Raw genomic sequence first — 57,509 nt, forward strand, 5'->3', positions numbered from 1 at the left:
GGGCAGTCGGCACGTCGGCGGCCGGGGTGTTCATGGTCACTGGGCGTCTCCTCGCAGGGCTGCGGAGACCGCGCCCGCGATCGCGGCGAACTCCGGTTCGTAACGGAGCGATGCAGGCCTGGGGTGAGCGAACGGCACCTCGAACTCGGCGGTGATACGTCCAGGTCGGGCCGACATCACCACGACCCGGTTGGCCAGGAACACCGCCTCGGTCACCGAGTGTGTGATGAAGAGACCCGCGAAACCCGTCTCCGCGAAGATCCGCTGGAGCTCCTCCTGCATACGAAGCCGAGTCATCTCGTCCAGCGCGCCGAAGGGTTCGTCGAAGAGGAAGAGCGCGGGGCGCAACATCAGCGCGCGGGCCAGCGAGACCCGCATCCGCATCCCGCCCGAGAGCTGTCCCGGCAGCTGCTTCTCGAAGCCGTCGAGGCCGACGAGACGGATAGCGTCCATGGCGCGCTCGTGCCGTTCGTTCTTGGGGCGGCCGGCCAGTTCGGCCGGCAGCGCCACATTGGCGAGGACGCTGCGCCAGGGCAGCAGGGTGGCGTCCTGGAAGACGTAACCGACGTCCCCGCCCGGGGTGTCGATCTCCCCCGCACTGGGGGCATCCAGCCCAGAGGCGAGCCGCAGCAGTGTGGACTTCCCGCATCCGGAAGGGCCCACGACCGCCACGAACTCCCCGGCCCCGACGCGGAGATCCACACCCGAGAGCGCGGTGGTCCCGCTGTCGAAACGCTTGTCGACGGCTGCGAAACTCAGCGCCGTCTGCACTGCTGTCGCCACGTCGGCTCCTTCCGTCAGGACTGTGATGCGTTCACTGATGTTCGTAGCATCAACATTCATTGTTTCGCGAGGATGTCTCGGGCGTTTACGCCCTGGACCAGTCAGAGCGCTTCGCGGATCACCGTGGTACGGCTCACCGCTCGCCCGCCCTTGAAGACAATCCGGTCCGGGTACGAGGCCCCGACGGCCCCGGAGAGCGTGTCGGCCCGTACGGCGAGGAGGTCGGCGATCGCACCCTCGTACGGCCCTGCGGCGGGCAGCCCGAGAACCGTGCGGGCGCCGGCGGTCACCGCATGGACGGCCTCGCGCAGCGTCAAGTGACCTGCCGTGACGAGGAGTCCGGCGGTCTCCAGCGGGTCGCCCCTGCCCACCGGGTTGAAGGGGTCGCGGATGTTGTCGCCGCCCCCGGCGAGGGGCACGCCCGCATCCAGGAGGGCGCGTACGGCGGTCAGACCGCGCGGGGTGCGGGCAGGGGTATCGCGGCCCTGGAGGTAAAGGTTGGTGAGCGGCAGTGCGACGACCCCGATCCGGGATGCAGCCGCCTCCTTGGCGATCCGGGCGGCCTCGGCAGGGTCCAGGCCGCCCAGCCCCACGCAGTGACTGGCGGTCGCGCCGTGGGCGAAGCCCCGGTCCCGTACCGCCTGGGCGAGCAGCAGCAGATCCTTCGGGTCCGGACGGAGATGCTCGTCCGCATGCAGATCGACACCGACGCCATGCCGCTCGGCGATGGTCAGGGCCCGGGCGACAGCGGCCTGCGGGTCGTCGGAGAGGTGCGGGCAGCCACCGAGCAGGTCGGCCCCCAACTCGAGCGCCTGGTTGAGGACTTCGTCGGGCGCCTCGACGTGCAGTACGGCGATCTGCAGCGCGACCCGCTCACTCAGCTCCGCGCGCAGCCGCAGCAGCGCCCGCAGCCCTCGGAGCGGATCGGGGCCGGGCAGGACGTCGGCGTGGGTGCGGACGGCAGTCGCACCATTGGCGACCAACTCGTCCAGGGCATGGCGGGCTCTGACCAGCACGCCCTCCTCCGTCACCTGCTCCGCATAGCCGTGCCAGGCGGCGACCGCCCCCGGCAGGTCGCAGGGCGGTGCACCGGCCAGGTCCCACGTGAGGGCCTTGTCGAGGTGGGCGTGGGGTTCGGCGGGGGCGGCCAGCAGCAGGAAGCCGGAGAGGTCCATCTCCTCACCGGCGGAGGGGAGTTGACCGGCCCGCGCAACGGCCGAAACCCGCCCGTCCTCGATCAGTACGTCCCGGACCTGCCCTTCGGGCAGCCGCGCCCCGCGCAGCAGCAGTGCCGTCGCCGTCATCGCACGTCCCCGTTCTCCGGTGCGGTGAGTACCGCGAAGCCATCGAAGGCGTGCCACATCGCGGGCGCGCCGAACATGTCCTGGCGACGGACCGGGCGGGTTCGTCGGCGTACCACCTGGTCGAAAGCCTCGGCGACCCGCCCCACGAAGTAATGGCCCTCACGGTGGCGGAGGTTGTGTCCCAACAGGGCTGTTCTGACCGGAAGCTCGGCCAGTCGCCGAGTCGATGCAGCGAATGCGGGCACATCGGCGCCCGGCACGTGGGCGAAGAAGGTGCCGCTGATCAGGGTGTCGCCGGCGAGGAGCTGGCCGCTCCCGGGCTCCCAGAGGCAGATGCCGTCGGGCGAGTGCCCGGGGGTATGCAGGACGTGCAGCCTCCGGCCGCCCAGATCGAGCTGCTCCCCTTCCCTGAGCAGCCGGGTCGGGCGCACCGCGTCGATACGCCACTGGGTCAGTTCGGGGACGGGCCGCACCTCGATCCGCGAGTCGGTCAGGAAGAAGCCCTCGGCGGAGAGTGCGCTCAGCTCGATGTAGCGCTGTCGCATGTCCTGGGCTATGTGCCCGTACGTCTCGAGCCACTCGCGCGGCGCGGGCTCGCCGTGCAGGTCTGCGCCCGCCTCGTGGACGGCGAAGTCCTTGGCCTCGCCCACAAGCGAGGCGTTGCCACCCCGGTGGTCGTAGTGGTGGTGGGAGTTGACGACGAGCAGCGGCAGCGAGGTCAGCGCGCGCACCTCGCGCCCGATGTCCCCGATACCCATCCCGGTGTCGTACAGCAGGGCGAGGTCGTCGCCCACGACGAGATAGCTGTTGACGTGCCCGGGCTCGGCGATGAGGAAGGTCCCGGGTCCGGTCTCCCGTACCGAGAACCAGTCGCGCCCGCTCATGCGCCGATGCCGTGGTAGTGGCGGGCGTGGTGGACGAGAGCGCCGGCCCCGCCTCGGCCGGGGATGATCTCGTCGATCTCGGCGATCAGCAGCACGTGGTCCCCGGCCGCCACCTCTTCCCGTACCCGGCACAGAACGGCGTACGCGCTCTGCGCGAGCAGCAGCGGCACACCCCCCGCTCCCGTCGTCCACTCCAGCCCGGCGAACCGGTCGACGGTCGGATCGGCGAACCGCCGCGAGACGGCTTCACCTTCCGCGGCAAGGATGTTGAGGGCGAGCCTGCCGCCGTCCCGGAGCAGCGGCAGGGTGCGGCTGCCGCGCTGGACACCGATCGCGATCAACTGCGGCGCGCGGCTGAGGCTCATCACGGCGGTGCTGGTGAATCCGGCAGGTGTGCCATCGGCCGCGGCGGCGGTCACGACGCAGACGCCGCCCGCGAGGGCGGCCATGGCATCGAGGAACCCGGCCGTGGCGGGTCGGTCGGCGGTGGTCGCGGTCATTCGGGCTCCTCGCCTAGAATGTTCGTCACATCAACATTGAGCGTAAGAGACATGTGTTTCGCGGGAGTAAATCCCACTCCGAAGTAACGGCTTAGGATTTCCGCCATGGCAGACCGCCCCACCGAAACCCCCGCCGATCCGGACCAGCAGCTCGGCAACGCGATCCGTCGGCTACGCAAGAAGCGCGGCCTCACCCTTGTCCAACTCGCGGGCAGCGCAGGCCTTTCGCACCCCTTCCTCAGTCAGCTGGAACGCGGGCTGACCCGCCCGAGCATGCCCTCGCTGCACCGGATCGCCCAGGCGCTCGGCACCACCCAACAGGCCCTGTTGGCGCACTCGGCAACCTTCCCCGCCGACATCCATGTCGTACGGGAAGGGACCGGCACCCCCGTCGCCAACAGCGGCGGCTCGGCCCGGATGCTCGGAGCACCCCAATTCGCCGTCCATCCGGTCGAATACACGGGAGGACCCACCGACTTCGAGGAGTACTACGACCACCCGGGCGATGAGTTCCTCTATGTGACACACGGCGCGATCGAGGTCGACCTACTGGGCCCCGGCGGCCGCGAACTGCACCGCCTCCACGCCGGTGACAGCCTGCTCTACCCAGGCGGAACCCCGCACCGCTGGCGGGTTCTGGAGGATCAGGACCCCTCCGGGGTGCACATCCTCACCGTGCAGAACGCCCCTCGCTAGAACGCCGAGCAAAGAGCGACAGTTGTAGAGGTCGTTCAGCCGGCTCGACGACGGACCTGCGCTATGGGACGTATTCCGCCGGGGTGGTGGGCGTCGGCCGAGTCTGCATCTCTGCCTCTGTCTCGCCGTCCGCCGTGGGTGCCGGGCGGGTCCGGTTGAGGGCCAGGTTCAGCCCGAAGGCGATCAGGGTCGCGCTCGTCACCGGTGAGCCCAGCACGATGCGCACACCGTCCGGGAAACGGGAGTAGAGGTCCGGTGCCACGTCGGGGCGCGGTCAGTTCGAACTGCACTACAACACCCACCGGCCCCACCAGGCAATGCAGCAAGCAGCGCCCCTGCGCACCGTCCCCGAACCGCTCCCTCGCACACAGATCGACCACCTCGACGTACACCGAACAGACCGCCTCGGCGGAGTCCTCCACGAATACCGGAACGCCGCCTGAACTGCACGGATGGGGTTTTCGGCAGGCGCAAAGTCGACGGCGGCATGGGCACCATCGCCACGATTCGACGCCCAGATCCGTGTCCTGCCAAACGACTCCACCGAACAGGCCGGTGAACAGGCCGGCCGTCGACTCCTCTCGGAGGGCGAACTGCCGACCGCCGTGGTGGCGTTCAACGACCGCAGCGCGATCGGCGTCCTGACCACCCTGCGCGCGGCCGGCGTCCAGGTGCCGGGCCGGGTCTCCGTCGCCGGCTACGACGCCCTGTCCCGGCTGAGCTGCTTCAACCTCACCACCGTCAGCCAGAACCCAGGAACAATCCACCCAGGCGGTGCGCAGTCGAGCGCCTGGACGGCGGCCGTACCAGTGCCCGCGAGGCGGTGCTCCGTCCGCGCCTGGTCATACGGGAATCCACAGCCGCAGTTCACCGGTGACCATGCGTAGCTGGAAGGGTTGTTCGTCGGGCACTGAGGCCTGGCCAGGACTGTGCCGCCGCCGGTGGAGAACGGGCTGACGTCGACGACGGTGGAGGAGAAGGCCACGGCCGGCGGCGTCCCTCGGTGCGGTCGGAACGCCGGGCCCACCAGACCATGAACACCGCCGCCACGGCGTAAGCCAGTTCGCTGAGCAGGACTACCCAGGTGTTGCTGAGGTCCCGCTGGAGGCCGTTACCGATCTGCGGGGCGAAGACCGGGACTTCCCGCGGATCGGGTGTGCCGAGGCAGTCAAGGACGAGGGACGCGGGGTGCTTCGTTCGCCGTTCAGGGCAGGAAATCCCGCCCCTGTCAGCAAGCACGGTCAGGGCTGGGGGACCGTCCTGGACGACGCGGCCGTTGTGGCGGTGGGCTCGGGTGTGGTGGCGACGGCGCCCTCCGCGTCGACGGGCAGCCGGCGCTGGGCGCGGCCCAGGCAGATCAGGACCAGGACCATCGCCGCCGGACAGACCGCGAAGATCACGAATGCGCCCCGGGCGCCGAGGCCCGTGTCGAGCAGTACTCCGCCTAGCCAGGGGCCGATCATCGCGCCGACCTTGGCCACCGAAGAGGCCCAGGCTGCCCCGTTGGCGCGAACGGCCGTCGGGTAGAAGGTGCCGGCGATACTGGTGATGCCGCCGTGACCACCGTTGATGAACATCTTGGCCGAGATGACGACCACCACATACACGGTCGGAGCGAGGGCTCCCAGGCCGAGAGTGAGCATGCAGACGACGGCGGCCAGCGGCATCCACAGGATGACGCCGGCGCCCTTCCGGTCGACGAAACGGCTGATCGCGAGCTGCCCGAAGGCTCCCGCCACGCTGGCCGCCGCCGCGATGGTGGCCGCAGCGTCGACGCTGAACCCCATCCCCTCGTTGATCATCGGCGTCCAGAAGACCATGAAGTAGATCAGGGCGGAGGACAGCAGGTACACCAGCCACAGCAGGGGGGTGATACGGGCCAGCGGGCCGCGGAAGAGGGCTGCCAGAGTGAATCCCTTGACTGCGGACTGCTGCTGGTGGTCGCCGGTGGTGAAGCGGGTGCCCTGTGCCAGGTCGAGGCCCGGCTGGAGGCGATGCAGGATGCGGGCGATCCGCTCGTCGCTGCCGCCGCGGGCTCGTACCGCGAGGAACTTCACCGACTCCGGGACGCATATCCACACCGCCACGACGGTGAGCAGGGAGCAGACCCCGCCCAGCACGAAGACGGAGCGCCAACCGTGGTCGGGGACCAGGAGGTTGGACAGCGGGCCGCCCGCGGCACCGCCGAGGGTGTAGCCGACCATGATGATCGACACTCCGGTGACACGGAACCGCCTGGGCGCATACTCGGCGGACAGCGCCCAGGTCAGCGGCAGCACACCGCCGAGGAACAGCCCGGACACGAAGCGCAGGGCGAACAGGTGGGCATAGGTGTCGGCGTAGGCGAAGGCCAGCATGAAGATGCCGAAGCCGACTACGCAGGCGAGGATGGCTGGCCTGCGGCCGATGCGGTCTGCGACGTATCCCATGATCAACGCGCCGATCATGGTGCCGAACAGGCCGACCGTCCCCAGGGTCCCGATCTGGGTCTCGGTGAGGTGGAAGTCCTTCTTGATGTAGGTGGCGGCGAAGGACAGTATCTGGAAGTCGAAGCCGTCGAGGAACGTGATGAGGCAGCAGACCGCGTACATCGCGATCCAGCGGCGCGTGGCGGGCTGCCGCTCCACGATCGGGGCGAGTTCGACGACCGGGGGCTGCGCTCTCATTGGGAACTCCTCGCCGTTGAGGGGTGGTGAACGGACGTGGACACGGGGGCGGATGCCAGGGCTGAGACCGGTTGGATGGTCACCGTGCCCGTGTCGGCGTCGAGGGTGACGCGGTCGCCGGTCCGGATGACGGTGAGCGGGTCGGCGTCGAGGTCGGTCAGGGTCGGGACCCGCGTGACGACCGCGCCGAGCGCCGCCTTCGAGGTCACCTTCACGAAGATCATGCCGAGGGGTGCGGTGCCCGCGAGGCGGGTCGCCTGGAAGAAGCCGGACCAGCCGGATGAGCCCTTGGCGCCGGGGAAGACCAGGATCCGGCCCGCGAAGGACTGGCCGTACAGCGGGTGGCGGCGCTCGATGATGACCCCGCGGGCCGGGTCGATGCCGCCCCAGCCGGAGACCGTCGCCGACGAGACGAGTGCCTCGCCCTCGGCGATCCCGGGGACGACCGTGCGTCCGTGGAGCACAACAGGCCTCTGTGTCACCGCAGTTCCCCCTTCCCATTCCGTCTGGTTCACCGCAGTTCTCCCTGCCAGCGGCCGGTGACGGCGGCCTCGACGCAGTCGGCGAGCGTCCCGAACCACGCCTCGATGCCGAGGATCGCGGGCAGGTAGTGGGCTTGTTTGGCCGAGTCGGTCGCGAACACCCTGGTGCCGGGCGGCGCGGTGCGGGACATGGCGGGGCAGGAGTCGGTCATGACCCTGGCGCCGGCCGCCTCGATGACCGCGGTCCAGCCGTTGCGGTCGGCGGTGGTACGCAGGGCACGCGGCACCATGAGCCACAGCTGCGTACCGGAGTTGAGGCGTCTGCCCTCCAGGAGGCGGGCGGTGTCGCGGACCTGGTCGAGTGAGGCGTGCGGGCAGCCGAGGAGGACGAAGTCGACATCGGTGCTGGTGCCTTGGGAGTTGAGGTCCTCGTAGACGGCGCGGCGTTCGTCCGCGCCGTAGGACACGGCTTCGGGGATCGCGGCATCGGCGAACGCCGATTCCAGAGTGGGGGCCTCCGGGGTGATACCCGGCAGGTGGAAGATCTCGACGCCGCCCGAGGAGGCCGCGGCCGCACCGAAGTGCTTGAGGTCGAGGAGGTCGGGCTGCCCCAGATCCCCGCTGATGACGGGGCGTTCCTCCTGGACGAGGTCACCCGCGAAGTAGCCGAGCATGCCCCAGTCGAGGGCGCCGGTGACGCGGGTGCGGACCTTGATGTGGTGGGTGCCCAGGCGGTTGGCGCTGCGGTGGTTTCCCCAGCAGGGGATGCGCCCGGTGAGCGAAGCGGCTCCCGTGGAAGCGGTGCCCTCGCAGTTGGTGCGGGCGCCGAGCACGGAGTTGGCGTAGACGACGGCCGAGGATTCCATCCAGGCGACGTGCTCCCCTCGTACGGGGATGTTGCCGACCTGGTAGGGCGTGCAGGTGGCGAGGATGTTGACGCCTTTGCGGCCGTAGAACGACTCGGCGTCCGACTGGAGTTGCACCAGGTCGTGGGTGGGGTGCGGGGCGATGCCCGCGGCGTCGGGGCCGAAACTCTGCTGGAGCTGGCAGGTGGGGACGCGCATGTCGGGGATGGTGAAGTCGCCGTCGCTGTCCAGGTTGAGGACGGCGTACGCCTTGTCCCAGCCGCCTTCGGCCACCAGGCGTGCCTTGGCGGGCGAGGGTTGGGTCATGGTGCCGGCGACGTTGCGTACGTCGCAGAGGTGCTCGGCGTCGAGAGCCTGTCCATAGCGGACCAAGAGGTCCATGGCCGCGGCGACCGCGGGTCCTTCGGCGCCGTCGAGCATGGCCTTGTCGGAGTCGGTGAGGTTCATACGGGACGGCTTTCGTCGGCGGGGCCTCGATCGAGGGGGTGGTGGCCGGCCGGGGCGGGCGGCGCGCTCGGGACTTCCCGCGCAGGCCTGGCTTCGGCTTCGGCCGATGGGGGCGGGGTGAGGACCGCACCCTGCTGCAGGGGGCGGACGGTGCGCCGGTAGACGGAGAGCCAGCCGGTGACCGGTTCGGGTGCGACGGTGGCGCGGGCACCGTCGGCGTCGCGCCGGGCGAGTTCCGCCTCCGGGACGAGGAGGTCGATGCGCCGGGTTGCCAGGTCGACGCGGATGGTGTCGCCGTCGCGGACGAGGGCGAGCGGACCTCCTTCGGCGGCTTCCGGGGACACCTCCCCGACCACGATGCCCTTGTTGACCAGGCCGGAGAGCTGGCCGTCGGTGACCACCGCGACCTTGCCGGTCAGCCCCGCCCCGTCGAGGGCGAAGACGGGCCGTGAGGCCATGCCCATGCCGGGGGTGCCCTTGGGTCCGAGGCCTCTCAGGACGAGCACCTGGCCCGGCAGTACCTCGCCGTCCCGCAGCCCGTCGAGGGCAGTCGTCGGGGTCTCGTAGACCTTGGCCGGACCGGTGAACGCCCCGGGGCGATCCTCGTCGACGGAGAGTTTGACGATGCCGGTCGCGGGGGCCAGGGAGCCGCGCACGAGCACGATGGTGGGGCGGGAGCCGAGCGGGCGCTCCCGGCTGCGGATGACCTCCGGCCCGGTGACGGGATGGCGGGCGCTCTCCTCGCCGAGGGTGTGTCCGGACACGGTGGGCGCGTCGCGGTGGAGCAGGTCGCCGAGCTGCCGGATGACCGCGAGGGCTCCCCCGGCCGCCTCGAACTCCTCGATGGAATGCGGCCCGTTGGGGCGCACCGCAGCCAACAGCGGTACCCGGTCGGCCAGTTCCTCGTACAGGCCGTAGACGTCGATGCCGGTCTCGGCCTCCTCGGCGACGGCCTGGAGGTGCTTGACGGAGTTGATCGAGGCGCTGAGGGCCAGCATCACCGTGACGGCGTTCTCGAACGCCTCGCGGGTGAGCAGGGCGCGCGGGCGGACGTCCTCACGTACGAGGTCGACGATCCGGCGGCCCGCCGCACGCACGTCCTCCCACATCCGGGGGCTGTTCGCCTGCACGGGCGTCGACCCGGGCAGGGCGAGACCGAGGGCCTCACAGGCGATGTGCATCGAGTTGGCGGTGCCCATCCCCGCGCAGACTCCCGGTCCGGCGACGGCGTTCTCGCTCATGCCGGTCAGTTCGTCGAGGCCGAGGCGGCCCTGTGCGTGGTGGCCCGCGGCGAGGAACACGTCCTCGATGTCGCAGTGGCGGCCCGCGAAGGTGCCGCAGGGCTGGTAGCCGCAGCCGACGACGAGTGAGGGCAGATCCAGGCGGGCGGCGGCCATCAGCTGGCCCGGCGCGGTCTTGTCACAGGAGGCCAGGCACAGCATGCCGTCGAGTTGGGCGCCTTCCACGGCCGCCTCGATGTCATGGGCGATCAGGTCGCGGGCGGAGAGGATGTAGCCGCCTCGGCCGCCCACGCTGTGGATGAAGTCACTCGGGGCGACGGTGCGTATTTCGAAGCCGATGCCTCCGGCGTCCGCGATCGCCTGTTTGGCGGCGACGGCGATCTCGTCGAGATGGCTGTAGCAGGAGGCGAGCTGGGACGACGAGTTGACGATGGCGATCTTCGGTTTGACCATGTCCTCGTCGGTGAGGCCGAGCGCGCGCCACTGGGCGCGGCGGACGGCCCAAGGGGAGGTTCCGGGGCGGTAGTTGCTACGCAGTCCGGTGGATCGCAGCTCGGTGGTGGAATCGGTCATGGCGAAGGGCCCTCAGCTCTCTACGTTGGCGGCAACGCGGGCCCGCAACACGGTGGGGTCGACGGTGTGCACGCTGCCTTCGGGTCCTGCCAGGTCCAGGGCGTGCGCCGCACCCGCCCCCATGGCTGCGCAGGGCCCCATCACGCGGACGCTGGAGAGGGCGGCCGCGTCACCGTCCGCGCAGCGGCCCGCGGCGACGAGGTTGTCGCAGTCGGGAGAGAGGAGGGAGCGCAGCGGCACATAGTGCACATGGTCCGCGTCGAACGTCTCCCAGACGTAGCCGTCGGCCCGGTCGTGCAGTTCGACGGGCCAGGCGGTGCGGGCGACCGCGTCCTCGAAGCGGATGCCGCTGCGCACCTCGTCGAGGGACAGCTGGTGGACGCCCTTGATCCAGCGGGTCTGCCGGCGGCCGGGGAGTCCATAGGCGCGGACCCTGGCGTCGCCGAACGCCTTGGGGAACTCGGTGCGCAGGAACTCCACCACACGGTCGGCCTGTTCGCGGCCTTCCAGCTGGGCCGCGGAGCTCGCGACGGGGTCGAGGGGCGCGGGAATGTGCGTCATGTTGAGGACGGCGGTGCCCCGGCCGGGGAAGAAGAAGGCGAGGCCGTCGCGGCGCGGCAGTCCGTAGGCGGCGGCCTTCGCGGCGACGTGTGCGGCGAGTTCGTCACGGCCCGGCTGGTGCTCCTCGTGGAGGTGTTCGAGGACGAGCTGCTGCGAGCCGTAGATGGTGCGCTCGGGAAGCCGGCAGGGCAGGCCCGCTTCCCAGGCGAGGGCGGCGTCGCCGGTCGCATCGACGAAGCCGGACGCAGTGACGCGGACGGCGCCGTGCCGGGTGGCGAAGGAAATGGCCTCGATCCGGCGGCCCGGACGCTCCACCTCGGTGATGCCCGCGCCGAGTACGACCCTGATGCCCAGGTCGTGGACGGTGCGTTCCACCCAGCGGCCCAGGGCCACCTCGTCATAGTTGACGGTGAGCGTGTGTCCGCGGTTGTAGTGCAAGTCACCGGTCTTGTCGAGATCGGTGAGGATGCCGTCGAAGATGCCGTGGGTCAGCTGGTGGTAGTCCGGGCCGTTGCCGAAGACTCCGCAGAACAGGCCGATGAGGGAGTTCACCATCTGGCCGCCGAGCAATGGCAGCGAGTCGACGAGTACGACGTCGCGGCCGAGCCTGGCGGCTTCGACGGCGGCCGAGAGACCGGAAACTCCGGCGCCCACGACACACAGGTCGGCGGTGAGTTCGTGGGGTGCGGTGCCGGGTGACTTGGTGACGGTGTGGATCTCGAGTTCGGTGAGGGCGTGCGGCATCAGCGACTCCGTGCAGCGCGATGAGACGGGGCGAAGCGGGTGCGGCCCGGCTGGTCAGGGCCTGCGCCGCACAGTAGGAGAGCCTTTCGGCCTACGGGAACGCCCTGGTCAATAAGGTGTTCGACTGAGGGGTATCAATGGCGTTTATCGTCGTGGGCCGAGACGGTCGTGGGCCGGGAAGCCGGAAGGGGGCCGGCTCAGGGAACGAGCGCGGGAAGTCGGTCCGCAGCCCTGCGCACCAGGGAGCGCAGCCACATGTGGGCCGGGTCCTGGTCATGGCTGGAGTCCCACCACAGGCGCTCGTCGAGCGGTTCAAGGGCTGTGGGGCACTCGAGGGTACGCAGGCCCGCGTCCTCGGACAGGGTCGCGGCGAGTCGGGCAGGGACCAGCGCCACGCGGCATGTGCCCGCGATGAAGTCGGGTACGGCCCGGTAACTCTCCACCCGGACGGCGATATGGGGACGGATACCGAGCGCGCTGAGTTGCCGGGTGGCGGGCGCCGCGGACGGGTACCCGTCGTCGCGGTGATAGGGCACCACCCAGGGTTGCCCGGCGAGTTCGTCCGTATCGAAGCGGTCCGCCGCCGCCAACGGATGCTCCGCCGCGACCAGGCATACCCACCGGTCCCGGAACAGTGGGGCCGATGCGGCTCCGGGCACCTGGAAATGGCCGAGCGCGGGCGATATGACGCCGTCCACGAGACGTAGCGTGTCGGTGGCATCCCCGCCGATCACCTCCCTGACCAGTTGCATGTGCAAGGAGCAGCTCGGGGCTTCACCGGCCAGCAGTCGAGACAGGTGCGGGCCGATCACTGTCGCCGGATAGTCGGCCATCAGCAGAGTGAACTCCCGGCGCGAGGTGGCCGGTTCGAAGGCGCTCCCGGTCGCGAAGAGGCGCTCGGTCGCCGCGCACACCGTCTCCACTTGTCCGGCCAGTTGCACGGCCAGGGGCGTGAGTACGTAGGCGCCCTGGGTGCGTACGAGCAGTTCGTCGCCGAAGTGCCGTCGCAGCCGGGACAGCGCGGCGCTGACGGCGGGCTGGGTGACACCGAGGCCGCGGGCGGCGCGGGTGACGTTGCGCTCGCGAAACAGTGCCCTCATGGTGACCAGGAGGTTCAGGTCCAGGTTGGCCAGGTGGGCGGAGGGGCGGGTACGGGATTCGGTGGCGGGTCCAGTGGTGGGTTCAGTCATGGTGGGGCGGAGATTGCCCTGGACGACGGTGCGGCGGCAAGGGGACTTTCGCCGGCCGGAAGCCCCCTCGCCAGGTCACCCGTGTCGGGCTCAGGTCCGTGGCCGCCCCATCCCACCGCCCTCCACGGTCAGAATGTGGCCGGAGATCCAGCGGGCCTTGCCGCTGGCGAGGAAAAGGGCGGCGTAGGCCGGGTCCCACGGGGTGCCCTCGGTGCCGAGGACGATGGAGCCGCAGCGGGCCTCGCGCGCCTCGGCGGGAATGTTGCGGGCCGCCATCGCGGACCAGATGGCGCCGATCTGGACGCAGTTGACGCGGATGCCGCGCGGGCCGAGCGAGGCGGCGGCGCCCTTGGTGAGGTTCTCCAGGCCCGCCTTGGCGACGCTGTAGACCATGCCGGGGCCGGGGCTGCGCGCACCGACGGAGGAGATGTTGACGATGGCGGCGCCCTCGCCCATGACCCGCTCGGCGTGCCGGGTCATCAGCCAGGCCGACTTCAGGTTGACGTCCATGAGCCGGTCCCAGTCGTCGCTCTCGACATCGAAGATGCCGGAACGCTCCCCCGAGGCCACGTTGTTGACGAGGATGTCCAGCCCGCCGCCTGCCCGCACGGTGTCCTCGACCGCACGGCGGCAGTCGTCGTCACTGGTGGCGTCGGCGTCGATCCGGAAGGCTTCGCCGCCCGCCTTCAGCACGGCCTCGACGGTGCGGTCCGCCGCCTGCGGGTCGCGGTCGAGCACCGCGACGGCGGCTCCGTGCCGGGCGAAGACGCGGGCGACGGCGTATCCGACGCCGCCTTCGGGGCCGGTGAGTCCGGCCCCTGTCACCAGGGCGGTGCGGCCGGCGAGCCATTGCCCATCGGCCGCCGGGTCAGGAGCGGCCACCGGGTCCTGCGGGGCAGTGAAGTCGCGAGGCGTGACGGACGCGGTGAGGGCATCGGTCATCGGTAGCTCCCCGAGGTTGTCGTATCGCTCGGGTAGGTGAGGTCGATGGCCAGGTCGGGCAGGTCCAGGGCCCGGCGCAGGATCTGGCGCAGAACGTCCTTGGGGACCAGGCAGTCGCCGCAGGTGCCCGCGTCGGCGGTGACGGTAACCATCAAGGTGCCGTCGGGCGCGGAACGGGCGTCCAGGTGGAAGCCGTCGGCCTCCAGGGTGGCGCTCACGGGTGCCAGAGTTGCAGGGTCGAACACGTCGGGTCTCCTTGGTCCTTTTGGTCCTTGGTGAAGGGGTCAGGTCGGGTCGGGTCGGGTCGGGTCACGATGCCGTGGCGGGGTGGGGCTCGCGCCGGACGACGGGCACCGATCGGCCCGACCAGGCGCCGAAGATCCGGCCCACCATGGACATGGCCGCCCCCGGTGCTCCGGTCACCACCACGGGGACGGACTCGGGCGAGGGCAGGAACCGTACGAACTCCTCGCCGCCCGGAGCGGCGGGCGCGGTGCCGGTGGCATGGCGCACGCCGTTGTCGGCGCCGAGCCCGTCCTTGCCGGCTCGGCGCAGGTCCGCGACGGTGCGGCCGGCGTGCTCGTACAGCCACCGCTGTACGTCGCGTCGGCTGTAGCCGTGGTCGGCGAGGAGGCGGGCGTGGTCCGGGCCGAGGAGGAGGGCGCAGGAGGTGTGCTCGAAGATGATCGAGCCGGTGGCGGACATGGCGTCGGCCAGGTCCCAGAGGATCTGTTCGGGGTCGGCGGTGTGCCGGTTGTCGACGTAGGCACAGGTGCGCAGCAGGGTGGCGGTGACAGCGTCGGGGGTGGCCGGGCGGGCGTCGGCACCGGGGCTGGTGCTGGTGCTGGTGCTGGTGCTGGTGGCGAGCGGCTCCCAGGGACTGTCCTCCTCGTTCTCGCCGACGCACAGGGACCATCGGCCGGGCACGCCCTGGCTGGATTGCTCCAGGCCGTGCGGGTGGATGCCGAAGGCGTTACGGATGATGAGGCCGAGGGCGCGGGCGACGGTGGCGTTGGCCCGGAACCCGGGGCCGAGGGCGCCGCCGGTGGAGTTGAAGCCGAGTTCCTTGCGCAGCGGCCCGTTGACGACGATCAGCGGGGAGGGCCCGGAGGTCGACTGCCACGCGCCGCCCCGTGCGGCCCGCTCCAGCATGAGGGCGTCCCAGGCGGCGAGGACGACAGGGAAGAGATCGGGGGTGCAGCCGGCCATGGCGGCGTTGACGGCGGCGAGTTCGACGGTGCAGGCACGGCCGAGGTGGTCCAGGCTGCCGATGATCTCGCCGGAGTCCCGGGGGGTGGTGGCGAGGAAGCGGTCGACCAGCGCGGGGGTCGCGGGCGTCAGCGGAAGCCCGTCCGACCAGCCGCGGACGTACCCGAACTCGACTGCCTGGCCTGCCGCTTCGGCGTCGAAGGGGACCTCCACCGGGGCGGGGTGCGGTGTGCGTGCGCGGGTGGACGCGGAGGGGGTGGCGGTCATCGACGGCCTGCCTCGGGGGCCGAGTGGCCGGCGGAGGAGGCCATGACTGCGGCCCCGGTGAGCCGGGTGACGATCTCGGGCAGGAGCTGCCGTGCGCGCTCGCCGACCTGTTCGGGGGTGAGTACAGCCACCGGGTGGGCGGTCGTGAGGTAGTCGAAGGCGGCGTCGCCGGTCAATTCCGCCATGGCGTCGGCGCTCGCCGTGAATGCGTCCGAACAGATGACCGCGGCCCGGATGCCATGGCGTTCGAGGATGATGCCGTCGGCGACCGCCGAGCCACTGCACGAACCGCAGTCGCCGATCCCGGTGACGACCGCGTCGACGGTGTCGGTGAGTTCGTGCAGCAGTTCGTCGGGGACGGGGACGGCGAAGTTGTGCTTGGTGTGCGGGATCAGGGTGGCGACCTGGTGCTCGGTGCGCAGCAGGGCGCCGATCTCGGCGAGCAGCAGGGCCGCGTTGTGCTTGGTGTTCTCCAGCAGGGCGATCCGGGCTCCGCGCAGCTGGATCGCGGAGGCGGCTGGGGCTGTGCGGGGGCCGGGGGCGCCGTCCTGTGCGGCGGGACTTCCTCCGGTGGGGTCGAGGATGGTGCTCGGCACCGCTACCTCCTTGGGTGGGGCCCGGTTCGCGGGGCTACGGGAGTGGGCCTCAACTGCGGCCATCGGATGGGTTCTTCGAACGCCGCAATCGCTTCGTATGCGCAGCGCGCAGGCCCGGCCGCTCCGGCGTCCCGACACAGCGGTCCGGACGGGTCGGGCGTCGAGGCGACTCCCACAGTCTCGCCTCAACCGGCGCTCCTTACAAGACACTTCACACGACGAGCGTCGCAAGCTACATCAACAATGTGATCCACCCTCACTCACGGCAGCAACGGCGGTCCGCGTCAGAGCCCGGCGAGGTCCGTCACGGTGTGGTGCATCGCCAGCGCTGCCAGCTCCTCGTCGTGTACGGCGATCAGCTGTCGCATCCGGAACTCGGCGAGCGGCCCCAACGCGTCGTAGACGGAGACAAACACGGCGCGGGCGCGGGCCAGCGGCCAGCGGTCAGGCAGGAGCTCACGCGGCAGTTGGGGGTCGCGGGTCATCAACGTCCGCCACTGCGTGATGAGTTCGGTGCGGGCCCGCAGCGCGTCGGCCGGTGCCACGTCGCCGCTCCCGGCGCGCCTGTCCCACACGCTCCAAGACTCGACGAACCCCTCGACGGCTTCCCGGCGCTCGTCGAGATCCCAGGCCCCGAGGGCTCCCGTGCCGCCCTGCGGGAGGGCGGACTCCTGTGCGCGGAAGACGGTGGCGGTGGTGATGTGCAGCTCGTCGAGGGCCTCACGCACCTCTCGCTCGTTCGCGTGCGGCGAGATCCAGACTCCGTCGTAGAGGGGTGCGTAGCCGAGCCAGCGCAGCTGTTCGCGCAGGGCGTGCCGGACGGACCGCTGCTGCTCCGGGACGGAGAAGGCGACCAGTGACCACTGGCCGTCCCACCGCCGGCCGGGAGCTTCCGCGCCGAAGGCCGCGATACGGGCGCCGGTCTCGGTGAAGTGCTCCACGGACCGTGGGCTCAGGCGATAGAACGTACGCCGACCCTGCTTGTCGACGTCGAGCAGACCACGACGGGCCTGCCTGCTGAGCGCGGCGCGGGCGCCGACCTCGCTCACCCCGAAGTCGGCGAGCAGCGCGACCAGCGCAGCGGACGGGATGGCCTCGGTGCGGTCGAACCAGTAGTCGCCGAGGAGCATCATCAACAGGCGCTGTGGACCGCGTTGTTGCGGTGCTTCCTCCCCAGGATCCGCGGCGCCCCCAGGGCCCTTTCCCGGTGACTCGGCGCTTACGTCCTGCACGGTGACACCAGCCTTCATCACGCCCGCCCGTCCACCACATGGACAAGCCGGGTCTTCATCTCGGACCGCTCCAGGGTGCCTGCCGGCACCACCCGCACGGTGGCCGGGATCGAGAGACGGCTCCTGATCAGCCCTTCCAGGTCCGCGCCGAGCGTGACATCCGCATCACTCCCCTCCGCCACCGCCGCCTCCACCTCCACCCTCAACGGGGGCTCCACGCGGGGCCCTCGACTCTCCAGGAGGACCCGGAGGGTGCCGGTGGTACGCGGGTGCAGGGTCTGGACGACGTCACGTACGGCCGAGGGGAAGACGTTGACGCCGAGCACGATCAGCATGTCGTCGGTGCGGCCCACACAGCGGATCAGCGGAGCGCCGTCGGCGTCGCGGCCTGTGACGGTGACGCGGTCGCGGGTGCGCAAGCGGATCAGGGGGCAGGCGCGGCGGCCGAGCGAGGTGTAGACGAGTTCGCCGCTCGCGCCGGGTTCCGCAGGGATGACGTCGCCGCTGACGGGGTCGATGAGCTCGACGAGGACGATGTCCTGGGCGGTCAGCCGCATTCCGGCGGCGCCGGGCGGCTCGGCGAAGATGATCGGCGCCATGTCGGCATTGCCGAGGCCCTCGGTGACGGTGGCGCCCCAGTCGGCCCGGACCCGCTCACGGAAGGCGGGCTCGCCGCCGCCGGGCTCTCCCCCCACGATGATCTTCCGCAGTCCGAACTCGCGGGGATCGCGGCCGCGTTCGCGCAGGTAGTCGGCGAGGTAACGGGCGTAGGAGGGGGTGGAGTGCAGGGCGGTGACGGGCATCGAGTCGAGGGCGAGCAGTGCCTTCTCGGACGCGCCGGTGCCGATGGGGACGAGGGTGGCGCCGATCCGCTCGGCGGCATCGCGCACGGGGAGGCCGCCGACGAACAGGGTCAGGCCCGAGCCGTGTATGACGATGTCGTCGCTGGTCAGGCCCTGAGTGCTCAGGGCGGTCGCGACGGCGTCGGTCCAGGCGTCGGCATCGCTGCGCGTGACACCGACCCAGCTGGGCCGGCCGGTGGTGCCGGTGGAGGCGTGCAGGCGGATGATCTCGGCCATGGGGGCTGCCGCGTGCGTGCCGAGCGGGGGCGCGGCGACCTGACTGTCGCGGAGTTGCTGCTTCTCGGTGAAGGGGAGCTCGGCCAGCTCCGCGACGGTGCGGATACGCCCCGGGGAGACGCCGGCCGCGCGCCACAGGCGCTCGTAGAACGGTGAGCGGGCGACGGTGTAGGCGAGTTGGGAGCGCAGGGCCGCATCGGTACGGGCGGCCCGGTCGGCGGGGACGAAACCGGGAACTGCGGTGGAGGCGGCCATGACGGGCGGTCCTTCCCACTGACTGGTCCGGCGCCCGGAGAGACGACCGGAGGTGATTCCGTCCGGCAACTTATGCAGATCCATGACGACCGTCAACAGAAAAGCAAGACATACTCATTGACATACGTCAGGCTCAGCGCCTTCCATGTGGCGTGGCGCAGCACCCACGTGAGGTCCGGTCCGCCCCCACACCCCGCCCCTCCGGCCGCGTCGAGCCGACTTCGGTACGCCGAGAAAGTCCCGTACGTACGAACTCCGCCCTTCCGGCGGGGTGTTCACGCTGCCCTTCCCCTCCCCCGCAACGACGCGCTCTCGTGAGAAGGGACCCACACCATGCCCGGCACCCCGGCGCCACCACCTGGATCACCCCCCGGCCCGGCCCCCTCGACCGCGGACACGATCGCCGCCCGCATCGAACGGCTCCCCCGCTGGGGCCTGCCCCGGCTCGCGTTCGTGATCCTGGGCCTGGCCTACTTCATCGACATCTACGACGTCAGCATCGTCGGCTACACACTCACCCCGATGACCGAGCACTTCCACCTCTCCACCCCCGCGGTGACGGTGATGCTCACCGGCAATGCCATCGCCACCGCAGTGGGCGCCTTCCTCTTCGGTTCGCTGGGCGACATCCTGGGCCGCCGCCGCACCTACCTCATCGGCATGGCGGCGCTCGGGCTGAGCGCGCTGGTGTGCGCGCTGGCCTGGGACGGGCCGTCCCTGGTGGTCTTCCGCGTGCTGTCCGGCCTGGCCACCGGCGGCGGTCTCGCCGTGTGCACGTCGTACGTGCAGGAGTTCTCGCCCGCCCATCGGCGCGGCCGGTACGTCTCGATCACGGTCCTCGCCTCCAGCGTCGGCGGCCTCGGGGCGGCTCAACTGTCCGGCTGGCTGGTGCCGTTGTCCGCGTCGGGCTGGCGCTGGGTGTACGGCATCGGCGCCCTGGCGTTCGTCCTGCTCGTCGCCGCCCGGCCCGGCATCCTGCCCGAGTCGCCGCGCTGGCTGGCCGCCAGGGGCCGCGACGCCGAGACCAACACCATCGTCGACGCGATGGAGGAGCGGCTGCGCCGGGCCGGCGAGACACTGCCCGAGCCCGAATTCGAGGCATCCGAACCGCCGCCGCCGCGCTTCCCCGTCGCCCGGCTCCTCAAGCCGCCTTTCCTGCAACGCCTCCTGGTCGTCGCGGCCTTCTGGTTCGGACTCCAGTGGGCCGTGCGCGCCACCCTCACTCTGCAGCCCGCGATCCTGGAGAAGATGGGGATGTCCCTGCGGGAGATCACCAGCCTCACCAGCGTCGGCCAAGTGCTCGGCATCGCCGGCTATCTGGCGATGCCGCTGATCATCGACCGGGTGGAGCGCCGGACACTGATCGTGTGCGGGCTGCTGATCGCCACCGGTTCCACCCTGGTCATCGCGGTGGGGGACGGCAGCTTCACCTCGTACCTGATCGCGTCGATCATGCTGCACGGCTTCAGCCCCATGATCTTCGTTCCGGGCTACAGCTACGCCGCGGAGATCTTCCCGACCTTCGCTCGCACCACCGGCGCCTCGCTCGCCGGAGGCCTGGGACAGGTCGGCGGCATCACACAGTCACTGGTCCTCGTCTCGGTGATCGCGACCGCCGACCCGCGGATGTCCATGCTGCTGATCGGTGCGGGCTATGCGTTCGGCGCGCTGATCATTTTCCTTCTCGCCATCCCCACCACCGGCCGCGCGCTGTCCGCGATCAACGCGGCCCCGGGGCCGGCGACACCGGCCACGTCCTCCGCCGAGCGGCGGCCGAGCCCTGAACTGTCTTAGAGAAGCAGGGAGTTCCCACCCCATGTCCAGCGAACGAGCTGATGACCACGACCACGTCGGCCACTACGACTACATCGTCGTCGGAGCCGGTTCCGCGGGCGCCACCCTCGCGGGCCGCCTCGTCGAACACAGCGAGGGGGACGGTACCCGTGTGCTGCTCCTCGAAGCGGGAGGGGACTGGCGGACCGCCACCCTCCCCGAGGCCTTCCGCACGGTCCGGCTGAACATGGACCCGCGCGCCCACCCCGACTTCTGGTGGCAGGACGTCACCACCGTACGCAACCGCGCACAGCCCGAGGCCCCCTACGGCCGCGGCCGCGGGGTCGGCGGCACCGCCAACGTCAACGCCATGTTCGCCATCCGCGGCGTCCCCGACGACTACGACGGCTGGGCGCGCGAGGGCGCCGAGGGCTGGTCGTACGACGAGGTCCTGCCGTATTTCCGGCGACTCGAGGACGAGCTCGATCACCCGTTGGACACCTGGCACGGGCAGGGCGGCCCGATCCCGGTGGGCCGTACCCCGCAGGCCCGCTGGGGCGCCCTCGACCTGGCGTTCGCCGAGGCGGCGGGCGACTTCGGGTACGCGTGGTGCGCGGACCACAACGCACCGCGGACCACCGGGATAGGCCCCTTCGCCCTGAACATGCGCGGCGGGCGGCGGGTCACCACCAACGACGCCTACCTGGAGCCCCATCGGGCACGCCCCAACCTCACCGTCCGCGCCGGCAGCGAGGTCGCCCGCGTCCTGCTCGACCCGGCCACGCACGCGGCGCAAGGCGTCGCCCTCGTCGGCGGGGAGGAGTTCCGGCTGGCTTCCGGCGGTGAGGTGATCGTCAGTGCGGGCGCCCTGCACTCCCCCGCCCTGCTCATGCGCTCAGGGATCGGCCCTGCCGGGCAGCTCGCCGCGCTCGGTATCAAGGTGCTCGCCGATCTGCCCGTGGGCCGGGGTCTGCAGGACCACGGGATGCTGATGGTGCCGATCCCCACCCGCAGCGACCTCGGCCAGGACCCCGACCGGCCCGTCACCAACGCGATCCTGCGCTACTCCTCGGAACTCAGTGGTGCCGGCGAGAACGACATGTTCATGGTCCCCAACAACGGCATGTACGACAGCCAGGGCCGCTCGCAGGGCCGCGGCATGCTGGTGGCCCAGCAGGAGCAGGTCTTCTCACGCGGCGACCTCACCCTGCGCAGCGCCGACCCGGCCGTCCAACCCCTCGTCCGACAGCGGGTGTTCGAGGACCCGAGGGACTTCGAGCGGATCGTGCACTCCCTCGACCTGATGCGCCGGTTCGCGGACCACAAGGCGGTAAGGGCGCTGCTCGACGGCCCCATCACCTTCCCCACCGCCGAGGAGATCCTGCCGACCTGCACCGACAACCGTCATCTGTCCGGCACCTGCCGGATGGGCGCGGCCGACGACCCCCGCAGCGTCGTCGACCCGGACCTGCGGGTCCTCGGTGTGCCCGGCCTTCGCGTCGTCGACGCGTCCGTGTTCCCGGACATCCCGCGCGCCAACCCGCACCTCTCGGTGGTCATGACCGCCGAGTACGCCGCCGCCAAGATCACCGCCCGGACTCCTGAAGCCCGTCAAGCCGCCCCCGCCACCCGGAACACCCCGAACTCCTGGACGGCCATGGAAGGACTCCCCCGATGACCGACCATCCCACCCCGGACACCCCGGCCACCCGCGGTCTGCCCGTCGACCTCGACGACGCCACCCATCTCATCGGCAGCTCGTGGCTCCAGGCCCGCTCCAAGCGGACCATCGACGTCGTCGACCCGTGCGACGGCACGGTCGTCGCGCGGGTCCCGCGCGGCGACGCCGAGGACGTGGCCGACGCGGTGTGCGCCGCGAGCGACGCGCTGCCCGCCTGGCGCGACCTGAGCCCGTCCCGCCGCGCCGCACTCCTCTTCCGCTGGGCCGACCTCGTACGCGAACACGAGCAGGCCATCGAGGAGTTGGAGGCCACCGAGGTCGGCCGGCCCACCGGTCCCTCGCCGCTCGCCGGGCAGCTGGTGTTCTTCGCGGGGCAGGCCGACAAGGTGCACGGCAGCACCCTGCCGTCGCACACACCGGACGTCCTGGGGATGACCCTGCGCGAGCCCTACGGCGTCGTCGGCGTCATCATCCCCTGGAACGCGCCGGGCCCGATGACCGTGTTCAACGCCGCGCCCGCCATGGCCGCCGGCAACACCGTCGTCCTCAAGGCCGCGGAGGACGCCCCGCTCACCCCCCTCTACCTGGCCAAACTGGCCCTGGAGGCGGGCATACCACCGGGCGTCCTCAACGTCGTCACCGGATACGGGTCCGAGGCGGGCGCAGCGCTGCCCGCGCACCCGGACATCCGCCGCGTCAGCTTCACCGGCTCGCCGGTCACCGGGGCCGCCGTGATGGAGGCCTGCGCACGCAACCTCACGCCGCTGCACCTCGAACTGGGCGGCAAGTCCCCGCAGATCCTCCTTGAGGACGCGGACCTGGCCCGCGCGATCCCGCAGATCGTTCGCTTCATCACCCTCAACAGCGGCCAGGTCTGCGCGGCCGGATCGCGCGTCCTGGTGCCGCGCGCGCTGCGCGAACGGGTCGTGACCGAACTCGCCGCCGGGATGGAGCGCGTCACGGTCGGCTCCTGGCGTTCGGGCCCCGTCGACATGGGGCCGCTGATCAGCGCCCGCCAGCGGGACCGCGTCCTGGACTATCTGCGGATCGGCCGCGAGGAAGGCGCCGAGGTCGTCACCGGCGGCGCCGCGCTGACCGAAGTCCCGTACCGGGACGGCTACTTCGTCGCTCCGACCCTCTTCGACGGCGTACAACCGGAGATGCGGATCGCCCAGGAGGAGATCTTCGGCCCGGTCCTCTCCGTCCTCTCCTACGACGACGAGGACGAGGCCATCGCACTCTCCAACGGCACCCGCTACGGCCTCACCTCCACCGTGTGGACCGGGGACCTGGCCCGTGCGGTGAGGTTCGCGCGGCGCGTGGAGGCCGGGCAGGTGTCGGTGAACACCTTCGGCTCCGGCGGACCGTTCGGAGCGATCGGAGCGCCGTTCGGCGGCTACCGGCACAGCGGCTTCGGGCGCTCCATGGGCGCGGACGCCGTCGAGGACTGGACGCAGGTCAAGGCCGTCGTCCTGAACGCGGGGAGCTGAGCACACATGACGACCACACAGAAGGTCCGGGCCGCGGTACAACTCGGCCCGGGAAAGCTGGAGTTCCGCTCCTTCGACCGGCCTCGCACCGGCGCCGACGACGCCCTGGTCCGTATCGAGGCCAACGGCCTGTGCGGCAGCGACCTGGAGACCTTCCACGGCCGGGTCCCGATGCGCGGCGGCTACCCGGTGATCCCGGGCCACGAGCCGCTCGGCGTCGTCGAGGAGATCGGCGAGAAGGCCGCCGCCCGCTGGGGTGTGCAGGTCGGTGACCGGATCGCGGTGGAGGTGCTCGTGCCCTGCCGGGCCTGTGCCCGCTGCCTGTCGGGCGGCTACATGTCCTGCCGCAACCGCTCCGTCACCCACGGCTACACCCCCGTCTCCCGCGAGCCGTCCCTGTTCGGCGGGCTCGCCGAGTACCTGTACGTCCACCCCGATGCGGTGGTCCACAAGGTGAGTTCGGCCCTGCCCGCCGAGGTCGCGGTCATGTACAACCCGCTGGGCGCGGCGGTGCGCTGGACCGCGCATCTGGGCGGGGTACAGCTCGGCGACACCGTGCTCATTCTCGGGGCGGGGCAGCGCGGCATCCTCGCGGCGGCGGCCGCGAAGGCGGCGGGCGCGGCCCGGGTCATCGTGACCGGGCTCGCCCGCGATGCCCACAAACTGGCCCTGGCAAGGGAGTTCGGCGCGGACCACACGCTCGTCGTGGACGACGCCGACGCGCGGAACACGGTCGACCTGGTCACCGAACTCACCGACGGTGAACTCGCCGACGTCACCCTGGAGATGACCCCGATGGCCGCCCAGCCCCTCGATGACGCGCTGCGGGCGACCCGGCACGGCGGCCGTATCGTCATCGCCGGCCTCAAGGGCGGCCGCCCCGTCCCCCTCGACTCCGACCAGGTGGTCAACAAGGCGCTGACGTTGGTGGGCGCGTACGGCGTCGACTCACGCGGCTACGCCGAGGCCATCCGTCTCCTGGAGTCCGGCCGTTTCCCCTTCGAGCGGCTGCACACCCACACCTTCGAACTCGCCGAGACCGAGCGGGCCCTGGCCACGCTCGCCGGGGAGATCACGGGCGAGGAGGCGGTGCATGTGGCGGTGACGCCGGGCGGCGGAGGCTGACGGGGGCGCTGTGGCGGGGGCCGGTCCCGGCCCCCGGCCCTCCCTGCTTTCGAGACGCCTCCTCCCTCCCCCCCTACGGAGCCCCATGCTCATCGACTCCCACGCCCACTTCCTGCCCGCCTCCCTCCCCGGCCCCGTCGACGCGGCGTGCCCCTGCATCGGCCCCGCCGCCGTGGACGGTTCACGGGAACTTACCGCCGGCGCCCTGCGGTACACGGCCCGCGCCGTCTTCTTCGACGCCGAACGCCGGATCGCCGACCAGGACGCTCTCGGGATCGACGCCGAGGTCCTCTCCCCCATGCCGCCGCTGCTCGACTACCGCCTCCCGGCGAAGGCATCCCTGGCCGTGCACCGGGCGGCCAACGAGTACGCCGCCGAGCTGGTCGCCCACGCCCCGGACCGCTTCCACGCCCTGGGCGCCGTACCCCTCCAGGACCCCGACCTGGCCACCACCGAACTGTCCGCCCTGCACGAACTCGGCCTGCGCGGCGTCGAGATCGGCACCAACATCGCAGGCGCCTCGCTCGGCGAGGACCGCTTCCACGACTTCTACGCCGAGGCCGAGCGCCTCGGCCTGGCCGTCTACGTGCACGCCCTCAGTCCCTCCCTGGGCGACCGCCTCCCCGCCACCGCCACCGGCACCTACGGCTTCAACACCGAATCCTCGCTGGCCGCCGCCTCGCTCCTGGCCACCGGCACCACCGCGAAGTTCCCCTCCCTGCGCATCGGCTTCAGCCACGGCGCGGGCGGCTTCCCGCTGATGCTGCCCCGGGCCCGCTTCTTCTGGGGCGGCAGCCGGAACGAGGAGCCGCCGGTCCGCGACACCCCCGGCCCCGACTCCCCGCTCGACCAGGCCCGCCGCTTCTTCTACGACTCGCTCGTCTTCGACGCTCGCGCGCTGCGCTACCTCGTCGACCTGCTCGGCCCCGACCAGGTCATGCTCGGCAGCGACTTCCCCGCGATGGACCGCGAGAGCCCGGCCGACGCGACGCTCCGCGCCCTGGATCTTTCCCCCGCCGACCACACCCAGGTCGCCGCCGGAACCTGCCTGCGCTTCCTGGGGCTCGCCGGGAACGGAGCCGACGAAGCAGGGCTCGACGAAGCGGGACTCGATTGATGAAGGCTCGTATCCTCCTCGAAGCCGCCACCGGAGCGACGTACGCACAACTCCTGGACCTGGCCCGGACAGCGGAGGACGCTGGATTCGACGGCTTCTTCCGCTCCGACCACCTCCTCGGCGCCGTCCCCGACCGGGCCGCTCACCACCCCACCGACTCCTGGACCACCCTCGCCGGCCTCGCCCGCGACACCCACCGCATACGCCTGGGCACCCTGCTGACAGCGGCCACCTTCCGCCACCCGGGGTTGCTCGCCACCACGGTGGCCACCGTGGACGAGATGAGCAACGGCCGCGTCGAACTCGGCCTCGGCGCGGGCTGGTACGCACGCGAGCACGAGGCGTTCGGCATCCCCTTCCCTCCGCTCGCGGAACGGTTCGACCGGCTCGAGGAACAGCTCACCGTCGTCCGCGGCCTGTGGCACAGCGCCCCGTTCTCCCACGACGGCCCGCACTACCGCCTCTCCGACAACCGCACCCCGCCCCGGCCCGCCCACCCCATCCCGGTGATCGTCGGCGGTGCGGGGCCGCGCCGTACCCCCGCCCTCGCCGCCCGCCACGCCGACGAGTTCAACGCCACCTTCCCCGACGGCATGCGCGAACGCTTCGCCGTCTTCGACGCGGCCTGTGAACGGATCGGCCGTGATCCCGCCACCGCCCGGCACTCGGTGATCCTGCCGGTGTTCTGCGGCGGCACCCGCGCCGAGACCGACCGCCGTGCCTCGGTCGCCACCTCCGCGTTCCTACGTGAAGCAGCTGTGGCCGGCACTCCGGACGCCGTCGTCCAGCGCATCCGCGGCCTGGCGAAGGACGGCGCGGACACCGTGTATCTGCATCTGTACGACGCCCAGGACCCGGCACATCTGCACCTGCTGGGCGCAGAGGTGCTTCCGCACCTGGTGACGTGACCCGTCACCCTCGCAGCGGCACCGTCTCCAGGAGTTCAGCGGCGGACCGTGCAACGCATCGCGAGTTGGCTGAGCCCGCGCTCGCAGCTCTGAACGTTCCCGAAGCGGACGCTCGACGGCTGATCCGGGACGCGGAGCAGGGCGCTCCCGGCTGGGCGGACCGCATGCAATACATCGATAACACCGCTGATGCACGCGAGGAGCTGACCGCGGCGGCGCGAGCACTGCTGATCGCGGACGGCGCGCTCTAAAATCACATCCACTGGGCGACCCGTGGAGACACTTGGAGGACCCCCAGTCCGATCTGGCGCCGCCGTGGGCTTCGACGGCGCCCGGGCCCGGGCGCCGTCGAAGCCGATCAGGCAGGGATCACATCGTGGCGCCCGCCATCGCGCGGCACATCTCCGCGCTGCGGCGACACGCCTCGGCACAGCGCATCATCTGCTGATCGTCCGGCATGGACATACACGCCTCGGCGCACATGTCGCACGCCTTGGCGCACATCGCGCACATCTCGGGCGACATCGGCGAGCGGCGCATCATCATGTCCGCGCACATGCGGGTCATCTCGGAGCAGTCAATGAGCGCGCGCATGATCTGCATCTGGGGCTGGCCGCCCATGTGCATGCAGGAGCTCATGGTCTCCTCGCAGACGCTGTGGCACGACATGCACGCTGCGACGCAGTCCTGCATCTGCTTGCTCATCGCGGTCATGGATCCGGCCTGGGTCATGGCTCCTCCTGGGGGTGAGGGGGCCCGGGGCGGACCCCTTTACCCCCTGTCTTACGCCTGCCCGAGCCCTCCCGCCATGCCGACGTGGGACACCACCGTGGCCATCCGGCCCCGTAGGCCCTTCAGAATGCTCATCGGCAGCACGCATGAGACGCCGTTTCCTTTGGTGCTGATGGCGCCCGCCAGGCGGCGGAGCTGGTATCGCAGGGCGCCGGCTGCGGTCACATGGGGCACAAGCAGCGGTTGAGGGCCATACTCCGCGCTAGGGCTGCGGCCCTCGGTGCATGTGGTTACGAGGTCCAGCCGAAAGCCTCGGGACTGGTTCAACCCTCGCATCAGATGATCGACAGGAAATGGAGAACAGGCCGAGATGTGGCGTGAACTGGCCTCAGAATTCCCGGAAGTTGAGCTGCAAGATCCAGCCGCTCCCGACGCCCTGGCGGCTGTCGAGGAACAGCTCGGCCAGCCGCTGCCCGAAGCTCTGCGTCAATTGCTGCTGGAGACCGATGGGATCGAGGCGGACTACGGAACCGAGGTGGCCTGGACGGCCGAGAAGATCCTCGAAGAGAACAGCTCCTTTCGCAGCAATGAAGAATTTCGCGGCCTCTACATGCCGTTCGACGCTCTGATGTTCTTCGGAGACAACGGCGGCGGCGACCAGTTCGCATTCGTACGAACCCCGGACCATGACGACGTCTTCGTCTGGGACCACGAGACCGACAGTCGTATCTGGGTCGCGCCCTCGTTGGAGCAGTACCTGCGCAGCGCACTAGGGAGCGAAGGAGACGACTGGTACCGGTAGCGGCGTCACAGACGGACGCATCGTGCATCCTCTCCTGTCCCCAACTCCCGCGCGAAGACCTGCATCAGTTGATCGCGAGTAGGCACTGGATGGCCTGCGTCGGCGACCGCGATCTCGGGGCAAAAGACTCCAGCGCGCCCATGTCCTCCGGGGCGCGGAGCCTTCGCGGAGTGCCCCGCGCCGCGGCGGGCCGACGTGGCATGAGTTCCTGACCGCGCAGGCCGAGGGCATCATCGCCTGCGACTTCGTGCACATCGATCTGGTCGTGTCCCGCTCGGAAATACGATTCCGGCTCTGGCCTGCAGCTTCTCCACGCGGGGCACCCTGTCCCGCTCGAAAACACGATTCTGGGCCTGCCCTGGAAAGTTCCCCTATCAGAGGACTGGCCCGCACAGCAGCTGCGACGATTCTTCGATGCCGCTGTCCATCGCCACCGCGCTGGTCCGGAACCTGAACAAGGTGCCTGCTGCCGTACTGCGCAACCGTGTGGCCAAGGACGCGGAAGTTCTGGCGTTGCGGCAAGTACACCAGCGCCTTCGATGCCGTCTTCGAGGCCGACGACGTGGAGGTCCTCCTCAGCCCACCACGAGCGCCCAAAGCGAACGCGATCTGCGAGAGAGTCGTGGGCACCCTCCGCCGCGAGCTCCTCGACCGCATGCTGATCTACAACGAGGCCCATGCCGTGAGGGTGCTGACCGAGTACAACCAGCACCGGCCGCACCAATCCCGGCAGCAGCTGCCCCCGGACCGCGCCCAACCGCCCGCCCCAGCCACCGTCACCGACCTCCAGAACCACAGAATTCGACGACAACCAATCCTCGGGGGATTGATCAACGAGTATCACCGCGCCGCCTGACCTAACCGCATCGCCGCAGATCACAGCACCGAATCGTATTTTCGAGCGGGACAGGGATCAGTCGATCGGCGCCTCGAGCGAGGCCTGGTCTTCCAGCGCCTCGTCCCGTTGCGAGACCTGGACGTAGGGCTGAACCTGGTGATGAGGCGTGCCTACAGACCACATGGACCGAGCGCAGACGGCTGCGGGGCTCGGCTACTGCAGCCCGTGCAGGGAGCGATTCCAATGAGGCTTGTCGTCGATCTCAACCGGTGCCAGGGGTTCGCGCAGTGCGTCTTCCTCGCCCCGGACGTCTTCACTCTGCACGGGGAAGAGGCGCTGCTGTTCTCCCCTCGCTTCGACGAGGCACAGCGTGACCGGGTGGAGAAGGCTGCTGCCGCCTGCCCGGTCCAGGCCATCCTCGTCGACTACTCCGATGAGCCGACGAAGCGGGTGGATCCCCATGTCGGCTGACACGGACGTCGAGGTCCTGCGGCGCGAGGGCCGCATTGTCGTGGTCGGTGCCTCGCTGGCCGGTCTGCGCGCGGCGGAGACCTTGCGCGAGCAGGGCTTCACGGGATCGCTGACCTTGATCGGCGACGAGCGGTACGAGCCCTATGACCGGCCACCGCTGTCCAAGCAGGCACTGCTCGGGCGGGCACGGCCCGAGGACACCGCGCTTCCGCGGCGGTGGGACATCGATGCCGAGTGGCGTCTGGGCGTCGCCGCCGAGGGCCTGGACCGGGACGCCAAGCAGGTACGCCTGACGAACGGCGACACCGTCCCCTACGACCGCCTGCTGATCGCCACTGGGACCAGAGCGCGGCCTTGGTTCCACCCGGAAGAGGCCGCGCTGGACGGGGTGTTCGTACTGCGTACCCGCGACGATTCCGCCCGCCTGCTACGGAAGCTGACCGGGGGTGTGTCCCGGGTGCTGGTGATCGGCGCCGGTTTCACGGGCTCCGAGGTCGCCTCCGCCTGCCGGGAGCTTGGCCTCGAGGTCACGGTCGCCGAACGCGGCCCGGCGCCGCTGGTGGGCGCGCTCGGCGGAGTGATCGGCGCGGTCGCGGATCGGCTGCAGCGCAAGCACGGAGTCGACCTGCGCTGTGGGGTCAGCGTCACCGCCCTCGAAGGCGACGATGTGGGACGGCTCAAGCGTGCCCATCTGTCAGACGGTGCGGTGATCGACGTGGAGGTGGCGGTCGTCTCGCTCGGGGCCATGCGGAACACGGAATGGCTCGCCGGCTCGGGAGTGGCCGCGGGTCCCCGGGGCATCGCGTGCGACGCAGGGTGCCGGGTGTTCGACGTCAACGGCATCGTCACCGACGACATCTACGCCGCCGGCGATGTCGCACGCAGCCCCCACCCGCTGTTCGACTATCAGTTCCTGGCGCTGGAGCACTGGGGTAACGCGGTCGAACAGGCCGAGATCGCCGCCCGCAACATGATCTGTGCTGGTCCGGATCGCCGTCCGCACCTGTGGCTGCCGATGTTCTGGTCCACCCAGTTCGGTGTCAACATCAAGTCGGTGGGTGTTCCCACGCTGGGCGACCAGCTGGTCGTCGCCCAGGGGGCGCTCGCCGAGGAGCGGTTCGTCGCGGTGTACGGGTACCGCGGCCGCATCATCGCCGCGGCCGCCTTCGACGGAGCCAAGTGGCTGGGGTTCTACGAGCAGCAGATCGCGTCCGGCGCCCCGTTCCCGCCGGAGTACCGCGCGGTCGACCGCCGGACCGAGACGCTGCATCCGATCGACCCGGCCTTCCCCGACCCCCATCTGCCCACCCATGGGGCCACGGTCACGCTGACGGGTCACTCGCCGAGCGAGCGTCGCGTCGCGTTCGTTCCGTCGCATGCCTGATCACCGGCCCTGTACCGCCCGGAGCCCTCAGGAGGCACCATGACGTCCGGCAGCATCGTCGCTCAGATCACCGACTACGCCAATCGAGCCGATCCGTACCCGCTCTACGCGGAGCTGCGCGAGACACCAGTCAGGCGGGAGGACGACGGCACCTACCTGGTCAGCACCTACTACGAGGTGCGGAGCCTGGCCAACGACCCGCGGTTGAGCAACGACACGAGCAACCGCCCAGCCGGCCATGACCGCCCCGGGCAACCAGCGGCGGAGAGTGGCCTGCCGCCCAGCTTCATCTTCACCGACCCGCCCGTGCACGACCGGCTGCGCGACACCATCAACCGGCCGTTCGGTCCCCCGCACAGCCCCAGATTCCTCGACGGCCTGCGCGGAGAGCTGGCCAAGGTCGTCACCGAGCTGCTCGACGCCTTCGAAGGCCAGGACCAGGTCGACATCGTCGAGGGCTTTGCCTACCCCCTTCCCGTCACCGCGATCTGCAAGGTCCTGGGCGTGCCACGCGAGGACGAACCGCTCTTCCACTCCTGGGCCGATGCCCTGGCGTCGTCCGTCGACCCCCACTCCGGCGACGACGACGGCCCGGAAAAGGCACAGCAGGCACGCCAGGAGCTGGGCGCCTACCTGTCCGACCTGATCGAGACCAAACGCCGCCACCCAGGCCCCGGAATCCTCAGCGCGCTCGCCCCCGACATGAAACCGGCAGACCTGGAAGCCACCGCGGTGCTGCTCCTGGTCGCCGGCCACGAGACCACCGTCAACGCGATCACCAACACGACCCTCACCTTGCTGCGCCACCCCGACATCCTCGAGCGGTTCCAGAAGGACCCGGAGCTGGCCGTCCCGATCATCGAGGAAGTGCTGCGGTACGAGCCCCCGGTCCAGTTCGTCCCGTGGACCACCGCCCTGGCCGACATCGACGTCGCCGGCACCACGATCCCCAAGGGCTCCCCGGTCTGGCTCATGCTGGCCGCGGCCAACCGCGACCCCCGGCGCTTCACGGACCCCGACCGGTTCGACCCCGACCGCAAGGACAACGAGCACCTGGGTTTCTACACCGGCATCCATTACTGCTTCGGCGCCCCTCTCGCCCGCATAGAACTCCATCTGGCCGTGCCCGAACTGTTCCGCCGGGTCAAGTTCTCCCGGCTGCTCGAAGACCCGCCGCCCTACCGCGCCAACGCCGTGCTCCGCGGCCCCCGCCACCTTCCGGTGGCGATCGAGGGGGTCACGCCGTGAATGCAGCAGAAGCTCTCAAAGGGAGGTAGGGCGGTGCCGAGCGTTCAGCGGCTGCTGAGGCCTGCATCCCCGTGAGCGGATGGGGCAGGGACGTGATGTCATGATCCCCCTGTTCTTCCGCCGGTCCGCCGGGCAGCGGGACGGCAGAGGTGTCTGCGGACGCGATCGACCGCGACGCCCACATACTCCTGGGAAATGTCACCGGGCGGGTTGACCACTAGATCGGTCAGACCACTGCCGTCCGTCCGCACCCCGCACGCAGCCGCCGGTCCCGCTCAGCACGCGCCGCGTACAGGGCCGGTATCAAGTGAACCGAGCGTTGCTGAGGTCGATGGAGACCATGGTCTGTTCCAGGATCGGGCGGTTGTCCGCATCGCTTCGGTAGGCCCGGCGTTTGGTGGGCAGGCGGATCCCGTCCGCTTCAACGGTGTCGTAGACGTACTGTGCCGCGGCGAACCCGCCCGCGATGTCGACGTGATAGTCGTGCCGGCGCAGGAGATGGTCGGGGCCGAAGTAGAAGTCCTGTTGGGTGCTGTGGCTGGCGATGTGGGGCGGGAAGGTCGCACGCAGGCCGCGCCAGAGTTCGTCTCCTTCTTGCCACGGTTCGATGTCGGTGACGGTGAAGCCTGGCATCGCCAGCAGGAAGGGCGTGGTGAGGTACGTCCACAGTGCGTATCCGTTGAAGTAGGCGCGGTCCAGCGGGTCCCACGGGGTGGTGAGGCCGTGACCTGTGAACGACTTCCGCGGTTCGTTGCGTTCGGCCACGATGCGGCCGTCGACTTTTTCGATGCCGACTCTGTCGGCCGTGAAGTCGGTCTTCTGGTCGGGGGCGCCGAACGGCATCAAGGAGGCATGCTGCTTGTGCAGCCAGACGGTCATCTCCCGGGGGGCAGGGTCCTGCGGCATCCCTTTGATGACGAACATGTCGCCACCGCTGACGATGGTGGCGCGGACTGTGGTGAGTGCGTTCCAGCGGTCGAGGCCACCATGGGCATCGAGAGCCTCTGCGAGCAACGTGTTCATGTCGGTCTCCTGCTCGGTCATGCCGGGCGTGGCTGGCCAAAGGGGCGTCGATGGGGCGGCCGGGCCCGCCAGCGGCGTTCGGTGAAGGCCCGCGAGGCTGAATGTGCCCCTAATCGGTGGGCGTGGACGCCGTGGCGGGGCCGTCGCGGGTGCGCTCGGCGGCGGCGAGCGCTTCGACGACGAACTCGGACCGCATGCGGCCGGCGAGGCACCTGGCCAGGCGGGCGAGGCGCGCGAGCACAAGGGCCAGGAGGCGAACTGATCGCTGCCCACGGGCAGATAGGTGATGACGCGGGTGCATGTCGTGTTCCTCTCCAACGCGGTGAAGTCGAGGCCCACCAGTTCCGGAGGCCATCGCCACGGGAGGGTCCGCGACGGCGGTGCGATGTCGGCGACGCAGCCGCAGCCAGGCGTTCCGCGGTGCCCTCATCAGCCGGGCGCCCCTCTCATGGCTCACTGGTTCGCTGGTCACGCACCTGGGCACTGATCCTGGGAACGCGGTAAGCCCAGTGGTACGGGCGTGGACAGCGAGTATCCGCCGGTCGACCCGTGTCCTCGGCGTCGGCGCGCGGGGTTCGGTGCGGTCCGCTGGTTGAGGTCGTAGGGACTCCCTCGTACCGCGCTTCGTGCAGAGCCGCAGCCGGGTGCCGGTCGCGGCCTGCGGAGCCCCTGACCGTCTCAGGCTTGCAGGCACCTGCCTCGGCGGGTCGGCCGGAGCTCTTGGTGTGGGTAGGGGCGCCTACGAGTCCTCAGCACGGCCTAGCGGCGATCACCGCAGGAGGACGTCGAAGACCATGCGGAAAAAGGGACCTGTCGCTGATGCCGATGACGGATGAAGTCTTCGACGCGGTCACGGACGGCACCGCAGAGAGCGCTCTGGGATTCTGGAAGCTGCCAGGAGGCTTCGAGAGGTTGCTCGCTCGGTGGTCCACTACAGGGCCCGTCGCCTATGTCGAGGCCGACTGCTTCGGTGGCGTCGCAGAGCAACGGGCCGCCGTCTGGGCTGATGGAGCGCTGGCAGTGGGGCCATTGGATACCCCGGCGGAGAAGTGGTTCTCCCGAGCAGTCAGCCCGATCTCGCAGGCTCTTCGGCAACTCGGCGTGAGGCGGAGTCTCGGCGAGGACGAGTTCGAAGCTGTGGGACTGGACCGACATCGGAACAACGACGATGGATCTCTTCCAGCGCCTCTTGAGTCGGCGCTGGACGGCGGCGACTTCCAGAATCCCGCATCGCCTCGCAAGTCGCTGGCCGAACTCGCAGGTTCTGCCAGTCACTCGGAGAAGTCGCCATGCACGAGTGGCAGGCAGAATGAGGGCTCTCACCTGCTCACTTGCACATTCTCGCGCACTGCGTCCCTCACGGAACCTGCGTGAATTCCAGTTGGTCACGCCGTCTTCGAAGAGCTGCCGACGGCCCACGCCGCCTCAGTTGAGCCGGCGGCACGGAGTCTTGAGCCCGCACGCCTGCGACGGGCGCCCTCCATTCTGTATTGAGCACGAAGGCGTACTCGACATCGGACGGCTCGCTCGGTTCGTCCATGGGCCGCAAGCTTGGCCAATTTTGCCCTCTTTGTGACGTATAGGGGTTGGCGTAAAGGTGACTTGACGCCTGGTGGACAGGGCAAACTGCTGACCTCGGCACTTGACGGCACCACGCTGTCCTCCCATGAGAGACATGAACAACAGGTGGCGCCGCGGGATCCGCCCTCCCCGGCCTCGGCATACGGTGTCCGCCGCCGCCCTCGTGGCGCTCGTGGCCGGTCTGACCGCCGCCCCCGGCGCCGCTCAGGACCTCGGCCCGCACACCGGGCGAACGGAAGCCGCCGCGCAGACCGGAGCGGCCCGGTCGCCGATCATCTCCCGGCATCAGCTCACCCTGATCACCGGCGACCGAGTCACGCTGGAGAGGGACACCTCGGGCAAGCAGAGTGTGTCGGTCGAGCCCGCCGAGGGCCGCGAACGCGTCGCGTTCATCAAGCGCCAGGACGGTCGCGACTGGACGGTCATACCCGCCGACACGCTCCCGCTGCTCGCGACGGGTCGCCTCGACAAGGCGCTGTTCAACGTCTCCGCCCTCGTCCGGGGCAAGTACGCGCAGCGGTCGAGCCTGCCGCTGATCGTCGAGTACGCCGGGGGCGCGGGCACCGCCCGGCGACAGCTGACCGCCGCCGGCGCCGACACCGTCCGCCCCATCGGCGGGACCCCCTTCGCGACCCTCGGCGAACACCGCGCGGACGCCGCCGGGTTCTGGAAGGGCATCGCCCCCGGCCGGGCGGACGCCACCTCCTTCGGAGCGGGTGTGCGCCGGGTCTGGCTGGACGGCCACGCAAGGATCCAGCTCGACAGGACGGTGCCGCGCATCGGGGCCCCGCACGCCTGGGAGAAGGGCTACACCGGCACCGGCGTCAAGGTCGCTGTGCTCGACACCGGTTACGACCCCAACCACCCGGACCTCAAGGGCCTCGTCACCGAGTCCGCGAACTTCACCACCGAGCCGAACACCGACGACCTGAACGGTCACGGCACCCATGTGACTTCCACGGTCGCCGGTTCCGGCGCCGCCTCCGACGGCCGCTACAAGGGTGTGGCACCCGGTGTGCAGATCCTGTCCGGCAAGGTGTGCACCGCGGACGGCAACTGCCACAACTCCGACATCGTCGAGGGCCTGGCCTGGGCCGCCCAGCACGGCGCCAAGGTGATCAACCTCAGCCTGGGCGACACGGACACACCGGAGACCGACGCCCTCGAGGCCATGGTCGACACCGTGACCCGTGACTACGGCACGCTGGTCGTGGCCGCGGCCGGCAACAGCGGTCCCGGCAAGGTCTCCTCGCCCGCCTCCGACGACCGCGCGCTGGCCGTCGGCGCGGCCGAGGACGACGACGACCTCGCCGTCTTCAGCTCGGTCGGCCCGCGGGTGGGCGACTCCGGCCTCAAGCCGGACATCATCGCCCCCGGCGTCAACGTCGTCGCCGCCCAGGCGGGCGGCACCACCGCCGACGACGGCTATGTCGCGATGAGCGGCACGTCGATGGCCACGCCCCATGTGACCGGAGCCGCCGCCCTCCTGTTCCAGCAGCACCCCGACTGGACGGCGGAGCAGGTCAAGCGCCAGCTGATGCAGTCGGCGACCGGCGCCGAGGAACACGGCGCCTACTTCCAGGGCGCCGGCCGCGTCGACGTCGCCCGGGCGGTCGACCAGGACGTCACCGCCGACACCACCGCACTGGACTTCGGGCTGATCCGCTGGACGGACGGTCGGCGGCCACCGGTGACCAAGACCCTCACCTACCGCAACTCGGGCGCCGCGCCGGTCACCCTTCAGCTGAAGGACAACCCGAGCAGCGGGAAGAAGGACGTGCCCGCCCCCGCCGGCCTGTTCCGGCTCAGCGCCGACACGGTCACCGTGCCCGCACACGGAACCGCGGCCGTCACCCTCACCGCGACCCCGGAAGCCACCACGGCGTACGCCGCCTACAGCGGTGTGGTGACCGCGAGCACCGCGGACCACCAGGTGTCGGTGCGCGTCCCGTTCGGCATGGACGTCGAGCAGCCGTCGTACGACCTGCGCATCGACATGAAGAGCCGCACGGGCGCCGCCCCCGACAACGCCTACCTACTGGTCAACTCGGCCGACGGCAAAGCGTACGAGGTCGAGGCGCTCGGCAAGAGCAGCACGGTGGTGCGACTGCCGAAGGACACCTACTCGGTGAGCGGCTTCTACTTCGACGCCTCCTTCACCGAGGGCACCATCGTCGGTGTGCCGAAGGTCGTGATGAGCACCGACCGGCAGGTGACCATCGACGCCCGGAAGGCGAAGCCCGTCACGGTGTCGGCACCGAGCCGCTCCGCGCGCATCATGTCGGCCGAGATCGGCACGATCAGCATGGCCGACCAGCTGCTCTCGGTCACCATGTACAACGCGATCGGCACCGACCACATCGACGGCGTGTACGCGGTGCCGACTGCCCAGTACAAGGACTCGAAGTTCACCTACCTCGTCACCAGCGTCTGGGGCGACCCGGCCGGCGCGGACGAGAACCCCTCCTCGGTCTACTACCTCACGCGACCGGTGCACGGCGCCATCCCGGCGGATCCCGCCTACAACCCCCGCAAGTCGGAGCTGGCCAGGGTGAACACCACGTTCGCCGCCACCACGCCCGGCACCACGGCCACGCGCATCGTGTGGACGTACGTCGACAACGTCCGCTTCAGCGGCCGGGCGATGGAGGGAATTCCGGTCCCGGCCCGGCGCGTCGACTACTTCTCGGCGGCCGACGGCCTGCGCTGGCAGGCGGCCTTCGACCAGAACAACCTCTTCGACCCGGACACGCGCGGGCAGAGTTACCTGAGCGACCTGCACGGCTACAAGGCCGGCTCCCAGGTCGAGGAGCGCTGGAACGGCGGGATCCAGGCCGTGGGCCTCTCTTCCCAGATGGTCGCCTTCCGTGAGGGCGACACGATGTACCGGCCCTTCCTGTCGGCCGCGAACGGCAACCTCGACCTGGTGGCCGACACCACGTCCGGCCTGCCCGAGGTGAAGCTGTGGCGCAACGGCGAGCTGGTCTCCCAGGACTGGAGCATGAGCGACGTCCCGGCCGACGCCACCCCCGCCGACTACCGTCTGACAGTCGAGCACAACCGTGACCTGGCCCCCAGCTCCGTCTCCACGAGTGTGCGGGCGGAATGGCGGTTCCGGTCGCAGACCACGGCGACCCGGCAGGCGCTGCCGCTGTACGCGGTCCGTATGTCGCCGAAGCTGGACGAGTGGAACCGGGCCGAGGCCGGCCGGGGGCTCGACATCCCGGTCCTGATCCAGCGGACGGCTGGCGCCCCGGCGTCACCCGTCCGCGTCTTCACCACCGAGGTCTCCTTCGACGAGGGGAAGACCTGGCAGTCGGTGCGGGTCAAGGGCTCCGGCATGGAGCGCACCGTGACGGTGGAGCACCCGCGGAGCGCCGCGGGCGGCTCAGTCAGCCTGCGCGTCCATGTCGAGGACGCGGCGGGCAACTCCTTCAAGGAGACCGTCGTCAAGGGCTACTTGCTCAAGTAGGCGCCGTCGCGGAGTCGCCACGTCCTCGAGTAGCTGCTTCCGCGAGTGGCGCAGCCCGGCCGCAGCGGCCGGACGAAGGGAGACAGGGCCCGCCGGACACGTCCGGCGGGCCCTGTTCGTGTGCGTTGCGGCGTCCGCCGTGCTCAGAGCCAGTCGCGGCGCGCCGCGTGCCAGCCCAGCTGCATACGGGTCGCGACACCCGCCAGGCTCATCAGGCCCTGGATGCGGCGCTGGACGGTGCGCTTGCTGACCCGCAGCTGTCCGGCTATCGCCTCGTCCGTCATGCCGGCGACCATCAGGGAGAGCAGGTGCCGGTCCTCCCCGAGGGGCGAGGCGGGATCCGTGGTGCCGGCGCCGCCGATCTGGCCCTCCTCGGTCACCCGGAGCGGGGCACCGATGTCCCAGTGGTGTTCGAACAGGGCGATGAGCGCGTCCAGCAGGCTGCTCTCCCGCACCACCGCGGCCCGCAGTTCGCGGGGGTTGCGGGACGTGCCCGAGGCGGCCAGCGGCAGGATGGCCACCGAGCGGTCGGCGATCGCCATCCGCAGCGGCAGCACAGGCACCGCCCGGGCGACCTCTCCGGCGCACACGCCCTTGACGACGTAGTCCACCGAGTCGGGGTCGTCGAAGTACGCCTGCTCGTACAGGGCCCGGTAGAGCACGCCCCGGTCCAGCGCGTCGAACTCCTCCTGGTTGCTCTCCGCGGACATGGCCACGTACTGGGCCTTCACGAACCACATCATCTCGCGGGCGGCGCCGTCCTGGAGCTGCCGCAGATGCTGGCGCAGTGCCGCAGCGCCTGTGATGATCTCGACGGCCTCGTCCGTGGTCCGGGCCCATGCGCTGCGGCGGTGTGTCTCCGCCAGTTCGTAGACGGCGGCCCGGGTCTGTTCCAGGGCGTCGAAGTGGCGTTGGAGCCGGGGCATGAGGGCCACCTGCGGCGGCACGGCCGTGAACCATTCGGGACTGTCCTCGACCGCCGACGCCAGGCCCTTGTGCTCCAGCGCGCGCAGCAGCAGCCGCGCGGTCACGACGTCGAGGGCCGAGCGGCCGGAGATGTCCTGGGCGGACGCCGTCCCGGTGGCGACCAGAAGGCGGTACACCTCGCTCTCGTCGGCCGTCAGGCCCACCGTCTCCAGCATGTCGCCACCTTTCTCACCGTCCGGGCTGCCTCCGCCCGGGTTTCCGCCGGGGAACGCGGTCGTCCCGGCGGATGATTCCACCAGCCCCTGCGACCCGGCACCACGACGGTTGTCGCCGGCGATCTGGTCACCGTGCCGGGGGCGGTGCCGTCAGCATCCCGTGGAACCGGGGCGGGGCCGCTCGAGTGTCACAGACTGTGGGCCACGGGGTGGCGAGGTTCGTACAACAGCAGTTCGGCCACTGGGCAGACGCACCGCCGTCAGCCTGCCCCAGCGCTGCTCGCCGACCGGGCGGGTGATCTCGACGCCCCGCGCACGCAGTTCCCCGAGCTGGGCGTCGAGATCGTCGCGCATCAGACAGAACTCGTGCTGGGGGCCCTCGGCGGAGTGTACGGCGATCTCTGCGGGGGGCAGCTCGAAGATCAGCCACCCGCCGCTCCAGGGCGCAGCTCAGCCGAGGGCGGGGCCAGGGCCCCGAGCGGACGGAACCCGCCGCGCCGAAGGGAGCCGAGGCGACGGGGCGGCCGAGCTTGCCCGGCCAGAACATGCGCCTCCCGGCGACCGCCCGCGCGAACAGGGTGTGTTCCCGGGGACCGAGATCAGCCCCCGGGGGGCCCGGGCCGTAGTAGTCGGCACCCCGGCCGCCGCAGCGGAGTCTTGCCGCCCGGCAAAGACCCCTTCGCTGCATGGGGGCTGCCTACCACGAGCACCCCGTCCAACCGGCCCGAAGACGGCCGGATACAGTGCGCGCGACGGCAGCCCGGTTGCTTGAGGGGGAAGCGTGACCGACACCAGCGAAACCCGATCCGCCGACAGTGCGGCACACGGGACCCAGCGGAGCCGACTGCACCGCCTGATGCGCTACCTCCCCCTGATCGCCCCCGTCCTGCTGTGGACCGTGCCCTACTGGCTGCTGCTGCACACCGGCCAGCACTGGCCGCTCCCTGTCACTCTGGCCTGCACCGCCCTGTTCGCCCTCGGCCTGATCGGTATGCCGCTCGCGATGGTGCGCGGCCACGGCCGACGGCAGCAGGACTGGGCGGCGATCGTCGGGGACACCCTGCTGGGCACCATCTGGGTCCTGTTCACCTGGTCAGTTCTGCTCGGCGTCCTCCTGCGGCTCGCCCTGACCGTGAGTGGCGTCGGCGACCCCCAGGACCGGGCCCGGATCGTCACCTGGGCGGTCCTCGGCGCAGCCGCCGTGCTGCTCACCTGGGGGTACGCCGAGGCCCGCCGGGTACCACGGGTACGCCGCCTCGACGTGCAACTTTCGCGCCTGGGGGCCGGGTTGGACGGCACGCGCGTCGTCCTCATCACCGACACCCACTACGGCCCGCTCGACCGCGCCCGCTGGTCGGCGCGGGTCTGCGAGACGGTGAACACTCTGCAGCCCGACCTGGTCTGCCACACCGGAGACATCGCGGACGGCACGGCCGAACGCCGCCGCGCCCAGGCCGCCCCACTCGGCACGGTGCAGGCCACCCGGGCCCGGGTCTACGTCACCGGCAACCACGAGTACTACAGCGAGGCCCAGGGCTGGGTCGACCTCATGGACGAGCTGGGATGGGAGCCGCTGCGCAACCGCCATCTGCTGCTCGAACGCGGAGGCGACACCCTCGTGGTCGCCGGCGTGGACGACGTCACCGCCGAGTCCTCCGGCCTCGCCGGCCACCGCGCCCACCTCGCCGGAGCTTTGAACGGCGCCGGCCCCGACCACCCCGTCCTGCTCCTGGCCCACCAGCCCAAGTTCATCGACCAGGCGGCAGCCGCCGGCATCGACCTCCAACTCTCCGGCCACACCCACGGCGGCCAGATCTGGCCCTTCCACCACCTGGTCCGCATCGACCAACCCGCCCTCGCCGGCCTCAGCCGCCACGGCCCCCGCACCCTCCTCTACACCAGCCGCGGAACCGGCTTCTGGGGCCCACCATTCCGCGTCTTCGCCCCCAGCGAGATCACCCTGCTCGTACTCCGCTCCCCGCACCTGCCCACCTCGATGTAGCACTGGGCGGGCCAGCAGTTCCGCCCGGAGATGCTGCCCCTCGGCAGCCTCGCTCCGCTCACACGACGGAGATCGTGACGGACGACCGGGTCTCGGAAGTGACCATGTCCCGTATCGCACAGCCCTTATGAGCGAGGTCCCGGCTGTAGCTGTCCGACGAGGTGGAAGACCTCCCGGGCCGCATAGCCTTGAGGCAACGGACAATTTCGCGACGGGTCTTACCCTCTTTGATCCGGCGCTCGAAATAGTCCTGAGTGCGCGAGTCGACCCGCAGACGGGTGCGCCGCAGGTCGTACACCCGTTTGCCGAGCGGTGAAGCAAAGTCCTCCGGACGAAGAACCTGCTGCCGCGCAGTCCGCCAGGCCCGCCGGATGACGGACCCAGGCGCACATCCGCCGACGGCGCCACGTCGCGGAGCCATTCGTCCAGGTAGGCCCGTTCTTTGCTCGTTCCTCGGGGTCACAGGCGGTCCACGAGCACTCGCTTGCCGTTCCGCGACGAGGTGTCCTCATAGGTCCTCTGACAACTGGGAACGCCGCGTGGGCATGGCCGCCGCCTGCGGTCCCACCCACGCGGTGCTGTCCCGGGTGACCTCCGGGGATGTGACGTCAGCGCAGGCCGAAGGCCCGGGTGATCGTCTGCGAGACGGTGTTGCCCGCGCTGTCCCGGGCGCCGACCCGGAGGGTGACGAAGTCGGCGGACCGCGGCGCACGCAGGTTCGTCCGCCATCCGTCGTCGCACCGGCTCAGGGCGGTCCGCTGCCAGGTCGCACCGTCGTCGTACGACACCTCGACGGTCGGCTTCCCGATGGTGGCGGTGGTGCCTGGCAGGTGCGAGGCGGTCACCGTCAGGCCGGCGTGACGGTCGGCACGGCCGGACTTGTCGGTGTCCACGCCGTAGTCGAGCTGGATGAGCGGCAGGGACACCGCCGCATCGCTGCCGGTGACCGTGGAGGTGAAGTCCCACTCGGTCAGCGTGTGCGTCGAGTACGGGTTGGCCCAGGTGCCGCGGTCGTTGTCGAGGACCAGCCGGTAGGGCAGGCGCTCGGCGCCGAGGCCAGGAACCTGCAGGTACTCGGCGTTGCCCCAGTCGAGCTGCTGGTCGCCCTGGTAGAGCGACATCCAGTCCTTGACGTCGAAGTTCGCGCCGGCCTCGCCGACGTGGCCGGACCCCGAGTCACCCCAGCCGGGCGCGGTGATGTACATCGTGTCGAGGTAGCGCACCGGCTGGTAGTTGACCGGGCCCATACGGGGCCGCTGGATCGGGCCGAACCAGCTGACCTTGCCGGTCTTGCGCGCCGGGTAGGTCAGCGGGTCGATCGAGTGCTGCCCGGTCTCGCCCTGGATGAAGGCGTCGTCGAGCCACGTGGTGCCGGCGGTGACCCAGTCGGTGCGCTCGCCCTGGGCGGGAGCGGTGAGCTGGTTGCCGACGGCCCAGCCGCGCCAGACGTCCGGACGGAACTCCATCGCCTTGCCCTGCCGGTAGTTCCGGAAGGAGACGTTCACCCGGCCGAGGTCCTTGGAGTCCTCACGCCAGGTCGGGTCCGTCGGAACGGCGCCCGTCCAGTGGTGCACGACGTCGTAGACGTAGTCGGTCGTGGGGTGCGAGGTGACCTTCAGCGAGACCGCGCCGTGCCGGAGTTGGCCGAGCAGGTCGGCGCCCTGGTCGGCGTTGAGCGTCGCCACCGTCACCGGGGCCGTGCTCTGCGAGCTCCAGGGGTTCTCGTCCCAGGGCTGCAGGCGGCCGTCGCCGTCGTTGACGACCAGCAGCAGCCGGGCGCCGGCGGCCGCGGCGGCCTCCGCCTGGGCCTTGATCCCTTCCGTGCCGGCGCCGCGCACCACGACGGCCTTGCCGCGCACGTTCTGCCGCGCGAGCTCCTCGGCCGTGCCGTCACCGGCGAAGACCGCCGTCAGATTCCGGGTCCCGGCGGGCAGTGGCGTGGCCGCGCGCTTGACCAGCGGGTCGTCGAAGGTCGTCGACTTCGTGCTCAGGGTCAGCGCGGGCTGCTCGAGGCGGAAGCGGGCGCCGGTCTCGAACTCGCCGTCGGTGACCTTCTTGCCGGTCGGGAGCGCCCAGATGCTGTCGTACGACGGGTCCGGCAGCATCGACGTCTCCACCAGGCTGTCGGTGAAGGACCGGTGGGCGTCCAGGCGCGGTGCGACGGCGGTGGTCTGCTGTGGCACGCGCGCCAGGATCCGGCGAGCCTTGCGGCCGTCCAGGGTGACGGTACGGTCCTGGTCCAGCTTCACGTCGTTGAAGGCGAGCAGCACCATGCCGCGCGAGTGCGGGCCTTCGGCGCCCTGCACGTCACCGGTGAGCCAGCCGCTGTAGCTGCCGACGGGCAGCCGCGCCGTACCGGTGCCGGACGCGTCGAGGTCCATCACCGTGAAGAGGTGCTCGGCGGTCAGCACGACCCGGCCCTCAAGCGGCTTGCCCGAACGGTCCTTGGCGACAACGGTCAGATTCTGCCGCCGGCCCTCGCGGGCCGCGCCGATCAGGGTCCGGGCGCGGACCGCTCCGCTGCCGTCCGTACCGATGATCAGGGCGCTGACCGACTGGTCGCCGCCCAGCTTGTCCAGATCCGCCGTCAGGGTGACCGCGGCGGTGCCGTGGGCGGGCACGGTGACGTGGTCGGCGGAGAGGCGGAACAACCCTGCCGGGACGGTGCCGTTGACCGCCAGGTCGAGGTCGGCCGGTGCGTCGCCGACGTTGGTGTACGTCACCGTCTGGGCGTCGCTCTGCCCCGGCTTCGGCGGCCACGTGTGGAAGCCGGAGTAGGCGCTCGTGGTGGCGAAGACCGTGGTGTGCACGGCCGCCAGCGCGTCGAGCCGGCCGGCGCCCGCCTGGTACGGGGTGTACGCCGGGGTCGCCTTGGCGCTGCTGACCAGCGCCTCCTTGAGCTGGGTGCCCGTCCAGCCGGGGTGCTCTGAGGCGAGGAGCGCGGCGGCACCGGCGACGTGCGGCGTCGCCATCGACGTACCGCTCATCGTCGTGTAGTAGCCGGAGCCGCGCTTGTAGTGCGAGCGCGCCGCGACGATGTCGACGCCGGGCGCGGTGATCTCCGGCTTCAGCCCGCCGTCGCCGTCACGCGGGCCCTGGCTGGAGAAGTCGGCGAGCGTGTCGGTGGAGTCGACGGCGCCGACGGTCAGCGCGGAGTCCGCGGCACCGGGGCTGCTGATGGAGTGCGGGCCGCCGTTGCCCGCCGCGATCACGAACAACGCCCCGGTTTCGTGGCTGAGTTCGTCGACGGCCTGGCTCATCGGGTCGGTCTTGTCACCGCCGCCGCCCAGGCTCATGCTGATGATCCTGGCCTTCTGGTCGCGGGCGGCCCACTCCATGCCCGCGATGATCCAGGATTCCTGGCCGCTGCCCTCGGAGTTGAGCACCTTGCCGACGGCCAGCCGGGCGCCGGAGGCGACACCCCGCTCCTTGCCGTCGGAGGCGCTGCCCGTGCCGACGATGGTCGAGGCGACGTGCGTGCCGTGGCCGTTGTAGTCGGCGATGTCGTCCTCGCCGGGGACGAAGCTGGCGCTGTCGGACACCTGCCCGGCCAGGTCCGGGTGTTCGGTGTCCGCGCCGCTGTCGAGCATCGCGACCTTCACGCCCTGGCCGGTGTCGCCCTCCGCCCACACCTTCTGCGCGCCGATCTGGGCGGTGGAGTCGGCCAGGTCGGCCTTGACCTTGCCGTCGAGCCACACGTGGGCGACGCCGCCCGCGAAGGACGGCTTCGCGGACCGAGCCGCCGCACCGGAACCCCTGGTGAGCGAGGACCAGAACTCCGGTGCCTGCTTGTGGTTCTGCGCGAGGGCCGAGCCCCGGATGCTGTCCAGGCGGCGGACGTCGGTCGAGCCCGCCATCTTCGCCCGGGTGCGGGACTTGGCGGCGGCATCGGTGTAGCGCACGATCAGCGGCAGCCGGGAGCTGTGCGCGTCGTCGTAACCCTCGGCGATCAGCCGCGTCACGTTGAACAGCTGCTTGTCGAGCTTCCCGGCGCTCACGTACGGCAGCGCGGAGTCGGGGTAGACGTAGGTGGCGCCGTCCAGGACAGCACGGTGGAAGCCGGTAGTGGCTCCGCTCGCTGCCTGGAAGGAGCGCACGACGGTGCCGTCGGCGGCGGTCCCGATGGTGACCTTGTCACCCGTGATCAGGGTGACGGTGTGCGTGCCGGCATCGCCGGCGGTTTGGTGTCCGGTGTCGTTGTGCGACACCTCACCGGCGGAGTACGCGGACACAGCGGCAGTCGCCGGTATGACGCCGAGTGTCAGCGCGGCCGCCACGGCGAGGGCGATCGGCCCGGGCCGGGGGATGGGAACCTTGGGCAAGGAAGACTCCTGGGACGCGGCGAAGAGTGAAAGATCACTGGATCCTCCGGCCTCCCCCGCCGTCGTTCAAGGGGTCACACATGTCGCTCTTGTGCCATGGCACAGTTACGCCGCGAGCAGACGGGGTCGTCGGCCACCGCGTCCGCGGGGACGGCGGCGGACGCGGCCGGAATCGAGCAACGTGCCCTTGTCGCACCGAGGTTCGGCACACAGCTGGCGCTGGGGCAGGGCCCGGCCGATCAGCCAGCCCACTGGGTCCTTGATCGGGCCGTGCAGCCGCATCTGATCCCCCAGGCGCCTCGAGAGGCGGTCTGCGAGAACCTGCGGCGCGTCGGGGCGACCGGTGAAGCCCTCCACCCGGGCCAGTTCGCTGCGGGCCCCGGCCCCCGCCAGGGGGCCGGACGGTCCAGGCGCACCCACACCAGGTCGACCGGCGCCAGGACAGCCCGCAGATTCTCCGGCGGCAGGGCACCCTCCCCCGCTGCTGCCTGCCCTGACCCGAACTGTCCACGACCTGCAGCGGAGAACCAGCCCGCGGCCGCCTTTCGCGCCTTCGATGACCGGGGAGCCGCCAACGCTGCCCTGTACGACGGCAAGCACTCCGGCCACGCAGCCCTCGCCGACGCCCGGCAGACAACTCACCCGTCCATCAACGGGCGCCGCGCCGGCCGCCACGGAACCGGAATCGGGGGGCCAGCCGCATGAGCATCGCCACCCTGCCCGGGGCGACTGGATCCGCGGCATCACGATTCGCCAGCCCTATGCCACCTGCATCCTCGCCGTGAAGCCCGGAAGACAAGCCCCGGCCCTGGCTGTGGCGGGGCTGGGTCCTGATCCACGCCGGGCAGAAGCTGGAGCGCCCCGCCCTGCGTGATCCGCTGATCGCCACCGCGATCCGCGGCCGCGAACTGCGCCTGGGCGCGGTCATCGGCGTCGCCCGCCTCACCGGCTGCCACCCCGACCAGGGGCCCATCTGATGCGCCGACCGCCCAAGGCGGCTACTCCTGACGGGTGGCCCCCGCGGCCGGGGCGCGGAGGGGGGCGGTCCGCGTGTCATAGATAGACGGAACAGGTTGTCGACTGTGGGAGGGCACCTTGCCGAGTGCTGATCCGATCCTGGTCACCGGTGCCGCCGGTGGCAGCGGGGGTGTGGGTGGGAAGGTCGTCGGGGAGTTGCGCGAACACGGGGTGCCGGTGCGAGCCCTGGTGCACCACGACGACGACCGTGCCGCCGCTCTGCGGGCCATCAGCGGCGTCGAGGTGATGGTCGGTGATCTCACGCGTGGAGCGGATGTGGTGGCGGCCCTGGAGGGATGCCGCAGAGCGTACTTCGGGATGAGTCCTTCGGCCGACTATCTGGAGGCCACGGCAACCGTGGCGGCAGCGGGCCTTGAGAGCGGCCGGCTCGAACTGCTGGTGAACATCTCACAGATGACCGTTTCTCAGATGAACCTCGCCAGCAGCACGGAGTCGCGCCAGCAGCGGCTGCACTGGCTCTCCGAACACGTCCTCAACTGGTCCAGGCTGCCCGTCGTCCACATCCGGCCGACGGTGTTCATGGAGAACCCACTCTTCGGCATGCTCGCCGTGGCCTCCATCCAACGCGACAACACCATCCGGCTCCCCTTCGGCACCGCACGCACCTCGCCGGTGGCCACCCGCGACGTGGCCGAGGTGGTCACCCGACTGCTGCTCGACCCTTCACCACCGGTCGGCCGGGTCTACGAACTGACCGGCGCCGCCTCCCGCGACATGGCCACGGTCGCCGCCGAGTTCTCCGATGCGCTGGGACGCACCGTGACGTACCTCGACGTGCCGTACGACGAATGGGTTGAGCGCGACCTGAAGCCGCTGGGCCTGACGCCGCATGTCTTTGCCCACATCTCCACGATGGCCCGCCTGCACAGGGAGAACCGCTACGACCGGAGCACCAACGATGTGACGGAACTCCTGGGCCGCCCGCCATCGGGCTTCGACAGCCTGGTCGAAGCTACACCGGGACTGCGGGCTGGGAAGGGGTAGGCCCTGGGACGCCGGCTGCGACAGCGATGCCGCCTCGTCTCGCGGTTCGTCCCGCGAGGGCTGGCGCCAAACCTTCACGGTCACCCCCACCACCCTCCTGGCCTGGCACCGACAACTCATCGCCCGGAAATGGACGTTCACCCGGCACCTCCGCCCCGGCAGACCTTCCACGCCATCTCCTGCACGCCCTGCGCGAGTTCGAGACGTTTTACGACGAGCAGAGGCCGCACCAGGGACTTGCGAACGCCCGCCCCCTCCACTCGCTGCCCGCCCCGATCGAGGACACGGACCGGATCGCCCATCTGGACGTACGACGACGGGAGCGACTTGGGTGGCACCCTCCACGAGTACGAACATGCGGCGTGAGCAGCACGGATGAGGTATTCGGCAAGCGCAGCCCCTCGGCGCGTTACGCGCAGGAAACCGGCGGCAACTCCTCCCGGTAACAGGCGCTGCATAGACATGACACGTCACCGCACACACCACACGTCACCACATCGTGGCATGTGTATACCGCGCTACGACGAGGGGCCTTGATGTCACACGAGCCGCGCGTGCCGACCGATCTTCCCGCCACGCCCGCAGCCGCCGCCATATCCGCCGAACTCCCCGTGGTGCACGAGGCGTTGGCCTCGCGGCTCGGGCGGCGCGGGCTGTTGCGCATCGCGGCGGGGCTCGGCGCGGCCGGTGGGACGGTGGCCGCGGGTGCGCACTCCGCCGCCGCAGCGCCCGACGGGCCCGCCACCGTCTCCCGCCCGCAGCGCATCCTGCAGCCCGGCAAGGGCCCCATCGACGGTCAGCACTATCTGCGCGCCACACCGGACACCGTCCGCTGGGGCTACGTGCCCGCCCGCGACGCCGACCCCGTGCTGCGCATACGGTCCGGCGAGACAGTCACCGTGGACGCCCTCTCGCACGAGGGTCTGCTGGAGGACCAGGGCCGCGACCCCGTCGCCTGGTTCGGCGAACACGGCGTCGGCAGGGACCAAGTGCTACGGGACGCCGTCGACCTCGCCCGCGACTATTCCCGCACACCCCGCTCCTTCGACACCGACGGCCCGCACGTCGTCCTCGGCCCGGTGCATGTCGAGGGCGCAGAGCCCGGCGACGTACTGAAGGTGGAGACACTGTCGCTGCTGCCGCGCGTGCCCTACGGCGTGGTGTCGAGCCGACACGGCAAGGGCGCCCTGACCCGCACCCGGGACGGCGGCGCGCCCGCCGGCATCACCCGCGACGAGGTCATGCCGCCCGTCGACACCGACGGCCGGCCGTCCGCCAAGGACCCCGAACAGTACGGAAATGTCTCGGTGTTCGCACCGATCCGCAGCGGCGGCGGGGCTGGGGGCCGAGATGGCCACGGCGTCCTCCCACTCGACGGTCCCGGCGAGGTCACCTTCCCGCTCAACCCGCACATGGGCCTGATGGGCACCGCGTTCGCCGATGCCGCCTCGCTCACCGACCCGCTGCTCAACTCGATCCCGCCCACCCTCGGCGGCGGCAACATCGACATCCGCCACCTCGGCTCCGGCTCCGCGTTCTACCTCCCCGTACACGCCGAGGGCGCCCTCTTCCACACCGGCGACCCGCACCTCGCGATGGGCAACGGCGAGGTGGCGCTGACGGCGCTCGAAGGCTCACTGCGCACCACCTTCCGCCTCACCGTCTGCAAGCCCGGCTCCGGCGACGCCCCCACCGTCGCGTACCACTACCCGTTCGGCGAGACCGACGAGGCGTGGCTACCCATCGGCCTCTCCGACCCGGACGGCTCCGCCGGAGCCGGGGGCCAGGGCTCCGACCTGGACACGGCGATGCGCCGCGCCGTCGTCAACGCCCTCGACTTCCTCCAGGCCGACCTCGGCATGAGCCGCCCGGTCGCGTACGCGTATCTGTCGGCGGCGGCCGACTTCGAGGTGTCACAGGTGGTCGACCGGACCACGGGAGTGCACGCGGTGATCAGGAAGAGCGACTTCGGCCGCTAGCCACCGCTGCCCGCTCAACTCCCGTCACCAGCACGCACATTGAGAAGATCCAAAAGAACGCAGGCAGCATGAAGACAGTGAATCGAAGAAGGTTCCTCGGCCTCGCGGCCGCGGCGGGCGCCGGTGCGGTGTTCCCTCCGGGCGCGCACCCGGCCTCCGCGAGCTCCCTCCCCGACCCCACGGTGTGGCGGGAATTCGGCACGCCGCTCGTGCCCGCCACCGGGCACGGCCCGCTGTCCGGGCTCAATGTGGCAGTGAAGGACCTGTTCGCCATCCAGGGACACCGGGTGGGCGCGGGCAACCCCGCGTGGCTCGCCGAGAGCCGCCCGCAGGCGGCGACCGCCGCGGCGGTCGCCGCGCTGCTCGCTGCGGGTGCCGACGTCGCCGGCCTCGCCCGCACCGACGAGTTCGCGTACAGCCTCGCCGGCACGAACGGCCACTACGGTACGCCGCCCAACCCCGCGGCCCCCGACCGGATTTCGGGCGGCTCGACCTCGGGACCTGCCAGCGCGGTCGCCCTCGGTCAGGCCGACATCGGACTCGGCACCGACACCGGCGGCTCGATCCGGATCCCCTCCTCCTACCAGGGCCTGTACGGCATCCGCCCGAGCCACGGGGCGGTCGACACCACGGGGCTGCTGCCGCTCGCCCCGTCCTTCGACACGGTCGGCTGGATCGCCCGCGACGCCGACACCCTGCGCGCCGCGGGCCGGGTGCTCCTGCCACGCGCCGAGGGGCCCGCACCGTCGGCCGCGGTGTTCTCCCAGGAGATCGTCGACGTGGCCGACACGGAGGTCGCCGCCTCGGTGCGGCGGGCGCTCGCCGGGTGGCGGGGCTCGGCGGATCTGCCGCGCCTGGGCACCGTACGGTTCGACGCCGGGGTGCTGCCGGGATGGGTGCGCGCCTTCCAGACCAAGCAGGGCGTGGAGGCGTGGCAGCACTGGGGCTCGTGGGTCTCGCGGCACTGGGACTCCCTCAACCCCGACGTCCGCTCCCGCTTCGAGACGGCCTCGCGCTACACCCCCGCCGACCTGGCCGCCGCCGAACGCGTGCTGCGCGAGGCACGGGCCCGCGTCGACGACCTGCTCGGCGACCGGATCCTGCTCCTGCCGTCCGCGTCCTCGGTGGCGCCCACCCGCGAGGAGGCCTCCATCGGCGGCCCGGCGATCGAACGGACCCGGGCCCAGACCTTCCAACTCACCTGCCTGGCGGGCCTGTCGGGCCGCTGCGCCGTCAGCGTCCCCGTCCGCAGCCGCACCGCTCCGGTGGGCCTGTGCCTCGTGGGGCCGCGGGGCAGCGACCGGCACGTCCTGGATCTCGCGGCGCGGGTGTCGGCGGCGCTGTAGGCGGCGGCTGTGGGGGGCGACCACAGCGGAGGACGAGGATGCCGGTGCCGACGTGCAGGGCCGGGGCAGCGGCGGCGGCCCGGGTGAGCAGGAGGAGCGGTGAGGCGCTCAGGCTGTAGCCGGAGAAATGGTGCTCGGTGATCCAGATGCCGGCGAAGTCGTGGCCGCCGGCCCACTCCACCTGGCGCAGGAATTCGTGATACTTCTCGCGGGCCGATTCGCGGTCGACAGTGGGCGATACGCCAACGAGGTCACTCTCCGGAACGGGCGCCGCGTCTGGCTGTTCACGGGGTACGCGGAGAGCCGGGAAATACTCTCCGACCCGCGCCTTTCCTCGGACCGGAGCTTCGACGAATACCCCACCATGGCACCGCATCTCGGCGCCGAGGAGGCCAGGAAACTGGTACTCGTCGGTGAGGATCCGCCCACGCACGACATCCATCGCCGGCTGCTGAATCCGGAATTCGGGCTGAAACACGCCCGCGCGCCGCGGCCCCGCATTCAGGCCGACATCGACCGGCTGGTCGACGCCATGCTGGAAAAGGGGCCGCCGGCCGATCTCGTACCGGATTTCTCCATGCCGATTCCGGGTCTTGCGATGTCGGCGCTCCTGGGGATTCCCTTCGAGGACCACGCTTTCTTCCAGGACGCCACGCGCGGGGTCATGCAGGCGAGCACCCCTGAGGAGACCAACGCCGCGGGCAAGGCCCTCTTCGGCTACCTGGACGGGCTGGTGTCGGCACAGGAGCGCGATCCCGGCGAGGAACTCCTCGGGCGGCTCGCCCGGCGGGTCCTGGCCGGGGAGCTGGGCCACGACGAGCTGGTGCAGCTCGCGATGGTGCTGCTCATCGCGGGCCTGGAGACGACGTCGTCGATGATCCCGCTGGGTGTGGCGGCCCTGTTCGACCACCCGGACCAGCTGGCCGCGCTGCGCGAGGGGCGGGTGGCGGTGCCGTCCGCCGTCGAGGAACTGCTGCGCATCACCGCCGTGACGGACTTCGGCGGGGTGCGCTGGGTGACCGCCGACATCGAGATCGCGGGCCGGCTCATCAAGGAGGGCGACGGCATCGTCGTCTCGTCGACGATGCCGAACCGCGATCCTTCGGTGCACGCCGACCCGTACGCCTTCGATCTGGCCCGGGGCAGCCGCCAGCACCTCACGTTCGGCTTCGGCATTCACCAGTGCCTGGGGCAGAGTCTGGCCCGCACCCAGCTGGAGGTGGCGTACGAGACGCTGGTGCGGCGCCTTCCGGGGCTGCGCCCCGCCGTGGACCCGAGCGAGCTGCGGATGCGGCAGACCGGGACGATGCAAGGGCTCGAGTCCCTGCTGGTGACGTGGTGAGCCGGGCCGGCGGGGACGAGGAGCCCGACGCGCTGCGCGTGCGGGCCGACCGGGAGCTGTGCATCGGTGCGGGCCTGTGCGTGCTGAGCGCGGAGGGCGTGTTCGAGCACGACGAGGACGGGCTGACCGTGCTGCTCGCCGCGCAGCCGGACGCGGCACAGTACGAGGCCGTGCGGGAGGCCGTCGCGCTGTGCCCGTCCGGCGCGCTCACGCTGTCCGAGGAGGCCGCGCCGCCACCGCCCCGGTGACCTGAAAGGCCTCGGCGAGGCGTCGGTAGGAGGCGCGGCGCTCGCCGGGGTCGTAGGTGTTGGTCAGGGCCATGACCTCGTCGGCGCCGGAGGACCGGATGAGCGCGCCGAGCCGTTCGCGGACGGTGTCGGGTCCGCCGATGATGTCGGAGCGCTGGTCGAGGGGTGCCTCGGCGGCCCGTTCGGCCTCGGTCGGGCGGTGCGCGAGGGCCGTCTCCTCCGGGAGCAGCCGCGGGTCCTGCCCGGTGAGGACCTGGAGCACGGCGAGTTTGCCGGGGGCGGCGATCCGGTGGGCGTGTTCGTCGTCCTCTCCCGCCCACACGCGCAGGGCGAGGATCGCGTGCGGCCGCGCGTCCGGCGTGTGGGGCACGAACGCCTCGCGGTAGCGGCGCAGTGCGGCGACGGCGGTGTCCGGGTTCACGTACGCGGCGAAGAAGGCGTACGGCAGTCCGGCGCGCGGTGCGCTCGGCGGAGGAGACGCTGGAGCCGAGGACGTGGACCGGCGGCAGCGGGACCTCGACGGGGACGGCGCGCAGCGCGGCGTAAGGGTGGTCGGCGGCCAGCGGGCACACTCCGCCGTCTCGTCGCCGAGCAGTTCGGCGAGCAACTCGTCGAAGGCGTCGCGGCGTTCGGGGGTCCTGCCGAGGGCGGCGGCGGTGAGGTCGTCGCCGGTTCCCGAGGAGCGTCCGACCCCGAGGTCGATGCGGCCGGGGTGCAGGGCGTTGAGGGTGCGGAACTGTTCGGCCAGGTGCAGGGGCCGGTGGTTGGGGAGCATCATGCCGCCGGTGCCCAGACGCAGCCGCGTGGTGTGCGCGGCGAGGTGGGCGATGAGGATCTCCGGCGCGGACGTGCCCATCATGGCGGTCGAGTGGCGCTCGGCCACCCAGTAGCGGCTGTATCCCAACTCCTCTACGGTCCGGGAGAGTTCGAGGGCGTCGCGCAGGGCGTGGCCGGGTGCGCCGCCGGCGCGGACGGGGCCTTGATCGAGCACGGAGAGCGCAGTCATGCGGGGCTCCTGGTTCAGGGTCGCGGGGTGAGCTGGTGTGGTCCGAGAGTGCGTGCCGGGCGTCGGGGCGCAGGCGGGGGTTCAGAAACAGGCCTGCCGCGATGAGCCGAACCGGGGTCCTCGGCCTCCTCCTCCAGGACGGATCTGTCCGCGGGACGACAGGTGAGGAAGACTGGCCCGGCCCGGCCCCGGCACCCGACGCCCACGTGAAGCCCGTCTGTACGTGGAGCGCGAACTGCCCGGGCGGCACGCCCGTGTACCTTGCGGCCCACGGCGGCGGGTCCCGCTCCTTCGCGCTGCGGGCCGACGATCTGCGCCGGACGCCTCGGCGGGGTCCTCCACGAATGCCAACATGCCGCTTGAACAGCGCGGATAGGGTTTTCGGCAGGCGCCGAGTTGCACGACCCCCGCGCTGCCCGAAGTCATCAACTGTGCATACATGAATGAATCTACACAGTGAATGCGCAACTGCAGCACGGGCGCGTTCTGTTTGTACGAGTTGTCGTGGTCGGAGCGGCCGTGGCAATAGCTGTCGATCTCCCGTGCGGGGCTGCATGTAGAGATGCGGCCCTCAATTCGTGTGCATGGGCGCACGGATGAGTAGCCGATGGTTTCAACTGCCCTGCTGGGAGCAGCGACCGACTGTATGCCGGGCACGCTCCGTGATTTGATCCTTCGCGCCGCCGGGATCACGCCAAGTCGTCCGGAAACGGATGGTGCGCGCCTGCGGTCGCGGCCCAACGTCTATCCCCAGCTTGGCCGCTCCCCCTGTGGAACATCCATACGAAAGGCAGTTTCATCATGAACTCCGCTCCCCAGGTTCAGACCCTTGAAATATCTGACGCCGAGCTCGACACCATCTCCGGCGGCCTGAGCCCGCAGGTCGGCATCGCCGCCGGCCCCACGGCGCTCAGCAGCTCGGACCTCGTGGCTCAGTTCAGCGCGGTCAAGGACGAGGTCCTGGACACCGTCGGCCAGTACCACCAGGTCGGCGTCACCGCCTCTCTCTGATCGTCAGATCGCGGGATCGCTGATATGGGCAGCCTGACCGCGATCGGAGTCCACAGCGACAAGCCCCCTACCCGCGGGTCTTCGCCAGTAGGGGGCTTGATCGTTAGAGGTTTCCTCTTCTTGCCCTGAGTCTTGTCGGGGATCTTGGTGAGCTGGGACTTCGCTGGTCAGGGCCCTACCCCGCCCCTTCACAGAGGCCATCGTTGGCCGCCGCCCATCAGCCTCGGACGCCTCAGGGACGGCACAGCCGTGGCCCACCTGAACGGCGTCAGCCGACGGAAGCGGCCGACCAATGCCCGGTGATGCAGCCCTCGCCATATCCCACCACTCCTCGGATACACCGGGTTGAGCAGCCTTTGCACCATGGCGAGACCAGCGGCGGGCGGGACAGCCAGGACGACCATGCCGAACCGTTCTATGCCCTCGCCGTCGACTCCGAGTCCTGAAACTCGTTGATCACGCGCTGCTGTGCAGTGCCAGGAAGGGCCCTCGCCCCCTGGTTCTCGGTCGCAGGTCGGAGCTGGACGGGACCAGAGACCGATGGCGCCGGCCCGAACCGTTGCTAGCGTGGAAAGCGGTTCTCGTAGCCAGGGGGAAGGAGGCAGACCGATGGCAGTCGAACTCAACCACACGATCGTCGCCGCGCACGACAAGATGGCGTCCGCACGGTTCCTCGCGGATCTGCTGGGTTTGGAGGTGGCACCGGAGTACGGTCCGTTCGTTCCGGTGCAGATGCCGAACGGCGTGACGCTGGACTACATGGACACGGCCGAGGCGATCAGCCCACAGCACTATGCGTTCCTTGTCTCCGAGGACGAGTTCGACGCGATCTTCGCCCGTATCGGCGAGGCGGGCCTGACCTACTGGGCGGACCCGTTCCACCACGACCCCGGCGAGATCAACCACAACGATGGCGGGCGCGGGGCGTACTTCGACGACCCCAACGGACACAACCTCGAGATTCTGACCAGGCCATACGGCAGCGGCGAGGACTGATACCCCGGAACGTGCCGGGAGCCGGAGCCTGTGCCGTTCGGAAACTCATCGTTGCTGCTCGGAGGGGGTCTGGCGCGGCATCACGGTCTGCTGGAACCCTGTCCGGGAGATCGTCTCACTGGCGTATCGGGTGGTACACGAGCTGCTCGCGGCTCCGGCGGTGTCCACCCCATGCGGCAGATGCTCCCCGAAGTTCCGGCCGGCACCCTCGAACGTGAACTCGCCAAGGAACGCGCCACCCTCTGACACCTACCCCTGACAGCGCCTCCCCCTGACAGCACCTACATTTCCTGCCGCCCCAACGCGCCGAGCGCACTGCGGGTCAGTTCGGCCGCGATCCGGTCGATCGACCAGTTCATGCTGTCCATCAGGTCCACGACCACCCGCTCATCGAACAACGTCTCCCACACCAGCACGGCGAACTCCGGTGCCTGCGTGGCGATGTCTCCGCTCGCCATCAAGTCCTGTGTGAGCGGCGCCAGCACCTCGTAAATGCGCGTCACCATCGGGTCCTTGGCCTTCATCCGGGCCAAGAAACCGTCCGTCGACCGGATGTACACAGCGGCCCGGCTCCACCGCGCCGCATGCCGCACCCACACCCGGCACGCCATCTCGAACCGCTCGAGCGCCGGCTCACCCGCCTCAATGGCGGAAAGCTCCGCGATCAGCTCATCCACCAACTGCTCGTAATACGCCTTGAACACCTGACGAATATCCGGGAAGTGCCGATACGCCGTCGCCGAGGCCACCCCGGCCTCCTTGGCCAGCATCGCCAGACCTCGATCATGGAGCGCTGGGTACTCCGCCTTCGCCGCATGGCCCTGGTGGAGGAGGACACCCGGTGGCGCTACCGGTTGACGATGCGAGTGGCGGCGCTGGGCCGCGCGGCCCGGCAGGGCACCTCACTGGGCGAGGTCGCGGACCCCTTCCTGCGCGCCCTGGCCGATGAGGTCTCCGAGACGGTGCTGCTCATCCGCCTGGTGCAGGGGCTTCCGGTGTGCGTGCACGGCGCGGAGAGCAACCGTCCGTACCGGCTGTCGTTCGAGGTGGGCCAGAATCTGCCGCCGCTGCGCGGTGCCAGTGCGCGCGTGCTGCTCGGCGGTCTGTCGCAAGCCGAGCGGGAGCGCTACGTCGACCGGGCACTCGCGTCCGGCGCCGTGCCACCGCTGAACGGGCGCGAGGAGTTCCTGCAAGGCGTCGACATCGCCGACGAGCGCGAGGAGTTCCTGCAAGGCGTCGACATCGCCGACGAGCGCGGCTGGGACGTCAGCCACCACGAGATCGACGAAGGCATATGGGCCGTCTCGGCCGCCATCCGGGACGACGACCGCACGGTCGCCGCCCTCTCCCTGTCCTGCCCGGAGTTCCGCCTCGACGACGCCCGCCGCAAGACCTACACCGACCGGGCGGTGGCACCGCGAAGCGGATCTCCGAGGCGCTGCGCGGGGGCGCGGCGGCGGTCTCCGCGCCGGGCAACGACGCCTGACCACCCACGTTCCCGGTCGAGCGCAGCCGGCCGCCTCGTCGGCCCGGCCGCGGGCCGGGGACGACCGACGGGCATCGACGAGTTCTGCAGCCACCACAAAGGCCGCCGTCGTGAGCGAGCGCTCGCTCCTCACCGGGCCCGTTCGCCGAATGTCCATCAGCCATCTTGCATCCGTGCATTCAACGACTGACGGTTCGTCGCCTGCGCAGACAAGTTTCATATGCCATGGACATACCTCGCATGGGAGTACCCGAGAAGCTGGCCAGGCGCATGAGCATGGCCGAACAGCACGAGTACCTGCGCTCCAAGTTCTCGCGACGCACGATCATGAGAGGCGGCGCCGTCACACTGGGCGCCGTCGCGGGTGGCGCGTTCGTGCCGGGGGCCGTCGCTCAGGCCGCCGTTCCGACCCAGAGCACCGCCCCCGCCGTCGAGACCGTCGACG

Annotated in this window: 50 protein-coding genes and 1 pseudogene (2 of these 51 running past the window's edge); 25 read left to right on the forward strand and 26 right to left on the reverse strand. The window is 70.6% G+C overall.

Going from position 1 to position 57,509, the window contains the following annotated elements; all coding sequences use genetic code 11:
* The 5 genes from ACWIGU_RS00270 to ACWIGU_RS00290 all read right to left on the reverse strand — a co-directional run.
* Positions 1–34, reverse strand: partial view of an ABC transporter permease subunit gene (locus ACWIGU_RS00270; RefSeq protein WP_454397206.1) — the beginning only. It extends 971 nt beyond the left edge of the window; only the first 34 of its 1,005 coding nucleotides appear in the window; it begins with the start codon at positions 32–34; the stop codon falls past the left edge of the window.
* 2 nt (positions 35–36) lie between these two features.
* A complete protein-coding gene (locus ACWIGU_RS00275; protein WP_454395861.1) occupies positions 37–783 on the reverse strand; it encodes an ABC transporter ATP-binding protein in 747 nt (248 codons plus the stop codon).
* Positions 784–884: 101 nt separating this feature from the next.
* Positions 885–2,087, reverse strand: coding sequence for an amidohydrolase family protein (locus ACWIGU_RS00280; RefSeq protein WP_454395863.1), 1,203 nt, complete (start codon positions 2,085–2,087; stop codon positions 885–887).
* On the reverse strand, positions 2,084–2,971 hold the full coding sequence (locus ACWIGU_RS00285; RefSeq protein WP_454395864.1) for an MBL fold metallo-hydrolase: 888 nt from the start codon (positions 2,969–2,971) through the stop codon (positions 2,084–2,086). The genes ACWIGU_RS00280 and ACWIGU_RS00285 overlap by 4 nt, the downstream gene beginning before the upstream one ends.
* Complete coding sequence (locus ACWIGU_RS00290) at positions 2,968–3,471, reverse strand: flavin reductase family protein (RefSeq protein ID WP_454395866.1); 504 nt, start codon at positions 3,469–3,471, stop codon at positions 2,968–2,970. The genes ACWIGU_RS00285 and ACWIGU_RS00290 overlap by 4 nt, the downstream gene beginning before the upstream one ends.
* Positions 3,472–3,576: 105 nt before the next feature.
* Here ACWIGU_RS00290 and ACWIGU_RS00295 point away from each other — a divergent pair, with 105 nt between their 5' ends.
* The gene (locus ACWIGU_RS00295; RefSeq protein ID WP_329567908.1) at positions 3,577–4,167 is read left to right on the forward strand and encodes a helix-turn-helix domain-containing protein; all 591 of its coding nucleotides are present in this window, start codon (positions 3,577–3,579) and stop codon (positions 4,165–4,167) included.
* Between the two features lie 61 nt (positions 4,168–4,228).
* Here the strand turns inward: ACWIGU_RS00295 and ACWIGU_RS00300 are convergent, their stop codons facing one another.
* Positions 4,229–4,429: a hypothetical protein gene (locus tag ACWIGU_RS00300; RefSeq protein ID WP_454395868.1), complete on the reverse strand. Its 201-nt coding sequence runs from the start codon at positions 4,427–4,429 to the stop codon at positions 4,229–4,231.
* A 190-nt stretch (positions 4,430–4,619) separates the two neighbouring features.
* On the opposite strand from ACWIGU_RS00300, the gene ACWIGU_RS00305 reads away from it, so the two are divergent.
* Positions 4,620–5,054, forward strand: coding sequence for a substrate-binding domain-containing protein (locus ACWIGU_RS00305; RefSeq protein WP_454395869.1), 435 nt, complete (start codon positions 4,620–4,622; stop codon positions 5,052–5,054).
* A gap of 354 nt (positions 5,055–5,408) precedes the next feature.
* Here the strand turns inward: ACWIGU_RS00305 and ACWIGU_RS00310 are convergent, their stop codons facing one another.
* The 12 genes from ACWIGU_RS00310 to ACWIGU_RS00365 all read right to left on the reverse strand — a co-directional run bounded on the left by ACWIGU_RS00310 (position 5,409) and on the right by ACWIGU_RS00365 (position 18,517).
* Positions 5,409–6,833 (reverse strand): MFS transporter, encoded by a 1,425-nt coding sequence (locus ACWIGU_RS00310; RefSeq protein ID WP_454395871.1) that lies wholly within the window; start codon positions 6,831–6,833, stop codon positions 5,409–5,411.
* On the reverse strand, positions 6,830–7,315 hold the full coding sequence (locus ACWIGU_RS00315) for an aconitase X swivel domain-containing protein (RefSeq protein WP_454395873.1): 486 nt from the start codon (positions 7,313–7,315) through the stop codon (positions 6,830–6,832). The genes ACWIGU_RS00310 and ACWIGU_RS00315 overlap by 4 nt, the downstream gene beginning before the upstream one ends.
* Positions 7,316–7,344: 29 nt before the next feature.
* Complete coding sequence (locus tag ACWIGU_RS00320) at positions 7,345–8,628, reverse strand: aconitase X (protein WP_454395875.1); 1,284 nt, start codon at positions 8,626–8,628, stop codon at positions 7,345–7,347.
* Positions 8,625–10,442, reverse strand: a complete 1,818-nt coding sequence (gene ilvD, locus ACWIGU_RS00325) for a dihydroxy-acid dehydratase (RefSeq protein ID WP_454395877.1) — start codon at positions 10,440–10,442, stop codon at positions 8,625–8,627. Before ilvD ends, ACWIGU_RS00320 begins: the two co-directional genes overlap by 4 nt.
* Before the next feature lie 12 nt (positions 10,443–10,454).
* On the reverse strand, positions 10,455–11,747 hold the full coding sequence (locus tag ACWIGU_RS00330; protein WP_454395879.1) for an FAD-dependent oxidoreductase: 1,293 nt from the start codon (positions 11,745–11,747) through the stop codon (positions 10,455–10,457).
* A 197-nt stretch (positions 11,748–11,944) separates the two neighbouring features.
* Positions 11,945–12,937 (reverse strand): LysR family transcriptional regulator, encoded by a 993-nt coding sequence (locus tag ACWIGU_RS00335; RefSeq protein ID WP_454395881.1) that lies wholly within the window; start codon positions 12,935–12,937, stop codon positions 11,945–11,947.
* A 90-nt stretch (positions 12,938–13,027) separates the two neighbouring features.
* Positions 13,028–13,879, reverse strand: coding sequence for an SDR family NAD(P)-dependent oxidoreductase (locus ACWIGU_RS00340; protein ID WP_454395882.1), 852 nt, complete (start codon positions 13,877–13,879; stop codon positions 13,028–13,030).
* Complete coding sequence (locus tag ACWIGU_RS00345; RefSeq protein WP_454395884.1) at positions 13,876–14,124, reverse strand: hypothetical protein; 249 nt, start codon at positions 14,122–14,124, stop codon at positions 13,876–13,878. Before ACWIGU_RS00345 ends, ACWIGU_RS00340 begins: the two co-directional genes overlap by 4 nt.
* 64 nt (positions 14,125–14,188) lie before the next feature.
* Positions 14,189–15,355 carry a hypothetical protein gene (locus tag ACWIGU_RS00350; RefSeq protein ID WP_454395886.1) on the reverse strand — a complete coding sequence of 389 codons (1,167 nt, stop codon included), beginning with the start codon at positions 15,353–15,355 and terminating at the stop codon, positions 14,189–14,191.
* On the reverse strand, positions 15,352–15,951 hold the full coding sequence (locus tag ACWIGU_RS00355; RefSeq protein ID WP_454395888.1) for a UGSC family (seleno)protein: 600 nt from the start codon (positions 15,949–15,951) through the stop codon (positions 15,352–15,354). Before ACWIGU_RS00355 ends, ACWIGU_RS00350 begins: the two co-directional genes overlap by 4 nt.
* A 284-nt stretch (positions 15,952–16,235) precedes the next feature.
* Complete coding sequence (locus tag ACWIGU_RS00360) at positions 16,236–17,084, reverse strand: PaaX family transcriptional regulator (protein WP_454395890.1); 849 nt, start codon at positions 17,082–17,084, stop codon at positions 16,236–16,238.
* Positions 17,085–17,200: 116 nt separating this feature from the next.
* Entirely contained in the window at positions 17,201–18,517 is a 1,317-nt protein-coding gene (locus tag ACWIGU_RS00365) for a phenylacetate--CoA ligase family protein (RefSeq protein WP_454395892.1), read from the reverse strand.
* A 333-nt stretch (positions 18,518–18,850) separates the two neighbouring features.
* Between ACWIGU_RS00365 and ACWIGU_RS00370 the strand changes: the two genes are divergently transcribed.
* The 7 genes from ACWIGU_RS00370 to ACWIGU_RS00400 all read left to right on the forward strand — a co-directional run bounded on the left by ACWIGU_RS00370 (position 18,851) and on the right by ACWIGU_RS00400 (position 26,862).
* Positions 18,851–20,311 carry an MFS transporter gene (locus ACWIGU_RS00370; RefSeq protein WP_454395894.1) on the forward strand — a complete coding sequence of 487 codons (1,461 nt, stop codon included), beginning with the start codon at positions 18,851–18,853 and terminating at the stop codon, positions 20,309–20,311.
* Between the two features lie 22 nt (positions 20,312–20,333).
* A complete protein-coding gene (locus tag ACWIGU_RS00375) occupies positions 20,334–21,968 on the forward strand; it encodes a GMC family oxidoreductase (protein WP_454395896.1) in 1,635 nt (544 codons plus the stop codon).
* On the forward strand, positions 21,965–23,461 hold the full coding sequence (locus tag ACWIGU_RS00380; protein ID WP_454395898.1) for an aldehyde dehydrogenase family protein: 1,497 nt from the start codon (positions 21,965–21,967) through the stop codon (positions 23,459–23,461). The genes ACWIGU_RS00375 and ACWIGU_RS00380 overlap by 4 nt, the downstream gene beginning before the upstream one ends.
* Positions 23,462–23,467: 6 nt before the next feature.
* The gene (locus ACWIGU_RS00385) at positions 23,468–24,586 is read left to right on the forward strand and encodes a zinc-dependent alcohol dehydrogenase (protein ID WP_454395900.1); all 1,119 of its coding nucleotides are present in this window, start codon (positions 23,468–23,470) and stop codon (positions 24,584–24,586) included.
* An 85-nt stretch (positions 24,587–24,671) separates the two neighbouring features.
* On the forward strand, positions 24,672–25,703 hold the full coding sequence (locus ACWIGU_RS00390) for an amidohydrolase family protein (protein ID WP_454395902.1): 1,032 nt from the start codon (positions 24,672–24,674) through the stop codon (positions 25,701–25,703).
* A complete protein-coding gene (locus ACWIGU_RS00395; RefSeq protein ID WP_454395904.1) occupies positions 25,703–26,611 on the forward strand; it encodes a TIGR03560 family F420-dependent LLM class oxidoreductase in 909 nt (302 codons plus the stop codon). Before ACWIGU_RS00390 ends, ACWIGU_RS00395 begins: the two co-directional genes overlap by 1 nt.
* A 65-nt stretch (positions 26,612–26,676) precedes the next feature.
* The gene (locus tag ACWIGU_RS00400; protein ID WP_454395905.1) at positions 26,677–26,862 is read left to right on the forward strand and encodes a hypothetical protein; all 186 of its coding nucleotides are present in this window, start codon (positions 26,677–26,679) and stop codon (positions 26,860–26,862) included.
* Between the two features lie 118 nt (positions 26,863–26,980).
* On the opposite strand, the gene ACWIGU_RS00405 is transcribed toward ACWIGU_RS00400, so the two are convergent.
* Positions 26,981–27,343: a four-helix bundle copper-binding protein gene (locus ACWIGU_RS00405; protein WP_454395907.1), complete on the reverse strand. Its 363-nt coding sequence runs from the start codon at positions 27,341–27,343 to the stop codon at positions 26,981–26,983.
* Between the two features lie 370 nt (positions 27,344–27,713).
* Between ACWIGU_RS00405 and ACWIGU_RS00410 the strand changes: the two genes are divergently transcribed.
* The 5 genes from ACWIGU_RS00410 (at position 27,714) to ACWIGU_RS00430 (ending at position 32,086) form a co-directional block, all read left to right on the forward strand.
* Complete coding sequence (locus ACWIGU_RS00410; protein ID WP_454395909.1) at positions 27,714–28,145, forward strand: SMI1/KNR4 family protein; 432 nt, start codon at positions 27,714–27,716, stop codon at positions 28,143–28,145.
* Positions 28,146–28,629: 484 nt separating this feature from the next.
* Positions 28,630–29,001, forward strand: coding sequence for an integrase core domain-containing protein (locus tag ACWIGU_RS00415; RefSeq protein ID WP_454395911.1), 372 nt, complete (start codon positions 28,630–28,632; stop codon positions 28,999–29,001).
* 225 nt (positions 29,002–29,226) lie between these two features.
* Positions 29,227–29,454, forward strand: coding sequence for a ferredoxin (locus ACWIGU_RS00420; RefSeq protein ID WP_454395913.1), 228 nt, complete (start codon positions 29,227–29,229; stop codon positions 29,452–29,454).
* Entirely contained in the window at positions 29,444–30,838 is a 1,395-nt protein-coding gene (locus ACWIGU_RS00425) for an NAD(P)/FAD-dependent oxidoreductase (RefSeq protein ID WP_454395915.1), read from the forward strand. The genes ACWIGU_RS00420 and ACWIGU_RS00425 overlap by 11 nt, the downstream gene beginning before the upstream one ends.
* 39 nt (positions 30,839–30,877) lie before the next feature.
* Positions 30,878–32,086, forward strand: a complete 1,209-nt coding sequence (locus ACWIGU_RS00430; protein WP_454395917.1) for a cytochrome P450 — start codon at positions 30,878–30,880, stop codon at positions 32,084–32,086.
* A 303-nt stretch (positions 32,087–32,389) separates the two neighbouring features.
* Here ACWIGU_RS00430 and ACWIGU_RS00435 read toward each other — a convergent pair whose 3' ends face one another.
* Positions 32,390–33,130, reverse strand: coding sequence for a hypothetical protein (locus ACWIGU_RS00435; RefSeq protein ID WP_454395919.1), 741 nt, complete (start codon positions 33,128–33,130; stop codon positions 32,390–32,392).
* Between the two features lie 88 nt (positions 33,131–33,218).
* Positions 33,219–33,350 (reverse strand): hypothetical protein, encoded by a 132-nt coding sequence (locus ACWIGU_RS00440; protein ID WP_454395921.1) that lies wholly within the window; start codon positions 33,348–33,350, stop codon positions 33,219–33,221.
* Between the two features lie 1,434 nt (positions 33,351–34,784).
* Between ACWIGU_RS00440 and ACWIGU_RS00445 the strand changes: the two genes are divergently transcribed.
* Complete coding sequence (locus tag ACWIGU_RS00445; RefSeq protein ID WP_454395923.1) at positions 34,785–38,162, forward strand: S8 family peptidase; 3,378 nt, start codon at positions 34,785–34,787, stop codon at positions 38,160–38,162.
* Positions 38,163–38,305: 143 nt separating this feature from the next.
* On the opposite strand, the gene ACWIGU_RS00450 is transcribed toward ACWIGU_RS00445, so the two are convergent.
* Positions 38,306–39,304 carry a helix-turn-helix domain-containing protein gene (locus ACWIGU_RS00450; RefSeq protein WP_454395924.1) on the reverse strand — a complete coding sequence of 333 codons (999 nt, stop codon included), beginning with the start codon at positions 39,302–39,304 and terminating at the stop codon, positions 38,306–38,308.
* Between the two features lie 781 nt (positions 39,305–40,085).
* Here ACWIGU_RS00450 and ACWIGU_RS00455 point away from each other — a divergent pair.
* Positions 40,086–41,306, forward strand: a complete 1,221-nt coding sequence (locus ACWIGU_RS00455) for a metallophosphoesterase (protein ID WP_454395926.1) — start codon at positions 40,086–40,088, stop codon at positions 41,304–41,306.
* Positions 41,307–41,690: 384 nt separating this feature from the next.
* Here the strand turns inward: ACWIGU_RS00455 and ACWIGU_RS00460 are convergent.
* A pseudogene (locus ACWIGU_RS00460) lies at positions 41,691–41,786 on the reverse strand (DUF488 family protein, N3 subclade); the annotation flags it as partial.
* Positions 41,787–41,914: 128 nt separating this feature from the next.
* Positions 41,915–45,628: a S8 family serine peptidase gene (locus tag ACWIGU_RS00465; RefSeq protein ID WP_454395928.1), complete on the reverse strand. Its 3,714-nt coding sequence runs from the start codon at positions 45,626–45,628 to the stop codon at positions 41,915–41,917.
* Between the two features lie 1,095 nt (positions 45,629–46,723).
* On the opposite strand from ACWIGU_RS00465, the gene ACWIGU_RS00470 reads away from it, so the two are divergent.
* The 5 genes from ACWIGU_RS00470 to ACWIGU_RS00490 all read left to right on the forward strand — a co-directional run bounded on the left by ACWIGU_RS00470 (position 46,724) and on the right by ACWIGU_RS00490 (position 52,565).
* Entirely contained in the window at positions 46,724–47,650 is a 927-nt protein-coding gene (locus ACWIGU_RS00470; RefSeq protein WP_454395930.1) for an NmrA family NAD(P)-binding protein, read from the forward strand.
* 536 nt (positions 47,651–48,186) lie between these two features.
* Complete coding sequence (locus tag ACWIGU_RS00475; protein ID WP_454395932.1) at positions 48,187–49,629, forward strand: acetamidase/formamidase family protein; 1,443 nt, start codon at positions 48,187–48,189, stop codon at positions 49,627–49,629.
* 68 nt (positions 49,630–49,697) lie between these two features.
* Complete coding sequence (locus ACWIGU_RS00480) at positions 49,698–50,975, forward strand: amidase family protein (protein ID WP_454395934.1); 1,278 nt, start codon at positions 49,698–49,700, stop codon at positions 50,973–50,975.
* Positions 50,976–51,135: 160 nt separating this feature from the next.
* On the forward strand, positions 51,136–52,317 hold the full coding sequence (locus ACWIGU_RS00485; protein ID WP_454395936.1) for a cytochrome P450: 1,182 nt from the start codon (positions 51,136–51,138) through the stop codon (positions 52,315–52,317).
* Complete coding sequence (locus tag ACWIGU_RS00490; protein ID WP_454395938.1) at positions 52,314–52,565, forward strand: ferredoxin; 252 nt, start codon at positions 52,314–52,316, stop codon at positions 52,563–52,565. Before ACWIGU_RS00485 ends, ACWIGU_RS00490 begins: the two co-directional genes overlap by 4 nt.
* On the opposite strand, the gene ACWIGU_RS00495 is transcribed toward ACWIGU_RS00490, so the two are convergent.
* Positions 52,525–53,571, reverse strand: a complete 1,047-nt coding sequence (locus ACWIGU_RS00495; protein WP_454395940.1) for an MsnO8 family LLM class oxidoreductase — start codon at positions 53,569–53,571, stop codon at positions 52,525–52,527. The two genes, ACWIGU_RS00490 and ACWIGU_RS00495, sit on opposite strands and share 41 nt — an antisense overlap.
* An 801-nt stretch (positions 53,572–54,372) precedes the next feature.
* On the opposite strand from ACWIGU_RS00495, the gene ACWIGU_RS00500 reads away from it, so the two are divergent.
* Positions 54,373–54,582, forward strand: a complete 210-nt coding sequence (locus ACWIGU_RS00500) for a hypothetical protein (RefSeq protein WP_454395942.1) — start codon at positions 54,373–54,375, stop codon at positions 54,580–54,582.
* 609 nt (positions 54,583–55,191) lie between these two features.
* Positions 55,192–55,578 (forward strand): VOC family protein, encoded by a 387-nt coding sequence (locus ACWIGU_RS00505; RefSeq protein ID WP_454395944.1) that lies wholly within the window; start codon positions 55,192–55,194, stop codon positions 55,576–55,578.
* A gap of 281 nt (positions 55,579–55,859) precedes the next feature.
* Here the strand turns inward: ACWIGU_RS00505 and ACWIGU_RS00510 are convergent, their stop codons facing one another.
* Positions 55,860–56,348: a TetR/AcrR family transcriptional regulator gene (locus tag ACWIGU_RS00510; protein WP_454395946.1), complete on the reverse strand. Its 489-nt coding sequence runs from the start codon at positions 56,346–56,348 to the stop codon at positions 55,860–55,862.
* Between the two features lie 15 nt (positions 56,349–56,363).
* On the opposite strand from ACWIGU_RS00510, the gene ACWIGU_RS00515 reads away from it, so the two are divergent.
* Together ACWIGU_RS00515 and ACWIGU_RS00520 are read left to right on the forward strand one after the other, a co-directional pair.
* Complete coding sequence (locus ACWIGU_RS00515) at positions 56,364–57,254, forward strand: IclR family transcriptional regulator (protein WP_454395948.1); 891 nt, start codon at positions 56,364–56,366, stop codon at positions 57,252–57,254.
* Positions 57,255–57,304: 50 nt separating this feature from the next.
* Positions 57,305–57,509: the 5' end (the start) of a purple acid phosphatase family protein gene (locus ACWIGU_RS00520; protein ID WP_454395950.1), read on the forward strand. 1,364 nt of this gene lie beyond the right edge of the window; only the first 205 of its 1,569 coding nucleotides appear in the window; its start codon is at positions 57,305–57,307; its stop codon lies beyond the right edge, outside the window.

The organism is Streptomyces sp. NPDC055400, from assembly GCF_053644375.1.

Coding starts and splice junctions, on each gene's coding strand:
- ACWIGU_RS00280 (WP_454395863.1), bottom strand. CDS start 2,087: ATGACGGCGACGGCACTGCTGCTGCGCGGGGCGCGGCTGCCCGAAGGG.
- ACWIGU_RS00285 (WP_454395864.1), bottom strand. CDS start 2,971: ATGAGCGGGCGCGACTGGTTCTCGGTACGGGAGACCGGACCCGGGACC.
- ACWIGU_RS00290 (WP_454395866.1), bottom strand. CDS start 3,471: ATGACCGCGACCACCGCCGACCGACCCGCCACGGCCGGGTTCCTCGAT.
- ACWIGU_RS00295 (WP_329567908.1), top strand. CDS start 3,577: ATGGCAGACCGCCCCACCGAAACCCCCGCCGATCCGGACCAGCAGCTC.
- ACWIGU_RS00305 (WP_454395869.1), top strand. CDS start 4,620: ATGGGGTTTTCGGCAGGCGCAAAGTCGACGGCGGCATGGGCACCATCG.
- ACWIGU_RS00310 (WP_454395871.1), bottom strand. CDS start 6,833: ATGAGAGCGCAGCCCCCGGTCGTCGAACTCGCCCCGATCGTGGAGCGG.
- ACWIGU_RS00320 (WP_454395875.1), bottom strand. CDS start 8,628: ATGAACCTCACCGACTCCGACAAGGCCATGCTCGACGGCGCCGAAGGA.
- ilvD (WP_454395877.1), bottom strand. CDS start 10,442: ATGACCGATTCCACCACCGAGCTGCGATCCACCGGACTGCGTAGCAAC.
- ACWIGU_RS00330 (WP_454395879.1), bottom strand. CDS start 11,747: ATGCCGCACGCCCTCACCGAACTCGAGATCCACACCGTCACCAAGTCA.
- ACWIGU_RS00335 (WP_454395881.1), bottom strand. CDS start 12,937: ATGACTGAACCCACCACTGGACCCGCCACCGAATCCCGTACCCGCCCC.
- ACWIGU_RS00340 (WP_454395882.1), bottom strand. CDS start 13,879: ATGACCGATGCCCTCACCGCGTCCGTCACGCCTCGCGACTTCACTGCC.
- ACWIGU_RS00350 (WP_454395886.1), bottom strand. CDS start 15,355: ATGACCGCCACCCCCTCCGCGTCCACCCGCGCACGCACACCGCACCCC.
- ACWIGU_RS00360 (WP_454395890.1), bottom strand. CDS start 17,084: ATGATGCTCCTCGGCGACTACTGGTTCGACCGCACCGAGGCCATCCCG.
- ACWIGU_RS00365 (WP_454395892.1), bottom strand. CDS start 18,517: ATGGCCGCCTCCACCGCAGTTCCCGGTTTCGTCCCCGCCGACCGGGCC.
- ACWIGU_RS00370 (WP_454395894.1), top strand. CDS start 18,851: ATGCCCGGCACCCCGGCGCCACCACCTGGATCACCCCCCGGCCCGGCC.
- ACWIGU_RS00375 (WP_454395896.1), top strand. CDS start 20,334: ATGTCCAGCGAACGAGCTGATGACCACGACCACGTCGGCCACTACGAC.
- ACWIGU_RS00380 (WP_454395898.1), top strand. CDS start 21,965: ATGACCGACCATCCCACCCCGGACACCCCGGCCACCCGCGGTCTGCCC.
- ACWIGU_RS00385 (WP_454395900.1), top strand. CDS start 23,468: ATGACGACCACACAGAAGGTCCGGGCCGCGGTACAACTCGGCCCGGGA.
- ACWIGU_RS00390 (WP_454395902.1), top strand. CDS start 24,672: ATGCTCATCGACTCCCACGCCCACTTCCTGCCCGCCTCCCTCCCCGGC.
- ACWIGU_RS00395 (WP_454395904.1), top strand. CDS start 25,703: ATGAAGGCTCGTATCCTCCTCGAAGCCGCCACCGGAGCGACGTACGCA.
- ACWIGU_RS00405 (WP_454395907.1), bottom strand. CDS start 27,343: ATGACCCAGGCCGGATCCATGACCGCGATGAGCAAGCAGATGCAGGAC.
- ACWIGU_RS00410 (WP_454395909.1), top strand. CDS start 27,714: ATGTGGCGTGAACTGGCCTCAGAATTCCCGGAAGTTGAGCTGCAAGAT.
- ACWIGU_RS00420 (WP_454395913.1), top strand. CDS start 29,227: ATGAGGCTTGTCGTCGATCTCAACCGGTGCCAGGGGTTCGCGCAGTGC.
- ACWIGU_RS00425 (WP_454395915.1), top strand. CDS start 29,444: ATGTCGGCTGACACGGACGTCGAGGTCCTGCGGCGCGAGGGCCGCATT.
- ACWIGU_RS00430 (WP_454395917.1), top strand. CDS start 30,878: ATGACGTCCGGCAGCATCGTCGCTCAGATCACCGACTACGCCAATCGA.
- ACWIGU_RS00435 (WP_454395919.1), bottom strand. CDS start 33,130: ATGACCGAGCAGGAGACCGACATGAACACGTTGCTCGCAGAGGCTCTC.
- ACWIGU_RS00445 (WP_454395923.1), top strand. CDS start 34,785: ATGAACAACAGGTGGCGCCGCGGGATCCGCCCTCCCCGGCCTCGGCAT.
- ACWIGU_RS00450 (WP_454395924.1), bottom strand. CDS start 39,304: ATGCTGGAGACGGTGGGCCTGACGGCCGACGAGAGCGAGGTGTACCGC.
- ACWIGU_RS00475 (WP_454395932.1), top strand. CDS start 48,187: ATGTCACACGAGCCGCGCGTGCCGACCGATCTTCCCGCCACGCCCGCA.
- ACWIGU_RS00480 (WP_454395934.1), top strand. CDS start 49,698: ATGAAGACAGTGAATCGAAGAAGGTTCCTCGGCCTCGCGGCCGCGGCG.
- ACWIGU_RS00495 (WP_454395940.1), bottom strand. CDS start 53,571: ATGACTGCGCTCTCCGTGCTCGATCAAGGCCCCGTCCGCGCCGGCGGC.
- ACWIGU_RS00500 (WP_454395942.1), top strand. CDS start 54,373: ATGAACTCCGCTCCCCAGGTTCAGACCCTTGAAATATCTGACGCCGAG.
- ACWIGU_RS00505 (WP_454395944.1), top strand. CDS start 55,192: ATGGCAGTCGAACTCAACCACACGATCGTCGCCGCGCACGACAAGATG.
- ACWIGU_RS00510 (WP_454395946.1), bottom strand. CDS start 56,348: ATGCTGGCCAAGGAGGCCGGGGTGGCCTCGGCGACGGCGTATCGGCAC.
- ACWIGU_RS00515 (WP_454395948.1), top strand. CDS start 56,364: ATGGAGCGCTGGGTACTCCGCCTTCGCCGCATGGCCCTGGTGGAGGAG.